The sequence below is a fragment of the Hydrogenophaga sp. genome (assembly GCF_018780075.1).
Taxonomy (GTDB): domain Bacteria; phylum Pseudomonadota; class Gammaproteobacteria; order Burkholderiales; family Burkholderiaceae_C; genus Hydrogenophaga.
This window is the reverse complement of sequence record NZ_JADMKB010000114.1, coordinates 1-57157: the sequence shown is the minus strand read 5'-3', so window position 1 is coordinate 57157 and position 57157 is coordinate 1. Positions and strand designations below refer to the sequence as shown.

The 57157-nt window shown below is 67.2% G+C and carries 53 protein-coding genes; 42 read left to right on the top strand and 11 right to left on the bottom strand.

Annotation, left to right across the window (positions count from 1 at the left end; all coding sequences use genetic code 11):
• Positions 1–26: 26 nt before the first annotated feature.
• On the bottom strand, positions 27–1070 hold the full coding sequence (locus IV088_RS18895) for an ABC transporter ATP-binding protein (protein ID WP_291105360.1): 1044 nt from the start codon (positions 1068–1070) through the stop codon (positions 27–29).
• 203 nt (positions 1071–1273) lie between these two features.
• On the opposite strand from IV088_RS18895, the gene dapF reads away from it, so the two are divergent.
• From dapF to IV088_RS18760, 27 genes are all read left to right on the top strand, one after another.
• Entirely contained in the window at positions 1274–2149 is an 876-nt protein-coding gene (dapF, locus tag IV088_RS18890) for a diaminopimelate epimerase (RefSeq protein WP_291105359.1), read from the top strand.
• A 73-nt stretch (positions 2150–2222) separates the two neighbouring features.
• Positions 2223–2903 (top strand): DUF484 family protein, encoded by a 681-nt coding sequence (locus tag IV088_RS18885; protein ID WP_291105357.1) that lies wholly within the window; start codon positions 2223–2225, stop codon positions 2901–2903.
• Positions 2904–2918: 15 nt separating this feature from the next.
• Positions 2919–3944 (top strand): tyrosine recombinase XerC, encoded by a 1026-nt coding sequence (locus IV088_RS18880; RefSeq protein WP_291105388.1) that lies wholly within the window; start codon positions 2919–2921, stop codon positions 3942–3944.
• 121 nt (positions 3945–4065) lie between these two features.
• Positions 4066–4503, top strand: a complete 438-nt coding sequence (locus tag IV088_RS18875; protein ID WP_291105356.1) for a DsrE family protein — start codon at positions 4066–4068, stop codon at positions 4501–4503.
• A 230-nt stretch (positions 4504–4733) separates the two neighbouring features.
• Positions 4734–5918 (top strand): class I SAM-dependent methyltransferase, encoded by a 1185-nt coding sequence (locus tag IV088_RS18870; RefSeq protein WP_291105354.1) that lies wholly within the window; start codon positions 4734–4736, stop codon positions 5916–5918.
• Between the two features lie 80 nt (positions 5919–5998).
• Entirely contained in the window at positions 5999–7078 is a 1080-nt protein-coding gene (locus IV088_RS18865; RefSeq protein ID WP_291105353.1) for a GTP-binding protein, read from the top strand.
• A 40-nt stretch (positions 7079–7118) separates the two neighbouring features.
• Positions 7119–8462: an RNA polymerase-binding protein DksA gene (gene dksA / locus IV088_RS26360; protein ID WP_367171598.1), complete on the top strand. Its 1344-nt coding sequence runs from the start codon at positions 7119–7121 to the stop codon at positions 8460–8462.
• Positions 8463–8502: 40 nt separating this feature from the next.
• Positions 8503–10380: an STAS domain-containing protein gene (locus tag IV088_RS18855; RefSeq protein WP_291105352.1), complete on the top strand. Its 1878-nt coding sequence runs from the start codon at positions 8503–8505 to the stop codon at positions 10378–10380.
• Positions 10381–10550: 170 nt separating this feature from the next.
• A complete protein-coding gene (gene hslV, locus IV088_RS18850) occupies positions 10551–11099 on the top strand; it encodes an ATP-dependent protease subunit HslV (protein WP_291105350.1) in 549 nt (182 codons plus the stop codon).
• A 90-nt stretch (positions 11100–11189) separates the two neighbouring features.
• A complete protein-coding gene (hslU, locus tag IV088_RS18845; protein ID WP_291105349.1) occupies positions 11190–12518 on the top strand; it encodes an ATP-dependent protease ATPase subunit HslU in 1329 nt (442 codons plus the stop codon).
• Positions 12519–12843: 325 nt separating this feature from the next.
• A complete protein-coding gene (gene mraZ / locus IV088_RS18840; protein WP_291105386.1) occupies positions 12844–13269 on the top strand; it encodes a division/cell wall cluster transcriptional repressor MraZ in 426 nt (141 codons plus the stop codon).
• Between the two features lie 5 nt (positions 13270–13274).
• Positions 13275–14201, top strand: a complete 927-nt coding sequence (rsmH, locus tag IV088_RS18835) for a 16S rRNA (cytosine(1402)-N(4))-methyltransferase RsmH (RefSeq protein ID WP_291105347.1) — start codon at positions 13275–13277, stop codon at positions 14199–14201.
• A gap of 28 nt (positions 14202–14229) precedes the next feature.
• Positions 14230–14520, top strand: a complete 291-nt coding sequence (gene ftsL, locus IV088_RS18830; RefSeq protein WP_291105345.1) for a cell division protein FtsL — start codon at positions 14230–14232, stop codon at positions 14518–14520.
• Entirely contained in the window at positions 14517–16262 is a 1746-nt protein-coding gene (locus IV088_RS18825; RefSeq protein ID WP_291105343.1) for a penicillin-binding protein 2, read from the top strand. Before ftsL ends, IV088_RS18825 begins: the two co-directional genes overlap by 4 nt.
• On the top strand, positions 16262–17806 hold the full coding sequence (locus IV088_RS18820; RefSeq protein ID WP_291105342.1) for a UDP-N-acetylmuramoyl-L-alanyl-D-glutamate--2,6-diaminopimelate ligase: 1545 nt from the start codon (positions 16262–16264) through the stop codon (positions 17804–17806). The genes IV088_RS18825 and IV088_RS18820 overlap by 1 nt, the downstream gene beginning before the upstream one ends.
• A gap of 17 nt (positions 17807–17823) precedes the next feature.
• A complete protein-coding gene (murF, locus tag IV088_RS18815; protein WP_291105385.1) occupies positions 17824–19239 on the top strand; it encodes a UDP-N-acetylmuramoyl-tripeptide--D-alanyl-D-alanine ligase in 1416 nt (471 codons plus the stop codon).
• Positions 19229–20407 carry a phospho-N-acetylmuramoyl-pentapeptide-transferase gene (mraY, locus tag IV088_RS18810; protein ID WP_236962403.1) on the top strand — a complete coding sequence of 393 codons (1179 nt, stop codon included), beginning with the start codon at positions 19229–19231 and terminating at the stop codon, positions 20405–20407. Before murF ends, mraY begins: the two co-directional genes overlap by 11 nt.
• Before the next feature lie 7 nt (positions 20408–20414).
• A complete protein-coding gene (gene murD / locus IV088_RS18805; RefSeq protein ID WP_291105341.1) occupies positions 20415–22211 on the top strand; it encodes a UDP-N-acetylmuramoyl-L-alanine--D-glutamate ligase in 1797 nt (598 codons plus the stop codon).
• On the top strand, positions 22211–23500 hold the full coding sequence (gene ftsW / locus IV088_RS18800) for a putative lipid II flippase FtsW (protein WP_291105384.1): 1290 nt from the start codon (positions 22211–22213) through the stop codon (positions 23498–23500). Before murD ends, ftsW begins: the two co-directional genes overlap by 1 nt.
• A gap of 85 nt (positions 23501–23585) precedes the next feature.
• On the top strand, positions 23586–24668 hold the full coding sequence (murG, locus tag IV088_RS18795) for an undecaprenyldiphospho-muramoylpentapeptide beta-N-acetylglucosaminyltransferase (protein WP_291105340.1): 1083 nt from the start codon (positions 23586–23588) through the stop codon (positions 24666–24668).
• Positions 24665–26074, top strand: a complete 1410-nt coding sequence (murC, locus tag IV088_RS18790) for a UDP-N-acetylmuramate--L-alanine ligase (protein WP_291105339.1) — start codon at positions 24665–24667, stop codon at positions 26072–26074. The genes murG and murC overlap by 4 nt, the downstream gene beginning before the upstream one ends.
• A complete protein-coding gene (locus tag IV088_RS18785; RefSeq protein WP_291105337.1) occupies positions 26071–27033 on the top strand; it encodes a D-alanine--D-alanine ligase in 963 nt (320 codons plus the stop codon). The genes murC and IV088_RS18785 overlap by 4 nt, the downstream gene beginning before the upstream one ends.
• A gap of 10 nt (positions 27034–27043) precedes the next feature.
• Positions 27044–27838 carry a cell division protein FtsQ/DivIB gene (locus IV088_RS18780; protein WP_291105336.1) on the top strand — a complete coding sequence of 265 codons (795 nt, stop codon included), beginning with the start codon at positions 27044–27046 and terminating at the stop codon, positions 27836–27838.
• A 13-nt stretch (positions 27839–27851) separates the two neighbouring features.
• Positions 27852–29081: a cell division protein FtsA gene (gene ftsA / locus IV088_RS18775; RefSeq protein WP_291105335.1), complete on the top strand. Its 1230-nt coding sequence runs from the start codon at positions 27852–27854 to the stop codon at positions 29079–29081.
• Between the two features lie 252 nt (positions 29082–29333).
• Complete coding sequence (gene ftsZ, locus IV088_RS18770) at positions 29334–30542, top strand: cell division protein FtsZ (RefSeq protein ID WP_291105333.1); 1209 nt, start codon at positions 29334–29336, stop codon at positions 30540–30542.
• A gap of 203 nt (positions 30543–30745) precedes the next feature.
• A complete protein-coding gene (lpxC, locus tag IV088_RS18765; RefSeq protein ID WP_291105332.1) occupies positions 30746–31669 on the top strand; it encodes a UDP-3-O-acyl-N-acetylglucosamine deacetylase in 924 nt (307 codons plus the stop codon).
• A gap of 23 nt (positions 31670–31692) precedes the next feature.
• Positions 31693–31869, top strand: coding sequence for a hypothetical protein (locus tag IV088_RS18760; protein ID WP_171984645.1), 177 nt, complete (start codon positions 31693–31695; stop codon positions 31867–31869).
• A 468-nt stretch (positions 31870–32337) separates the two neighbouring features.
• Here IV088_RS18760 and ruvC read toward each other — a convergent pair whose 3' ends face one another.
• The 7 genes from ruvC to IV088_RS18725 form a co-directional block, all read right to left on the bottom strand.
• On the bottom strand, positions 32338–32886 hold the full coding sequence (gene ruvC / locus IV088_RS18755; RefSeq protein ID WP_291105331.1) for a crossover junction endodeoxyribonuclease RuvC: 549 nt from the start codon (positions 32884–32886) through the stop codon (positions 32338–32340).
• Between the two features lie 13 nt (positions 32887–32899).
• Positions 32900–33886: a phosphatidate cytidylyltransferase gene (locus tag IV088_RS18750; RefSeq protein ID WP_291105330.1), complete on the bottom strand. Its 987-nt coding sequence runs from the start codon at positions 33884–33886 to the stop codon at positions 32900–32902.
• 37 nt (positions 33887–33923) lie between these two features.
• A complete protein-coding gene (locus tag IV088_RS18745) occupies positions 33924–34541 on the bottom strand; it encodes a lysophospholipid acyltransferase family protein (protein WP_291105329.1) in 618 nt (205 codons plus the stop codon).
• Between the two features lie 121 nt (positions 34542–34662).
• On the bottom strand, positions 34663–35451 hold the full coding sequence (locus tag IV088_RS18740; RefSeq protein WP_291105328.1) for a transglycosylase domain-containing protein: 789 nt from the start codon (positions 35449–35451) through the stop codon (positions 34663–34665).
• A 116-nt stretch (positions 35452–35567) separates the two neighbouring features.
• On the bottom strand, positions 35568–36434 hold the full coding sequence (locus tag IV088_RS18735) for a TonB family protein (protein ID WP_291105326.1): 867 nt from the start codon (positions 36432–36434) through the stop codon (positions 35568–35570).
• Positions 36435–36456: 22 nt separating this feature from the next.
• Positions 36457–38511: a ribonuclease catalytic domain-containing protein gene (locus tag IV088_RS18730; protein WP_291105324.1), complete on the bottom strand. Its 2055-nt coding sequence runs from the start codon at positions 38509–38511 to the stop codon at positions 36457–36459.
• Between the two features lie 39 nt (positions 38512–38550).
• The gene (locus tag IV088_RS18725) at positions 38551–39183 is read right to left on the bottom strand and encodes a YqiA/YcfP family alpha/beta fold hydrolase (RefSeq protein WP_291105323.1); all 633 of its coding nucleotides are present in this window, start codon (positions 39181–39183) and stop codon (positions 38551–38553) included.
• A 23-nt stretch (positions 39184–39206) separates the two neighbouring features.
• Between IV088_RS18725 and rodA the strand changes: the two genes are divergently transcribed.
• The 8 genes from rodA to IV088_RS18685 all read left to right on the top strand — a co-directional run bounded on the left by rodA (position 39207) and on the right by IV088_RS18685 (position 48156).
• On the top strand, positions 39207–40361 hold the full coding sequence (gene rodA / locus IV088_RS18720; RefSeq protein WP_291105322.1) for a rod shape-determining protein RodA: 1155 nt from the start codon (positions 39207–39209) through the stop codon (positions 40359–40361).
• Between the two features lie 14 nt (positions 40362–40375).
• Positions 40376–41317 (top strand): NAD(P)-dependent oxidoreductase, encoded by a 942-nt coding sequence (locus tag IV088_RS18715; protein ID WP_291105321.1) that lies wholly within the window; start codon positions 40376–40378, stop codon positions 41315–41317.
• Between the two features lie 80 nt (positions 41318–41397).
• On the top strand, positions 41398–42858 hold the full coding sequence (gene tldD / locus IV088_RS18710; RefSeq protein ID WP_291105319.1) for a metalloprotease TldD: 1461 nt from the start codon (positions 41398–41400) through the stop codon (positions 42856–42858).
• A 104-nt stretch (positions 42859–42962) separates the two neighbouring features.
• Complete coding sequence (locus tag IV088_RS18705; protein WP_291105317.1) at positions 42963–43835, top strand: chromate resistance protein ChrB domain-containing protein; 873 nt, start codon at positions 42963–42965, stop codon at positions 43833–43835.
• Positions 43832–45199: a chromate efflux transporter gene (chrA, locus tag IV088_RS18700; protein ID WP_291105316.1), complete on the top strand. Its 1368-nt coding sequence runs from the start codon at positions 43832–43834 to the stop codon at positions 45197–45199. The genes IV088_RS18705 and chrA overlap by 4 nt, the downstream gene beginning before the upstream one ends.
• A 210-nt stretch (positions 45200–45409) precedes the next feature.
• Positions 45410–46540 (top strand): 3-deoxy-7-phosphoheptulonate synthase, encoded by a 1131-nt coding sequence (locus IV088_RS18695; protein ID WP_291105315.1) that lies wholly within the window; start codon positions 45410–45412, stop codon positions 46538–46540.
• A 148-nt stretch (positions 46541–46688) separates the two neighbouring features.
• Entirely contained in the window at positions 46689–47750 is a 1062-nt protein-coding gene (locus IV088_RS18690) for a hypothetical protein (protein ID WP_291105313.1), read from the top strand.
• 85 nt (positions 47751–47835) lie between these two features.
• Entirely contained in the window at positions 47836–48156 is a 321-nt protein-coding gene (locus IV088_RS18685; protein WP_236962379.1) for a hypothetical protein, read from the top strand.
• A gap of 10 nt (positions 48157–48166) precedes the next feature.
• Here the strand turns inward: IV088_RS18685 and mpl are convergent, their stop codons facing one another.
• Positions 48167–49633, bottom strand: a complete 1467-nt coding sequence (gene mpl, locus IV088_RS18680; RefSeq protein WP_291105312.1) for a UDP-N-acetylmuramate:L-alanyl-gamma-D-glutamyl-meso-diaminopimelate ligase — start codon at positions 49631–49633, stop codon at positions 48167–48169.
• Between the two features lie 92 nt (positions 49634–49725).
• Between mpl and IV088_RS18675 the strand changes: the two genes are divergently transcribed.
• The 7 genes from IV088_RS18675 to IV088_RS18645 all read left to right on the top strand — a co-directional run bounded on the left by IV088_RS18675 (position 49726) and on the right by IV088_RS18645 (position 56002).
• Positions 49726–50346, top strand: a complete 621-nt coding sequence (locus tag IV088_RS18675) for a hypothetical protein (RefSeq protein ID WP_291105311.1) — start codon at positions 49726–49728, stop codon at positions 50344–50346.
• Positions 50343–50864: a TlpA disulfide reductase family protein gene (locus IV088_RS18670; RefSeq protein ID WP_291105310.1), complete on the top strand. Its 522-nt coding sequence runs from the start codon at positions 50343–50345 to the stop codon at positions 50862–50864. Before IV088_RS18675 ends, IV088_RS18670 begins: the two co-directional genes overlap by 4 nt.
• 256 nt (positions 50865–51120) lie before the next feature.
• Complete coding sequence (gene accB, locus IV088_RS18665; protein WP_291105309.1) at positions 51121–51585, top strand: acetyl-CoA carboxylase biotin carboxyl carrier protein; 465 nt, start codon at positions 51121–51123, stop codon at positions 51583–51585.
• Positions 51586–51599: 14 nt separating this feature from the next.
• The gene (accC, locus tag IV088_RS18660; protein ID WP_291105307.1) at positions 51600–52949 is read left to right on the top strand and encodes an acetyl-CoA carboxylase biotin carboxylase subunit; all 1350 of its coding nucleotides are present in this window, start codon (positions 51600–51602) and stop codon (positions 52947–52949) included.
• Positions 52950–52992: 43 nt separating this feature from the next.
• On the top strand, positions 52993–53868 hold the full coding sequence (gene prmA, locus IV088_RS18655) for a 50S ribosomal protein L11 methyltransferase (RefSeq protein ID WP_291105306.1): 876 nt from the start codon (positions 52993–52995) through the stop codon (positions 53866–53868).
• Positions 53869–53917: 49 nt separating this feature from the next.
• Positions 53918–55093 carry a DUF3426 domain-containing protein gene (locus IV088_RS18650; RefSeq protein WP_291105305.1) on the top strand — a complete coding sequence of 392 codons (1176 nt, stop codon included), beginning with the start codon at positions 53918–53920 and terminating at the stop codon, positions 55091–55093.
• A 15-nt stretch (positions 55094–55108) separates the two neighbouring features.
• A complete protein-coding gene (locus IV088_RS18645; protein WP_291105304.1) occupies positions 55109–56002 on the top strand; it encodes a carbohydrate kinase family protein in 894 nt (297 codons plus the stop codon).
• A 70-nt stretch (positions 56003–56072) separates the two neighbouring features.
• Here IV088_RS18645 and IV088_RS18640 read toward each other — a convergent pair whose 3' ends face one another.
• Positions 56073–56567 (bottom strand): histone, encoded by a 495-nt coding sequence (locus tag IV088_RS18640; protein ID WP_291105303.1) that lies wholly within the window; start codon positions 56565–56567, stop codon positions 56073–56075.
• Positions 56568–56772: 205 nt separating this feature from the next.
• The coding region (locus IV088_RS18635; protein ID WP_291105302.1) for a ribonucleotide-diphosphate reductase subunit beta at positions 56773–57157 on the bottom strand (385 nt) is incomplete at its 5' end.

Genomic DNA, 57157 nt, shown 5'->3' with positions numbered 1-57157 from the left:
CGGGCAAAGAAAAACGGGATGCGATGTCAGGCGGCGGCGGGGACGTCGAGCACGGGCGGGAACGCGTGCGCCTGCCAGGGCGCCCAGCTCAGGCTCACCGCATCGCCAGGGGCGTAGGGCTGCTGCACGAAGGTGGCCTCGGGCAGCATCACGGACACGCTGTTGTCGTCCGTGCTGTCGCCCGCGATCAGCTTCAGGCCCAGCAGCACATAGGTGCCCTGGTACTCGACGTCGCTCACTGTGGCGGGCCAGCCGCTCGCGCCGGTGTGGGCGGGGGCGAGCTGGATGTGGTCGTTGCGCACGGCCACCTTGCCCTGCGTGGTGGCGAGCACGTTGTGGCCGCCCATGAAACGCGCGACGAATTCGCTGGCCGGCCGGTTGTAGACATCGCGCGGCGCGCCCACCTGCTCGATGCGGCCGTGGTTCATCACCACCATGGTGTCGGCCAGGGCCATCGCCTCTTCCTGCGAGTGCGTGACGTGGATGAAGGTCAGGCCGAGTTCGCGTTGCCAGTGGCGCAGCTCGGCGCGCATCTGGATGCGCAGGAAGGGGTCGAGCGCGGACAGCGGCTCGTCCAGCAGCAGCACGCGCGGCTGGGTGATGAGCGCGCGGGCGAGCGCCACACGCTGCTGCTGGCCGCCCGAGAGTTCGCCCGGCTTGCGCTGCGCCAGGTGGCCCATGGCCACGCGCTCCAGCAGGTCCTGCGCCTGGCGCTGGCGGGTGGCCTTGTCCACGCCTTTCATCTTCAGGCTGAAGGCCACGTTGTCCAGCGCGGTGAGGTGCGGGAACAGCGCGAAGCTCTGGAACATCATGGCCGTGCCGCGATCGGCCGCGGGCAGGGCGGTGATGTTGCGGTTCTCCAGCAGGATGTCGCCGCTGGTGGTGCTCTCGTGGCCGGCGATCATGCGCAGCGTGGTGCTCTTGCCGCAGCCCGACGGACCGAGCAGGCAGCAGTAGCTGCCGCTGGCGATGCGCAGGTTGATGCTGTCCACTGCCACGCTGCCCTGGGCGTAGCGTTTGGTCAGCGCGATGAGTTCGATGGCGGCGGGCGTGGGGGTGGGGTCGTCCATGCCTCCAGCTCTGCATCAACCGTGCCAGCCGTTTTGTATGCAAAGTGCACCGGATTGCATACAAAGTGGCACAAGTTTTGTGCGCAAAGTGGTTTGAGCAAAGGGTGCAGGGCGGTTGCGGTGCGTGCGCACCGGTGTGAAGCGCACCACGCGGCGGCGCTGCGTGTTGCCGGTGCGCACCGCTCTGGACGGATAATCCAGCGATGCACATCCGGTTCACCAAAATGCAGGGCGCGGGCAACGATTTTGTCGTGCTCGACGAGACGCGCGGACGCCTGGGCCTGACCCATGCGCAGTACCGCTGGCTGGCCGATCGCCACTTCGGTGTCGGCGCCGACCAGATCCTGAGCGTGCGGCCTTCGCCCGGCCCGGGGCTCGACTTTGAATACGTGATCCACAACGCCGACGGTGGCGAGGTCGAACACTGTGGCAACGGTGCGCGCTGTTTCGTGCGCTACGTGCGCGACAAGGGCCTGACCACCGCCAACCCGGTGCGGGTGAAGGTGAAGCAGGGCGAGATCAGTCTGGCGCTGAACGACGACGGTCGCGTGACCGTGGACATGGGCGCACCCGTGTTCGCGCTGGACCGTGTGCCGTTCGACGCGGCGGGCCTGATGCCAACCACCATGGGCAACTTCGAGCGCTGGCAGCTGGCCTTGCCGGATGGTGGCGAGGCGCTGGTTTCGGTGCTGTCAATGGGCAACCCGCACGCGGTGCAGCTGGTGGACGACGTGGACACCGCCCCCGTCTTGAGCCAGGGCCCGCAGATCGAATGGCACCCGCGCTTCCCGGCGCGCGTGAACGCCGGCTTCCTGCAGATCGTGAACCGCGGCCAGGTGCGCCTGCGCGTGTACGAGCGCGGCGCCGGCGAAACGCTGGCCTGCGGCACCGGCGCCTGCGCGGCCGTCGTGGCCGGCATCCGCCTGGGCCTGCTGGACTCGACGGTCGATGTGCACACCCGCGGCGGCGTGCTCACCATTCAATGGCAGGACACCCCCGCGCACGACGCGCCGGTGTTCATGACCGGCCCCGCCACCACCGTCTTCGAGGGCGAGATCGAGGTGCCCGAGCTGGCCTAAGAGGCTGTGAGTCTTTCGTTCACGCCCGAAAAACGCTCAGCCTCTGGTCCCCCTCCTATATGCTCCCCAGACCATGACCGATCCCTTCATCCCCCCCATCACCGAAGACGACATCGCCAACTACTTGGCCAACACGCCGGACTTCTTTGACCGGCACGCCAGTGTGCTGGCGGCGGTCCAGCTCAGCAGCCCGCACGGTCAACGCGCCGTGAGCCTTCAGGAACGGCAGGCCGAGTTGCTGCGCGACAAGATCAAGGGGCTGGAGCTCAAGGCGGCCGACATGATCCGCCACGGCCAGGACAACTCCGCCATCGCCGACCGCCTGCAGCGCTGGACCCGCGAACTGTTGCGGACCCGCGAAGCCCGTGATCTGCCAGAGGTCGCCGCCCGGGAAATTGCCACCCAGCTGCTGGTGCCGCAGGTGGCGATCAAGGTCTGGGACGTGGCGCCCGCGTTCATGACCCTCGCCTGTGCCCATGGGGCCAGCGAAGACGTGAAGGCGTTTTCCAGCTCGCTCAGCCGCCCCTACTGCGGCAGCAACCCGGGGCTGGAGGCCGCCGGCTGGCTGGACGATCCCAAGGCGGTGGCCTCGATGGCGTTGATCCCGCTGCGGGTCGCGGACGGGCAACCGGCCTTTGGCCTGCTGGTGCTGGGCTCGCCCGACGCCCAGCGCTTCGCCGCCGACATGGGCACCGACTTCCTGGAGCGCATGGGTGAACTCACCAGCGCGGCGCTCTCGCGCCTGCGCCCATGACCGCGGATGACCGCCATGGGCGGCTCACCCCCTGAAACGCCACAGGACGCCAACGACGCCGCCCTGATCCAGGCCTACCTCACCCACGTGCGGGTGGAGAAGCGCCTCGCCACGCGCACGGTCGAGCTCTACACCCTGGACCTGCAGCGCCTCTCGCAACAGGCTGCGCAGGCCTCGCTGGCGCTGCGCCAGGTGCACAGCGCCCACATCCGCCGCTGGGTGGCGCAGATGCACGGCGCCGGGCGCAGCGCCCGAGGCATCGCGCTCATCCTGTCGGGCTGGCGGGGCTTCTATGTCTGGCTCGGTCGGCAAGGCTTGATAGACCACAACCCGGTGCAGGACGTTCGCGCGCCCAAGGCGGGCAAGCCCCTGCCCAAGGCGCTGGGGGTGGACGAGTCGGTGCAGCTCGCCTCCCATGTGGAGGAGGCCGACCACCCCTCGCTGGAGGCCCGGGATGCCTGCATCACCGAGTTGCTCTACGGCTGTGGGCTGCGCATCGGCGAACTGGTGGGGCTGGACGTGCGGGCGGGGCCGGGGGCGCGCGGCTGGATCGACGCCGAGGCCGGTGAAGCCCACGTGCTGGGCAAAGGATCCAAGCGCCGCAGCGTGCCGGTGGGCCGCGCGGCGCTGGCCGCTCTGGAGCGCTGGCTGGTGCAGCGCGCGGCCTGGGGCCGGGACGACCCGGCGCTCTTCATCGGCAGCCGCGGCCAGCGCCTCACGCCGCAGCACATCCGCGTTCGCCTCAAACGCCGTTCGCAACTGGCCGGGCTGGCCACGCCGGTGCACCCCCACATGCTGCGCCACTCGTTCGCCAGCCACGTGCTGCAGTCCAGCGGGGACTTGCGCGCCGTGCAGGAGCTGCTGGGCCACGCCAGCATCAGCACCACACAGGTCTACACGCGGCTGGATTTTCAGCACCTCGCCAAGGTGTACGACGCGGCACACCCGAGGGCGCTGGCCCGAGCCCCGGGGGCGGGCGACGTGGGCCCCGCCGACCCGTCCGCTGGGGACACGCCACCGGCGCCCAAGACCAGGGGCTGACCGGCGAGGTCCACGGGGTGTCAGCGGGCAGGCCGCGGGGCCGGGTTATCCCTGTAGGCACCGCCAGCCCAGGCTTGACAATCGCTTTATAAGCATTCGCTTTTAATTTAAGGAGATCCCCATGTTCAAGTTCTTTGTGGTGTTCAAGTCTTTGCTGCTCGCGGCGGTGTTGTCGACCTCGCTGTCGGCGCAGGCGGCCGATGACGTGATCAAGACGGTCTATCACATGAGCGAAGGCATTCCCCAGGCCTCGCGCGCGATCAACAACATCCGCAATCACCTGGCGGCCGACCCCAAAGCCAAGATCGTGGTCGTGACCCATGGCCTGGGCATCGACTTCCTGCTGGATGGCGCCACCAACCAGATGGAGCAGCCCTTCTCGGGCGCCATCGGCGAACTCGCGGCCAAGGGCGTGGAGTTCCGGGTCTGCAACAACACCCTGGTCTCGCGCAAGATCGACGCCAGCAAGGTCGCGATGGAAGCCAAGATCGTGCCGTCGGGCGTGGCCGAGGTGGCCCGGCTGCAGGCGCGCGAAGGGTTTGTCTACCTGCGGCCGTAGAAAGAAACACCCCCGCCGCGCTGCGCGCGACCCCCTCAAAGGGGGCGATGCGAGCGGCCCGGCGAAGCCGGTTCCGCCGCATCCTGGCGCCATGCACTTCGCGCCGGAGCGGTGATGGATTGGACGAGGGGAAGTTGAACCCAGGGCACCGCCGGGCCGGCTTTGCCGGACGGCCAGTGCCGCCCCCTGGGGGGTGACGCCGCAGGCGGCGCAGGGGGGACAATATCCAGATGAAAATCATTCGACTCAAGCCCGGCAAAGAACGCTCCCTGCAACGCCGCCACCCCTGGGTGTTCGACGGGGCCGTGGCCCGGGGCGGCGGTGATGCGGGCGAGACCGTGCGCGTCGAAAGCCATGAGGGCCAGTTCCTGGCCTGGGGCGCGTTCTCCCCGGCTTCGCGCATCCGTGTGCGGGCCTGGAGCTTCGACGAGGCCCAGCGCATCGACGCCGCTTTCTTTCGGGACACGCTGGCCCGCGCCATTGCGCTGCGCTCGCGTTTGGGGATTGAAAGCAACGGCATCCGCCTGGTGCACGGCGAGTCCGACGGCCTGCCGGGCCTGATCGTGGACCGCTATGGCGACACGCTGGTGGCCCAGTTCACCGCCTGTGGGGTGGAGCGCTGGAAGGACGCCATTGCCGACGCGCTGATCGAGCTCACCGGTTGCCCTCGCCTGTACGAACGCTCCGACACCAGCAGCCGCAAACTCGAAGGCCTGCCGGAAGTCACGGGCTGGCTGCGTGGCAGTGGCGAAACGGCGTTCGAACTGCTGGAACACGGCTGGCGCCTCGGGCTGGACATCGCCCAGGGCCACAAGACCGGCTATTACCTGGATCAGCGTGACAGCCGCCTGGCCCTGTACCAGTACACGAAGCGCCTGGGGTTCGCGCAGGTGCTCAACTGCTTCAGCTACACCGGCGGCTTCAGTGTGGCCGCGCTGGCCGGCGGGGCGGGGCACGTGACCAGCATCGACTCGTCCGGCCCGGCGTTGGAGCAGGCGCGCGCCAACCTGTTGCTGAACGGGCTGGACCCGGCGCAGGCGAGCTTCATGGACGCGGACGTCAACGCCTCGCTGCGCCAGTTCGTGGCCGAGGGCCGCAGTTTCGACGCCATCGTGCTCGATCCGCCCAAGTTCGCACCCACGGCGGCCCACGCCGAGCGCGCCGCACGCGCGTACAAGGACCTGAACCGCCAGGCCTTCAAGCTGCTCACCCCCGGCGGCGTGCTGTTCACCTTCTCGTGCTCGGGCGGCATCGGCGTGGAGCTGTTCCACAAGATCGTGGCCTCGGCCGGGCTGGACGCGGGCGTGGACGGCGCGATCCTGCAGCGCCTGGGCGGCGCCTGCGACCACCCGATGACCATCAACTTCCCCGAGGGCGAATACCTCAAGGGATTGGTGGTGATGAAAAAGGCGTAATCCGGTGGCTGCGCCCACGCGTCGCATACACTGCCCCCGCTGTACCGTTCCCGACCGCTTTTTGCTGGAGTTTTCCTGCCATGTCACTGATTCCCGCCACCATCCTCACCGGCTTCCTCGGGTCGGGAAAAACCACGCTGCTCAAGCGCGTGCTGACCGAGGCCCACGGCCAGAAGATCGCGGTGATCGAGAACGAATTCGGCGAAGAAAACATCGACAACGAAATCCTGGTGGCCGACACGCAGGAAAACATCATCCAGATGAGCAACGGCTGCATCTGCTGCACCATCCGCGACGACCTGCGCGCCACGCTGCAGGACCTGGCCGAAAAGAAGCGCAAGGGCGAGCTGGATTTTGAGCGTGTGGTGATCGAGACCACCGGCCTGGCCGATCCCGGCCCGGTGGCCCAGACCTTCTTCATGGACGACGAGGTCGCCGAGCAGTACCTGCTGGACTCCATCCTGACCCTGGTGGACGCCAAACACGCCGCCCAGCAGCTCAACGACCGCCAGGAAGCCCGCCGCCAGGTGGGCTTTGCCGACCAGATCTTCATCAGCAAGGCCGATCTGGTGGATCAGGACGAGCTGGACGCGCTCACCCACCGCCTGAAACACATGAACCCGCGTGCGCCCATGCGCCCGGTGCATTTCGGCGAGGTGGCGCTGAGCGAGGTGTTCGACCTGCGCGGATTCAACCTGAACGCCAAGCTCGACATCGACCCGGACTTCCTCAAGGCCGATGACGACCATGACCATGAACACGATCATGGCCACGAGCACCACGATCACGCGCCCGGCGAAGCCTGCAACCACCCTTCTCACCAGCACGGTCACGAAGGCCATGGCCACCACCACCATCACGACGACGATGTGAAAAGCTTCGTCTACCGTGCCACCCGGCCGTTCAACCCGGCCAAGCTGGAAGACTTCCTGGGCGCCATCGTGCAGGTGTACGGCCCGCGCATGCTGCGCTACAAAGGCGTGCTCGACATGCAGGGCACCGACCGCAAGGTCATCTTCCAGGGCGTGCACCAGCTCATGGGCAGCGACCTTGGTCCGGCCTGGGCCGAAGGCGAGCCGCGCGTGAGCAAGATGGTGTTCATCGGTCTGGATCTGCCCAAGGACATCCTGGTCCAGGGGCTTGACCAGTCGCTGGTCTGATCCCCAGGTCGGCTCCTTCACATCAGAATCAGACCCGACCGTGTTCTTTGTCTCGCTTCTCCAACGCCTCGGCTTTCAATCCGACCCCCAGTCGGTGGCGCCTTCGCGCGCGTCGTTACAATCGCCCCCCAAGTCGGGTGCCGGTGATCCGGCCGGGCCTGTTGCCCGCGTGCATGTCGAGCGGGGAACCGTCGCGGTCCGCAAACGGGGTATAACAACAGACCAGCCGGTCTCGACCGAGCTTCGTGACGCGCCTCGGGGGCTTGCCCGAGGGAGCGCACCGCCCCAGGAACAGGCATCGTCAGGCACTGAGAGGAGACCCCTTGTGAAAGCCCCGGCCACCCCCACCGCAAAGAACAAAAAGCCCGCGCCCAGCGCCGGCAAAGTGCGGAATTCACCGGTCGCGGCAGCCACCCCATTGACGGTCAAGGCCGCGGCAAAGCCCGCGTCCAAGGCCGTTGCCGGGAAATCCGTTCCAGCAAAGAAGGCCGTGCCGGTGAAAAAACCCGCCCAGGTGTCCAAGACCACCGTGGTCAAGGCGGCTCCCAAGCCGGCCGCGAAGGCGGTGGTTCAGAAGGCGCCGGCCAAAGCCGCCCCGCGCGCACCCGCACCTCCGGCCAAATCCGCTGCAAAATCGGGCACCAAAGCCCCCGTGGTGGTCAAGCCCAAGCCGACGCCGCTTCCAGCGGTCAAGACCGGCAAACCAGCGTCCCCCTCGGGAGCGACCAAACCCGTGGCTGTGCCCAAACCAGCCCCCATCGTTGTCGAGCCGACGCCCCGCCCTCTGGGCAAACGCGCGGCCAAGAAGGTCATGATGGAGCAAATGACCCAGGCGGCGGTGGTTCCGACCCATGCCCCCGATGCCGCGAAAGCGACATTTTTCACCTCGAATGAACGCGTAATGACCCCTCCCGTGCCCTCCTCCATCCAGAAAGACCCCAAGCGGGCGAACAACTGGAAGTCCATGTCCGTCGAACAACTCACCGACCAGGACGTGCAGGCGATGCCCGACGCCGAGTACATGAACGACATCCAGCTCGCATTTTTCCGCCGCAAGCTCACGCTGCTCAAGGACGACATGCTGGCCAATGCCGGAGAGACCACCGAGCACTTGCGTGAAGACACGGTGGTGGTGCCCGATCCGGCCGACCGCGCGACCATCGAGGAAGAGCATGCGCTGGAGCTGCGCACACGTGACCGCGAGCGCAAACTGCTCAAGAAAATCGAGCAGGCGATCACCCGTATCGACTCGGGCGACTACGGTTATTGCGAGGAGACCGGTGAAGCCATCGGTGTGGGCCGTTTGATGGCCCGCCCCACCGCCAGCCTGTCGCTGGAAGCGCAGCAACGGCGAGAGCTGAAGCAGAAGATGTTTGGGGACTGACCCGGGCACCTCCTGATCCAACTCACGACACAGCGCATCCATGTCCAAGGACGACTCCAACCGCGGCTTCCTGTCCAAGGTGGTGAAGTTCGTGCGCCATCCGACCACGAGCTGGTCGGACCTGGACACGCGCAGCGCCGACGGCGAAAGCGAGTACAGCAAGGCAGCGCTCAAGGAGATGATCGAGCGCAAGCGGCGCAACGACTTCGTGCGCAAGCGCGAGTTCGACATGCTGCGCAAGATTCGCAGCCGCGAAGCGTCGGGCGAGACCGGACAACGGGTCCGCCCCTCGTTTTTCCAGAGCAGCCTGCCTTCCAAGCCCGACGATCGGGCCATGACGCTCAAGAAGATCGACGAGATCGAGGCCCAGATGTCCATGCAGTGGTGGAAGACCAAGGGCCCCGACTCCTTGGCCACCACCGGATCCAGCCTCAGCTCGGGTGCGCACTCGACGGGCGGCACCCCGCTGGATCGCAAGGCCGCCAAGTCCAGAGCGGCCGCCGCGTCCGATGTCCAGCGCGTCAACGCCCAGTACAACGAGACCGAAGCGTCGCCCCTGCACGACGGGGAACTGCTGGACACCGAGCCCGAGCCAAAGAAGGCCTCGGCACCGGCGGTTTCACCCGCTTCGGCCCGGATTCCGACGCTGCGCGAATCGGTGCCGTCTTCCAAGGGCGGCCCGGAATCGGTGATGCCCCCCGTCACGGCACGCACCGGTCTGATGGCGCCCACCCAGCACGGCGCGGTGGCGGGAGGGGGAGGGCGCTCGGGTCCGGCGTTTTCGGCTTCGCACTTCTATGCGCTTGACGTCCATGAAATTGCCCAGGATCCGGAGGTGGAAGAGGCCGCCATCCGGTTCGCCAACGGTGACGATGCCGGTGCAGAGCAGGGGCTCAAGGAAACGATCGCCGAAGGGGGCCCGCGCGAAAACCAGCTGGATGACTGGCTTGCCCTGTTCGATCTCTACCGAGCGACCGGGCAGTTGGCGCCGTTCGAGAGCCAGGCGGTCGACTTCGTGAACCGTTTCGGCCGTTCGGCGCCCCAGTGGTACGACATGCCGGAGCTGGTGTCGGCGATGACCGGCAAGGTGTACAAGCCGTCCACCTCGTCTGCCAGGACCGTCTGGGCCTGTGATCGCGAGCTCGACGCGCACGCCGTCGGTACGCTGCAAAACGTGTTGCTTCGTGTCAACCAGCCGTGGGTGCTGGACTGGACGGAGATCGAGTCCATTGACGTCAAGGCCGCGCGAGCCCTGCTGGGCATGTTCACGCTGTGGGGCGATCAGGACGTGGAACTGTGTTTCCTGGGTGCAACGCGCCTGCGCGAGTTGCTCAAGCAGGTCACGCCCTCCGGTCGACGCGACATTGAGCAGCTGTGGTGGGAGCTTCGCATGGGCGCCCTGCGCGTCATGAACCGGCCCGACGAGTTTGAGCTCACCGCCCTGGATTTTTGTGTCACCTACGAGGTGTCGCCCCCCGGATGGGAGCGACCACGCTGTCATTTCCAGGCCCTTTCCGGCGGGGTGCCAGACCCCGACGAAGGCAGCTCGGTGTTGAGCGATGTGGTGATGGAGCAGGTGCCGTCCGGTTTCTCGGGTGGGGATTCGGGCGTCGATGGGCCGGGCAGCGAGTTCAACCAACTCGGGCTGGTGGAGCTGTCCGGCGAGATCCGCGGTGATCCGCAGGCCACGCTGGAAGACCTGGAGCAACGTCTGCAGGGGGCGGATGTGTTGATCATTTCGTGCCGCAACCTGATCCGTGTGGATTTTTCTGCGGCGGGCACCTTGCTGAACTGGGTCACCAGCCACCACAACAGTGGTCGCCTGGTCCAGTTCGTGGACGCCCACCGCCTGGTGTCGGCGTTTTTCCACGTGATCGGCATCACCGAATACGCCAAAGTGGTCGTGAGAAACGATTGACCCCCCGCGCCGCTGAGGTCTGACCCTCCCCCACCGCGCTGCACGCGACCCCCTCAAGGAGGTGGCCCTGGCGGCCCCGCAGAGCCGGTTCCGCCGCACCCCCTTGGCAAACGCCCTTCGCTCCGCGATCGGGCTTGATGCCGACCCGTTCATCCCCATCTCATGCTCTTATGGAAACATTTCACGGAACCACCATCGTCTGTGTGCGTCGCGAGACGCCCGAGGGCGTTCAGGTCGCCATCGGTGGCGACGGCCAGGTCACGCTGGGGCACATCGTCGTCAAGGGCACCGCGCGCAAGGTGCGCAAGCTCCACCACGACAGGGTGCTGGCGGGCTTCGCCGGTGCCACCGCCGACGCCTTCACCCTGTTCGAGCGCTTTGAAGCCAAGCTGGAAAAGCACCAGGGTCACCTGGTGCGTGCGGCGATCGAGCTCACCCGCGACTGGCGCACCGACCGCGTGTTGAGGCGCCTGGAGGCGATGCTGGCGGTGGCCGACCGCAGCGCCGCGCTGATCATCACCGGCAACGGCGACGTGCTGGAGCCCGAGCATGGCGTGGTGGCCATCGGCTCGGGTGGCGCTTATGCGCAGGCCGCCGCCCGTGCGCTGACGCAGCACACCTCGCTCAGCGCGGAAGACGTGGTGAGGCAGTCGCTGGCCATCGCGGGCGAGATCTGCATCTACACCAACATGAACCACACCGTTGAAACACTGGACTGACACCATGAGCGCAGCGCAGGGCCGCCCCAAGCAAGCTCGCACCCCCTCGGGGGGCAGCGAAATTCACGAAGTGACGAGCGTGGGGGCACCATGTCTTCGATGACCCCGCAGGAGATCGTCTCCGAACTCGACCGTTTCATCATCGGGCAGAGGGCCGCCAAACGCGCTGTCGCCATTGCCTTGCGCAACCGCTGGCGGCGTCAGCAGGTGGACGAAGCGCTGCGGCCCGAGATCACGCCCAAGAACATCCTGATGATCGGCCCCACCGGCGTGGGCAAGACCGAGATCGCGCGCCGACTGGCGCGGCTGGCCGACGCCCCTTTCATCAAGGTCGAAGCCACCAAATTCACCGAGGTGGGTTACGTGGGCAAGGATGTCGACAGCATCATCCGGGACCTGGTGGAAATCGCGGTCAAGCAGGGACGCGAGCAGGCGATGCGCCAGCAGCGGATGCGCGCCGAAGACGCGGCCGAGGACCGCATCCTCGATGTCCTGATCCCGCCGCCCCGCAGCGTGGGTGCCGAGCCGGTGCCTTCGCCGGACGGCGCGGCGCGCCAGGCGTTCCGCAAGAAGCTGCGCGAGGGGCTGTTGAACGATCGAGAGATCGAGCTGGACCTGGTCGAAGCGCGCCCGACGATGGAGATCATGGGCCCCGCGGGCATGGAGGACATGGCCGAACAGCTCAAGGGCATGTTCGGGCAGATGGGGCAGGGCAAACGGCGCACGCGCAAGCTGCCGATCGCCGAAGCGATGAAGCTGCTGGTGGAAGAAGAGGCGGGCAAACTTGTGAACGAAGAAGAGGTGCGCAGCCGCGCACTGCAGTCGGCCGAACAGAACGGCATCGTCTTCATCGACGAGATCGACAAGGTGGCTTCCCGCAGCGACACGGGCAGCCCCGAGGTGTCGCGCCAGGGGGTGCAGCGCGATCTGCTGCCGCTGGTCGAAGGCACCACCGTGTCCACCAAGTACGGCATGATCAAGACCGACCACATCCTGTTCATCGCCAGCGGGGCGTTTCACCTGGCCAAGCCGAGCGACCTGATTCCGGAGCTGCAGGGTCGGTTCCCCATCCGCGTCGAGCTGCAATCCCTGTCGGTGGACGATTTCGAGGCGATCCTGACCCAGACCCACGCCTCACTGGTGCGCCAGTACCAGGCCCTTCTCGCGGCGGAAGGTGTGACGCTGGAATTCCAGCCCAGCGGGATCCGGCAGCTCGCGCAGATCGCCTGCGATGTCAACGAGCGCACCGAGAACATCGGCGCACGCCGCCTGGCCACCGTCATGGAACACCTGCTCGACGAAGTCAGTTTTGGCGCCACGGCGCTGGAAGGGCAGACCGTCTCGATCGACGCAGCGTATGTCGACGGGCGGCTGGCCGAGCTCAGCCGCAACGAGGATCTGTCGCGCTACATCCTCTGAAAAAGGCCCCTCGGGACCCAAGCCTCGCCCATCCGGCCACGGTGGGCGAGGCTTTTTTCTGAACAGTCCGGGTGTGCCGCTGGCCATTCGTCGGGTCGGGTGCCGGGCCCGGAATGTAACAGGGTTTCAAGCATCACTTGCAGTGCCTTGTGTAAGTGCTTGCTTTTGCTGCATTTTTGAAGCTTTCAATTGCTTCAAAATGTGTTCTAAGTGATTGATTTCATTGAAAAACTTCTGCCAACCCCATGGCGCACCACCCTTTTCCTGATAAAGTGGAAAAAAGTGCCATTAAGTGGTGAAAAGTGTTTTTCAAGGATCGATCGCGGTGTTTCAGGGTGCTTCCTCTCTCAGTCTTGATGCCAAGGGGCGGCTTTCGATGCCGACCCGGCACCGTGACGCCCTGAGCACCGCGGCGGGCCAGCTCACCATCACCAAACACCCCCACGGCTGCCTGATGGTATTCCCTCGCGACGAGTGGGTGAAGTTCCGTGATCGCATTGCCTCGCTGCCGATGGATGCCCAATGGTGGCGCCGCATCTTCTTGGGCAATGCGATGGACGTGGAGATGGACGGTTCCGGGCGCCTGCTGGTCTCGCCCGAGCTGCGCGCTGCGGCCGGCATCACGAAGGACGCTGTGCTGCTCGGTATGGGCTCTTACCTCGAACTGTGGGATGCCCCGTCCTACGCCGCCAAGGAGGCCGAGGAGATGCAGAAGCCGATGCCCGATGTGCTCAAGGACTTCTCTTTCTGAGGACGATGGTGCAAGGCGCATGGAAACACCACACCGTCCTGTTGAACGAAGCCGTGCAAGCACTGGCGATCAACCCGGATGGACATTACGTCGATGCCACGTTTGGCCGCGGCGGTCACTCGGCGCTCATTCTGCAGGGGCTGTCGTCGGCCGGGCGGCTGACGGCGTTCGACAAGGACCCGCAGGCGGTGGCGGCCGCCGAGTCGCTGGCGGCGGGCGACCCGCGCTTTGGCATTCGTCACCAGGGCTTCTGCCACCTGGGCGAGCTGGGGAGGGCGAGCGCGGACGGGGTGTTGATGGACCTGGGTGTGAGTTCGCCCCAGATCGACGACCCCGAGAGGGGTTTTTCTTTTCGCCACGATGGTCCTCTGGACATGCGCATGGATACCACGCGCGGCCAGAGCGTGGCTCAGTGGCTGGAAACGGCCGATGTATCCACCCTGTCGGAGGTCATCCGTGAATATGGCGAAGAACGGTTTGCTCAACAGGTTGCAAAGGCGATTGATCGTCGCCGACAGGAACGGGGCCCTTTTCGAACCACCCGCGAGCTGGCCGAAGTCGTGGCTGGCGCGGTCAAAACCCGCGAGCCGGGCAAGGACCCTGCAACGCGCACATTTCAGGCTTTTCGGATTTTCATCAACGCCGAGCTTGAAGAGCTGCAACAAGCGCTAGAGGCCGCTTTGCATGTCTTGCGTCCTGGAGGTCAACTGGTCGTGATCAGCTTCCATTCGCTGGAAGACCGCATGGTCAAGCAGTTCATGGCGCGCCACTCGCGCGCTGTGGTGGACCGCCGCGTGCCGTTCGCCGAGCCCCAGGCGATGCCCCTGACCGCGGTGCGGCGCGTGATGCCCTCGGACGCCGAGGTCCAGGCCAACCCGCGCTCGCGCAGCGCGGTGATGCGCGTGGCCACGCGCACGGAGGAGCCGGCATGAGTGCAGCGCCAAAGATGGGTGGCTTGCCATGATCCGCCTGAACCTGATGCTGTTGCTGGCGGTGCTCGTCAGCGCGTTCTACCTGGTGCACACCCAGTACGAGTCGCGCCGCCTGTACACGGCCATCGACAAGTCCCGGGCCCAGTCGCACCGGCTGGAGGCGGATCACGAACAGCTGCAGGTTCAGAAACGCGAGCAGGCGACCCCGGCGCGCGTCCAGCAGCTGGCCGCCCGGCAGTTGCAGATGCGGCCGGTCAGCCCGGGCATCACGCAGTACGTGACGCTGCCGGCACAGCCCGCACCGGAGGTGGAGCGATGAGCAAGCCCCGCAGCCGCGCCATCAACTACAGCGCCAGCCCGCTGCTGGCCAGCAAGACGCCGGTCTGGCGCAGCAAGTTCATCGTCGCCGCGCTGGCGCTGGCCTTCGTGGGGCTGGGCGCACGCGCCGCCTACGTGCAGGTGTTTGGCAACGACTTCTTCCAGCGCCAGGGAGAGGTGCGTTTCGCCCGCACGCTGGAGCTGCCCGCCAACCGGGGTCGCGTGCTGGACCGCAACGGCTTGATCCTGGCGTCGAGCGTGGTCGCTCAAAGCATCTGGGCGATCCCGGAGGACGTCGACAAGACCGACCCCAAACTCAAGCAGCTGGCCAGGTTGCTGGAGATGCCGCTGCCGGAGCTGAGGAAGCGGCTGGCCAACGAGGACAAGACCTTTGTCTGGGTCAAGCGCCAGGTCGATGAGCCGATCGCCAAGGAGATCGCCGCCCTGGGCATCAAGGGCATCTACCAGCGCCGCGAGTACAAGCGCCAGTACCCCGAGGGTGAGGCAGCAGCGCACGTGGTGGGTTTCACCAACGTCGAGGACCGTGGCCAGGAAGGCGTGGAGCTGGCCTTCAACCAGCAGCTCTCCGGCAAGGCCGGGTCGCGCCGGGTGATCAAGGACCGGCTGGGCCGGGTGATCGAGGACGTGCGCGACGTCATTCCACCGGTGGACGGACCCGACCTCCAGCTCTCCATCGACAGCAAGGTGCAGTACTTCGCCTACGAGAAGTTGCGCGATGCGGTGAAAAGCCACAAGGCCAAGGCGGGCAGCGTGATCGTGCTCGATGTCCAGACGGGCGAGGTGCTCGCGCTGGCCAACTACCCCAGCTACAACCCGAACAAACGCCTCAACCTGACCGGCGAACAGCTGCGCAACCGCGTGCTGACCGACAGCTTCGAGCCGGGTTCGACGATGAAGCCCTTCATCGCGGCGCTGGCACTGGACAAAGGGCTGGTCAGGCCCACCACGCAGATCCAGACCGCGCCGGGGCGCATCAGCATCGGGGGCTCGTCCATCGGTGACTCGCATCCGCACGGAATACTCACGGTCAACGAGATCATCCAGAAGTCGAGCAACGTCGGCACGGTGAAGATGGCGATGCAGATGCACCCGCGCGAGATGTGGGAGACCTTTGCCCAGGCCGGTTTCGGGCAGAAGCCGCAGGTGCCGTTCCCGGGCGCGGTCACGGGGCGCCTGCGCCCCTACAAGAGCTGGCGCCCGATCGAGCAGGCGACGATGAGCTACGGCTACGGTCTGTCCGTGTCGCTGTTCCAGCTGGCGCAGTCCTACACGATCTTTGCCCGCGACGGTGAGTTGATCCCGGTGAGCATGCTCAAGTCCGAGACGCTGGCCACCGGGGTCCGGGTGTTCAGCGAGAAGAACACGGTGTCGGTGCGCAAGATGCTGGAGCTGGCCGCCGGGCCGGGTGGCACCGCCCCCAAGGCCCAGACCATGGGTTACTCGGTCGGTGGCAAGACCGGCACCGCACACAAGCAGGAAGGCAAGGGCTACGCCGACAGGAAGTACCGCTCGTTCTTTGTCGGTCTGGCGCCGGTGGAGGCGCCGCGCATCGTGGTCGCCGTGATGATCGACGAGCCGTCCAACGGTGAGTACTTTGGCGGCCTCGTGGCCGCGCCCGTGTTCAGCGAAACGGTGCAGCAGAGCCTGCGCGTGCTGGGGGTGCAGCCCGACATGAACGTCAAGCCGCAGATCGTGACCGAAGCGGTGGAAGAGTCGTTCTGATGCAGGTCATGCAACATCCCCAGACCGTGGCCGACTGGCTGCGCGAGCGCGTGCGCGGCGACCTGCAGTGCGACAGCCGTCGGGTGCACGCCGGCGATGCCTTTGTCGCCTGGCCGGGTGCCGCGACCGACGGCCGGCGCTACGTGGCGGGCGCGCTGCAGGCCGGGGCGGTGGCGGCGCTGGTCGAGCGCGACGGTGTGGAGCCGTTCGATTTCCAGGACGACCGGGTGGTCGCCGTGCCGAGCCTCAAGGCGCAGGCCGGTTTCATCGCGAGCGCTTACCAGCGCCACCCCAGCCACGCGCTGGACGTGATCGCCTTCACCGGCACCAACGGCAAAACCTCCAGCGCCTGGTGGATGGCGCAGCTGTTGTCCTCGGTGGGGCGGCCCTGTGCGCTGGTGGGCACGCTGGGCATCGGTCAACCGCCCTTGGCCGGACAGCCGGGCCAACCCCTCGTGCCCACCGGCCTGACCACGCCCGACCCGGTGCTGTTGCAGGCGCGTCTGCGCGGCATGGTGGACGCGGGCATCCAGGCCTGTGCCATCGAGGCCTCGTCCATCGGCCTGATCGAAGGCCGGCTCAACGCCACCCAGATCCAGGTCGCGGTGTTCACGAATTTCACCCAGGACCACCTGGATTTCCACGGCAGCATGGCCGACTACTGGGCGGCCAAGGCCGCGCTGTTCGACTGGCCTGGGCTGGCGCACGCGGTGGTGAACCTCGACGATGCCCAGGGGCTGGCGCTGGCCGTCTCTCTGGCTGGTCGCGGCCTGGACCTCTGGACCTTCGGTCTGGAAGAGGGCACGCAGACGCTGGCGCCCCGGCTGTGTGCGCTCGACATCGGCTTCACCGACAGCGGCATGCGCTGGGTCGTGCAGGAGTGCGACCCGTCGGGGCAGGTGGTCGAATCTCGCGCCATGAACCTGCCCCTGGTGGGCCGCTACAACGTGTCCAACCTGCTGGGCGTGCTGGCCTCGGCCCGCGCGCTCGGTGTGCCGCTGGTGGACGCGGTCGCGGCCTGCGGCGCGCTCACCCCCGTGCCCGGGCGCATGGAGCAGGTGGCCGTGGCGGACGGTCTGCCGCTGGTCCTGGTCGATTACGCCCATACACCCGACGCGCTCGAAAAGGCCTTGCAGGCCCTGCAGCCCCTGGCGCAACAGCGCGGCGGCGCGATCTGGGCCGTGGCCGGTTGTGGTGGCGACCGCGACGCCAGCAAGCGCCCGCTCATGGCGGCTGTGGCCGAACGCGAAGCCCGGCGGGTGGTGCTCACCAGCGACAACCCGCGCAGCGAAGACCCGCAGGCGATCCTGGGGCAGATGGTGGCCGGTCTGGCGCAGCCCGCGAACGCCCTGGTCGAAGCGGATCGCGCGGCGGCCATCGCGCTTGCCGTGCAACGCGCGGACGCCCGCGACGTGGTGCTGATCGCCGGCAAGGGGCACGAGGACTACCAGGACGTGATGGGCGTGAAGCGACCGTTTTCCGATGTGGTGCAGGCACGCGAGGCGCTCGGCCTTCGCCGCGCCCAGCAGGGAGCCGCCGCATGAACGGCCTGTTCCCGCTCATGGCCCGCCTCACGGGGGCACGCGCGGTCGGCACGCCGGATGCCGAGGTGAGCCGCGTGCACACCGACACCCGCAGCCTGCAGCCCGGCGACCTGTTCGTGGCCCTCAAGGGCGAACGGTTTGACGCCCACGCGTTCCTGCCGCAGGCGAAGGCCCAGGGCGCCGTGGCCGCCATCGCCCACGGCGGGCTGCACGAAGCCGGCCTGCCCGGTGTGGAAGTGCCCGACACGCGCCTGGCGCTGGGCGAGCTGGCCCGTCTGTGGCGCGAACAGTTCAACCTGCCGCTGATCGCCGTGACCGGCAGCAACGGCAAGACCACGGTGACGCAGATGGTCGCGTCCATCCTGCGCGCGGCAGCGGGCGCCGCATCGCACGCCACGCAGGGCAACCTGAACAACGACATCGGTGTGCCGCTCACGCTGTTGCGCCTGCGCGCGGAGCACCGGCTCGCGGTGATCGAGCTGGGCATGAACCACCCGGGCGAGATCGCCTGGCTCGCCGCCATTACCCAGGCCACGGTGGCGCTGGTGAACAACGCCCAGCGTGAACACCAGGAGTTCATGGGCACGGTCGAGGCCGTGGCGCGCGAAAACGGCGAGGTCATCGCGGCCTTGCGCGCCGACGGCGTGGCCGTGTTCCCCAGTGACGACGCCTACACGTTCGTGTGGCGCGAACTGGCGGCCACCCGGCGCACCCTCACGTTCAGCGACAGCGATCCCGGGGCCGATGTGCATGCCCTGAGCGCCGAGTGGCTGGACGGCGCCTGGGCGCTGCGCTTCGCCACGCCGGCGGGCGAAAGCCATTGCCGCCTCCACATTGCCGGTCGACACAACGTGCGCAACGCCCTGGCCGCGGCCGCCTGCGCGCTGGCCGCTGGGGTGGCGCTCGCGGACGTCGTTCGCGGGCTTGACAGCTTTGAGCCGGTCGGCGGCCGCTCGCGCGCGCTGTCGCTGCCCTTGCCCGGCCGTGCCGTCACCCTGATCGACGACACCTACAACGCCAACCCCGATTCCGTGGTCGCGGCCATCCGCGTGCTGGCCGAGCTGCCGGCGCCCCGCGTGCTGGTGCTGGGTGACATGGGTGAGGTCGGTGAACAGGGGCTGGACTTCCACCTGGAGGTGCTGCGCCAGGCCATGGCCTCGGGCATCGAGACGGTGCACTGCACCGGCGACTGGATGGCGCAGGCGGTGGCCGCCATGACCGCGGCGGGTGAGCCCACACCACGGCACTGGATCGACATGTCCAGCCTGATGGCGCACATCAGCCAGACCGTGGCCGCCGGCTCGCCAACGGCGGTGCGCAGTGTGTTGGTGAAGGGCTCGCGCTTCATGCGCATGGAGCGTGTGGTGCAGGCCCTTCAGGCCTTGGACACCGTCGAAACAAAAGAACACAAGGACCCCTCACATGCTGCTTAGCCTGGCCCTGTGGCTGCAAAGCCTGGGACCCGAATTCGGGTTCCTCCGGGTGTTTCAGTACCTGACCTTCCGCGCGGTGATGGCCGCGCTGACGGCGCTCATCGTCGGGCTGGTCGCCGGCCCCTATTTCATCCGCCGGCTGGCCGCGCTCAAGATCGGCCAGCCGATCCGTGAGTACGCGATGCAGACCCACATCAGCAAGGGCGGCACGCCGACCATGGGCGGTGTGCTGATCCTGTTTTCGATCGCGCTGTCCACCCTGCTGTGGTTCGACATGTCCAACCGCTTCGTGTGGATCGTGCTGTGGGTGACGCTGGGGTTTGGCGCCATCGGCTGGGCGGACGACTGGCGCAAGGTGGTGCGCAAGGACCCCGAGGGCATGCCCTCGCGCGAGAAGTACCTCTGGCAATCGCTGATCGGGCTGGTCGCCGCGTTCTACCTGGTGTTCAGCGTCTCGGGCACGAGCAACCTGCGCGTGATCGAGCTGTTCTTCCAGTGGGTGCTGTCGGGCTTCACCGTGGAGCTGCCGCCGCAGGCGGGCCTGATGGTGCCGTTCTTCAAGGAAGTCAGCTACCCGCTGGGCGTGTTCGGCTTCGTGGTGATGACCTACCTGGTGATCGTCGGATCGAGCAACGCGGTCAACCTCACCGATGGCCTGGACGGTCTGGCGATCATGCCGGTGGTGATGGTCGGTTCGGCGCTGGGCGTGTTCGCCTACGTGACCGGCAGCGCCGTGTTCTCGCGCTACCTGCTGCTGCCGCACATCCCTGGCGCGGGCGAGCTGCTGATCTTCTGCGCGGCCATGGCCGGTGCGGGCCTGGCCTTTCTGTGGTTCAACACCCACCCCGCCCAGGTGTTCATGGGTGACGTGGGCGCGCTCGCGCTGGGCGGTGCGCTGGGCACCATCGCCGTCATCGTGCGCCAGGAAATCGTGCTCGCCATCATGGGCGGCATCTTCGTGGTGGAAGCCCTGTCGGTGATGCTGCAGGTGACCTACTTCAAGTACACCAAGCGCCGCTACGGCCAGGGTCAGCGCCTGTTCCAGATGGCGCCGCTGCACCACCACTTCGAGAAGAAGGGCTGGAAGGAAACGCAGGTCGTGGTCCGCTTCTGGATCATCACCATGCTGCTGTGCCTCGTGGGCCTGTCCACCCTGAAGCTGCGTTGAATCCACGATGAACGCCCTTCAAGACCAACACGTTCTCATCCTCGGCCTGGGCATCTCCGGGCTGTCGATGGCGCGCTGGTGTGTGCGCCATGGCGCGGTGGTGACCGTGGCCGACACGCGCGAGGCCCCGCCCTCGCTGGCCGCCCTGCGCGCCGAGTGTCCGCAGACGGCGTTCGTGGCGGGGCCGTTCGATGACAGCCTGCTGGCGCGACAGCCCTGGAACGTGATCGCGCGCAGCCCGGGCCTGCCGCCCGAGCAACTGGCCCCGGCCCGGGCCTGGGCGCAGCAACAGGGCGCCGCCTTCGTGGGCGAACTCGACCTGTTCGCGCAGGCCCTGCAGGACCTGTCATTGCGCGAGCGCCTGCCCTACAAGCCGAAGGTGCTGGCCATCACCGGCACCAACGGCAAGACCACCGTGACCTCGCTCACCGGCCTGCTGCTGGAGCGTTGTGGCTGGAACGTGGCCGTGGCCGGCAACATCGGTCCCGCTTTGCTGGACGTGCTGGGTGCGGCGCTGGACGCTGAAGCCCGGGCCGAAGCGGACGCCGCGGCGCAGGCCGAAGCCGATGCGGCACTGGCTCCTGTCGCCGCACCGGTGGCAGCTGAGCCCGCCGTGGAAGAGGTGGAAACGCCGGTCGCCGATGCACAGGGCGAGCTGCTGCCGGCCGACGAAGACGAGCTCCTGCCCGCGCCCGAGGACGACGGTGAGGCCCCCGTGTTGCGGGTGCCGCCACCCATCGAACCCCTGCCGCCACCGCACCTGCCCGCGGCCTGGGTGCTCGAACTCTCCAGCTTCCAGCTCGACGGCACCGCCGGTGGCGCCTGGGATGGCGTGCCGACGGCGGCCACCGTGCTCAACATCACCGAAGACCACCTCGACTGGCACGGTTCCATGGCCGCCTACGCCCAGGCGAAGGCGGCCGTGTTCGGCACGCAGGCCCTGATGCTGCTCAACCGCGATGATGCGCAGGTCATGGCGATGAAGCCCGCCAACGTGACGGTGAAGATCGGCGGCCGCAACCGCCAGCAGCCCGCGCGGCCTTGGGCCACCTTCGGGCTGGATGCGCCGAAGCGCGCCGGTGACTGGGGCATCGAATCCATGAACGGCATGGACTGGCTGGTGCGTGCGCTCGCGCTGGACGAAACCCGCAAGCGGGGCCGCGCCAGCGATGAAGAGGAAGAGATCTACTTCCAGCGCCTGATGCCGGCGGATGCCCTGCGCATCCGTGGGCGGCACAACGCCGCCAACGCGCTGGCGGCGCTGGCACTGGCGAATTCCACCGGGGCCTTGCTGGCCCCCATGTTGCACGGCCTGCGCGAATACCGGGGTGAGCCGCACCGGGTCGAGCCCATCGGCATCCTCAACGAGGTCGAGTACTTCGACGACAGCAAGGGCACCAACGTGGGCGCCACGCTCGCGGCCATCCGTGGGCTGGGCGCCGACCGCCGCCTGGTCGTGATCCTGGGCGGTGACGGCAAGGGGCAGGACTTCGCCCCGCTGGCCGAGCCCCTGGCGCGCCACGCGCGCGCGGCGGTGCTGATCGGCCGCGACGCCTTGCGCATCCGTGAACAGGTGCAGGCCGCCGCCGAACTCGCCGGTGTGCCACTGCTCGACGCCGCGAGCCTGTCCGAAGCGGTCGCCCTGTGCGCGGCCCAGGCGCACGGCGGCGATGCGGTCCTGCTCTCGCCCGCCTGTGCCAGCATGGACATGTTTCGCGACTACAAACATCGCGCCGACGTGTTCGTCGAAGCGGTGCGTGCGCTGGCCGACGAGCAGGGTGTGAGCCTGGAGGGCGCGTCATGATGGCCGCGCTGAACCCTGGTTTGGGCAAATTGCGCGCTCGCCTTGGCGCCCTGCTGCCTCGCGTGGTGGGCCTGGGCAACGCGATCGGCGCTGACGGACTGCCCGTGCGCCTGTCCAACCGGACCTACGCCGGCACCCGGCAAGGCCAGGTGCGCGAGCTGGGCTTTGACCAGCCCTTGCTGTGGGTCGTGATGGCCCTGATGGCCTGGGGCCTGGTGATGGTGTACTCCGCCTCGATTGCGCTTCCCGACAACCCGCGCTTCGCCAACTACGCGCCCACCCACTTTGTGGTGCGCCATGGCCTGTTCATCCTGATCGGCCTGATCGGCTCGCTGATGGTGTTCCAGGTGCCGATGCAGACCTGGGAGCGGTTCGCGCCCTGGCTGTTTGCGTTCGCCCTGCTGCTGCTGGTGCTGGTGCTGGTGCCGTTCATCGGCAAGGGCGTCAACGGCGCGCGGCGCTGGTTCTCGCTGGGCATCATCAGCTTCCAGCCGTCGGAGCTGGCCAAGCTCACCATCCTGCTGTATGCCGCCGACTACATGGTGCGCAAGATGGACGTGAAGGAGCGCTTCTTCCGCGCCGTGGCGCCGATGGCGGTGGCCCTGGCGGTGGTCGGCATGCTGCTGCTGGCCGAACCGGACATGGGCGCCTTCATGGTGATCGTCGTGATCGCCATGGGCATCCTGTTCCTGGGCGGGGTGAACGCGCGCATGTTCTTCCTGATCGCGCTGGTCGTGGTGGGGGCGTTTGCCCTGATGGTCATGATGAGCGAGTGGCGGCGCGAGCGCATCTTTGCCTACCTCGATCCCTGGAGCGAGCAGTACGCGCTGGGCAAGGGCTACCAGCTGTCGCACTCTTTGATCGCGTTCGGGCGCGGTGAAATTTTTGGCGTGGGGCTGGGGGGCAGCGTGGAAAAGCTGCACTGGCTGCCCGAAGCCCACACCGACTTCCTGCTCGCGGTCATCGGCGAAGAGTTCGGCCTGATCGGCGTGCTGACCGTGATCGGCATCTTCATGTGGATGATCCGCCGCATCATGCACATCGGCCGCCAGGCCATCGCGCTCGATCAGGTGTTTGCGGGGCTGGTGGCGCAGGGTGTGGGTCTGTGGATCGGCTTCCAGGCCTTCATCAACATCGGCGTGAACCTCGGCGCCCTGCCCACCAAGGGCCTGACGCTGCCATTGATGAGCTACGGCGGCTCGGCCATCCTGCTCGAACTGGTCGCGCTGGCCATCGTGCTGCGGGTGGACCATGAAAACCGCCAGCTGATGAAGGGTGGGCGGTCGTGATCAACAGGCGGTTTCTTCAAAACAGCCAGGCAGGCGCGCAGCGGCTGCGGATGCGGCACGCATCGCTGATGAAGGGAGGGTGCGCATGACACAGCGTCAACCCTGCGCCCTCATCATGGCCGGTGGCACCGGCGGCCACATCTTCCCCGGTCTGGCCGTGGCCGAGGCCTTGCGCGACAAAGGCTGGCGCGTGCACTGGCTGGGCTCGCCCGGCAGCATGGAAAGCCGCCTGGTGCCCCCGCGCGGTTTTGCGCTGGAGCTGATCGACTTTGGCGGCGTGCGTGGCAAGGGTCTCAAGACCCTGTTCCTGCTGCCGCTGCGCCTGCTCCGCGCCTTCTGGCAGGCCCTGGGCGTGGTGGGCCGCGTGAAGCCGGATGTGCTGGTCGGGCTCGGTGGCTACATCACCTTCCCCGGCGGCATGATGGGCGTGTTGCGCGGCAAGCCGCTGGTGCTGCACGAACAGAACTCGGTCGCCGGCATGGCCAACAAGGTGCTGGCCGGCATCGCCGACCGGGTGTTCACCGCGTTCCCCAACGTGTTCAACAAAGCCGAGTGGGTGGGCAACCCGTTGCGCGCCGAGTTTCTGCGGCAGGCACCGCCCGCCGAACGCTTCGCCGGTCGCCGTGGCCCGTTGCGCCTGCTGGTGGTCGGTGGCAGCCTGGGGGCCAAGGCGCTCAACGACACCGTGCCGCAGGCGCTGGCGCTGATGCCCGCGGAGCAGCGACCGCAGGTGATCCACCAGAGCGGCGAAAAGCAGATCGACGCCCTGCGCGCCAACTACGAAGCCGCAGGTGTGCAGGCCGAGCTGACCCCTTTCATCCAGGACACGGCCAGCGCCTTCGCCGAGGCCGACCTCATCGTCTGCCGCGCTGGCGCCAGCACGGTGACGGAGATCGCGGCGGTGGGCGCGGCGGCCCTGTTTGTTCCCTTCCCGCACGCCGTGGACGACCACCAGACCACCAACGCCCGCTTCCTGGTGGAGGCCGGTGGGGCCTGGCTGGTGCCGCAAACCGCGTTCACGCCGGCCTCGCTCGCTCAGACCTTGCAGGGCCTGGACCGCCAGCAACTCCTGGCCATGGCCACCCAGGCCCAACAGGTGCAGAAGACCGGTGCCGTGGCGGCGGTGGTGGCCGCGTGCGAGCAACTCGCGAAAGTCAAAACAGCATGAAACACGCCATTCGACACATTCACTTCGTTGGCATCGGTGGCTCGGGCATGAGCGGCATCGCCGAGGTGTTGCTGAACCAGGGGTTCCGCATCACCGGCAGCGACCTCGGCGAGAACGCCGCGACGCGCCGCCTGGAATCCATGGGCGCACAGGTGCATGTCGGCCACGACGCGGCCTACATCGAGGGCGCCGATGCCATCGTCACCTCCACCGCGGTGAAGGAAGACAACCCCGAGGTGGTGGCCGCGCACGCGAAGCTGGTGCCGGTGGTGCCGCGCGCGGTGATGCTGGCCGAGCTGATGCGCATGAAAAAGGGTGTGGCCATCGCGGGCACGCACGGCAAGACCACGACCACCAGCCTCGTGGCCAGCGTGCTCGCCGCCGCCGGGCTGGACCCCACCTTCGTGATCGGTGGACGCCTCAACAGCGCGGGCGCCAATGCTCAGCTGGGCTCGGGCGAGTACATCGTGGTCGAGGCCGATGAGTCGGACGCCTCGTTCCTCAACCTGTTGCCGGTGCTCTCGGTCGTGACCAACATCGACGCCGACCACATGGACACCTACGGCCACGACTTCGGCCGGCTCAAGGGGGCGTTCATCGAGTTCCTGCACCGCATGCCGTTCTACGGCGCGGCGGTGGTGTGCGTGGACGACCCGGCGATCCGCGAGATCCTGCCGCAGATCGCCCGCCCCATCACCGGATACGGCTTCTCGGAGGACGCCCAGATGCGCGCGGTGGACGTGCGCGCCGTGGATGGCCAGATGCACTTCACCGTGCTGCGCAACAACGGCGGCGAGCAACCGCCGCTGGAGGTGGTGCTCAACCTGCCGGGCCAGCACAACGTGCTCAACGCGCTCGCGGCGATCGGCATCGCCGACGAACTCGGCGTGCCCGACGCGGCGGTGCAGCAGGCGCTGGCCGAGTTCAAGGGCGTGGGGCGTCGCTTCCAACTGTATGGCGAAGCGGCGCTGCCCTCCGGCGGCCGGGCGACCATCGTGGACGACTACGGTCACCACCCGGTGGAGATGGCGGCCACGCTGGCTGCCGCGCGCGGGGCCTTCCCGGGCCGCCGCCTGGTGCTGGCCTTCCAGCCGCACCGCTACAGCCGCACCCGCGACTGTTTTGAGGATTTTGTGAAGGTCATCGGCCATGCCGACGCCGTGTTGCTGGCCGAGGTGTACCCCGCCGGAGAGACCCCCATCGTGGCCGCCGACGGCCGCTCGCTGGCGCGCGCGCTGCGCGTGGCGGGCAAGCTGGAGCCGGTGTTCGTGGACGACATCGCGGACATGGCGCAGGCGGTGATGGACAACGCGCGCGATGGTGATGTGGTGCTGTGCATGGGCGCCGGCACCATCGGCGCGGTGTCGGGACAGGTGATCGAGATGGCACAGGGAGGCCGCCAATGAGCGCAACAGTGGATGCAAACAGCATGGGCAAGGTGGCGGTGCTGCTGGGCGGGCGTTCCGCTGAGCGCGAGGTCTCGCTGATGTCGGGCAGCGGCGTGCTGGCCGCGTTGAAAAGCAAGGGGGTGGACGCCCACGCGTTCGACCCGTCCGAGCGCGATCTGTCCGAGCTCAAGCGCGAGGGCTTCGACCGCTGCTTCATCGCGCTGCACGGCCGTTTCGGTGAAGACGGCACGGTGCAGGGCGCGCTGGAGCTGATGGGCATTCCCTACACCGGCCCCGGCGTCATGGCCTCGGCCGTGGCCATGGACAAGCTCATGACCAAGCGCATCTGGATCGCCGAAGGCCTGTCCACCCCGGCCTGGCGCCAGGTGAAGAGCGCCGCCGACACCCGCGCCGCGTTCGCCGCGCTGGGCTCGCCCATGATCGTCAAGCCCGTGCGCGAGGGGTCCACCATCGGTCTGACCAAGGTCACCACGCTGGAGCAGTGCGACGCCGCCTACGCGCTCGCCTCGGGCCAGGACCCGATGGTGATGTGCGAGCAGTTCATCGCCGGCGACGAGGTGACGATCCCCGTGCTCGGCACCGGCGCCGCCGCCCGCGCCCTGCCGGTGATCCGCATCGTGGCACCCGACGGCAACTACGACTACCAGCACAAGTACTTCACCGACGACACGAAATACCTCGTGCCCTGCGGCCTGCCGGAAGGCGAGGAGACCGCCATCCAGGCGCTGGTGCTGCAGGCCTTCCTCACGCTGGACTGCCGTGGCTGGGCGCGGGCCGACGTGATGATCGACGCGAAGACCCGCAAGCCCTACCTGCTGGAGATCAACACCTCGCCCGGCATGACCGGCCATTCGCTGGTGCCCATGTCGGCGCGGGCGGCCGGCCTGTCGTACGAAGACCTGTGCCTCACGCTGCTCGCCAGCGCGTCGCTGGACAACCCGGCCAAACCCGGCTGAGACCCACACCATGGACCGCGCCGATCTGCCCCTGGACGTCAAGCTCATGACCCTGGTCACCCGTGGCCTGGTGATGGTGTTTGTTGTCCTGTGCCTGGGGGTGGTCGGCACCTGGATCGCCCGCCATCCGGTCTGGAACCTGCGCGCCATCACTGTGCAGGGCGAGGTGTCCCACCAGAACGCCGTGGGGCTGCGTGCCCAGCTGGCGGCCCAGATGCGCAAGCAGCTGAGCGCCAGCTTCCTCACCGTCGATCTGCAGCTGGTGCGGGCCCTGTTCCAGACCGTGCCCTGGGTGCGCGAGGCGCGGGTGCAGCGCGAGTTTCCGAACCGCCTGCGGGTCACGCTCGAAGAGCACCAGGCGGTGGCGTGGTGGGGTCAGGCCGGGTCGGGCCAGCTGGTCAGCCGCCTGGGCGAGGTGTTCGAGGCCAGCCCCGACGACGGCGATGGCCTGCCCGAGCTGGCGGGCCCGGTGGAGCAGGCGCCGCAGGTGTGGGCGCTGTACCAGACGCTGTCGGCCGAACTGGGCCGCCTCGAGATGGGCCTGGTGCGGCTGGAGCTCAACGAGCGCGGCAACTGGCGGGCCGAACTCGACAACGGCGCCCACATCGAGCTGGGCCGTGGCACCCCCGAAGACCTGCTGGAGCGCACCCGCCGCTTCACCGCCACCCTGGGCCAGCTGACCCAGCGCTACCCCGGCGCGCTGCAGACCGTGGACCTGCGTTACCCCAATGGCTACGCGCTGCGTGTGCAGGGCGTGACCACGGTGACCGAAGACGACCCCAAGAAACCAACACCAACCCGCTGAACAGAAAACGATCATGGCCAAGGAATACAAGGATTTGGTGGTGGGACTGGACATTGGCACCGCCAAGATCATGGTGGTGGTGGCCGAGGTCCAGGCCACGGGTGAACTCAAGCTCGCCGGCCTGGGCGTGTCGGCCAGCCACGGCCTCAAGCGCGGCGTGGTGGTCAACATCGACGCCACGGTGCAGAGCATCCAGCAGGCGCTGAAAGAGGCCGAGCTGATGGCCGACTGCCGCATCGCCCGCGTCTACACCGGCATCACCGGCAGCCACATCCGCGGCATCAACAGCAGCGGCATGGTGGCCATCAAGGACCGCGAGGTCACCCAGGCCGACGTGGCGCGGGTGATCGAGACCGCCAAGGCCATCAACATTTCCACCGACCAGCGCCTGCTGCTGGTCGAGCCGCAAGAGTTTGTGATCGACGGTCAGGAAGTGAAAGAGCCCATCGGCATGAGCGGCATCCGCCTGGAGGCCAAGGTGCACATCGTGACCGGTGCGCAGAGCGCGGCCGAGAACATCATCAAGTGCGTGCGCCGCTGCGGGCTGGAGGTGGACCAGCTCATGCTCAACCCGCTGGCTTCCAGCCAGGCCGTGCTGACCGACGACGAGAAAGAACTCGGCGTGGCGCTGGTGGACATCGGCGCCGGCACCACCGACGTCGCGATCTTCGCGGGCGGTGCGATCCGCCACACGGCCGTGATCCCGATCGCGGGCGACCTGATCACCAGCGACATTGCCATGGCGTTGCGCACGCCCACCAAAGACGCCGAAGACATCAAGGTCGAACACGGTTGCGCCAAGCAGTTGCTGGCCGACCCGGACCAGCAGGTGGAAGTGCCCGGCCTGGGCGATCGCGGCCCACGCATGCTCAGCCGCCAGGCGCTGGCGGGCGTGATCGAGCCGCGGGTGGAAGAGATCTTTGCGCTGGTGCAGCAGGTGATCCGCGACTCGGGGTTTGAAGAGGTGCTGTCGTCGGGCATCGTGCTCACGGGCGGCAGCGCGGTCATGCCGGGCATGGTCGAGCTCGGGGAGGACATCTTCCTCAAGCCCGTTCGCCGGGGCATGCCGCACTACGCCTCTGCGCTGTCCGACATGGTGGCCCAGCCGCGCGCAGCGACGGTCATGGGCCTGCTGGAAGAGGCACGGATCGCCCGGGTGCGCGGCCACAAGGTGGCGCAGAAGGCGGGCTCCATGCAGAGCGCACTGGACCGCATGAAAAACTGGTTTGTGGGGACATTCTGATGACGCCATTGATCACCCCTGCGCCGCGCTTGTCGCGCGTCACCCCCTCAAGGGGGCGGCACCTGTCGACTGGCGGAGCCAGATCGACGCTGCCCTTGTCGGCTCGGACCCGGCCTCTTCCCCGATCCCGATGCGCCGATTGCACCGGACCGCCTGGCTGAGGCGCCCCACAGCACGACGAACCGAATCCGATTTTTTGAATTGAAACAACGCCCGGAACCCAGCGGTCAAGGGCACACCCAGGAGAGCAACATGAGCATCGAAATGATTGAAGTCGAGGAATTCAACGCAGGCACGCAGATCAAGGTGATCGGCGTCGGCGGTGGCGGTGGCAACGCGGTGGACCACATGATTTCCCGCCACGTGCAGGGCGTGGAGTTCATCTGCGCCAACACCGATGCGCAGGCGCTCACCCGCAGCGCCGCCGGTCGCACCATCCAGCTCGGTGCCAGCGGCCTGGGCGCGGGCAGCAAGCCCGAAAAGGGCCGCGAGGCCGCCGAACTCGCGATCGACGAAATCCGCACCGCCATCGACGGCGCGCACATGCTCTTCATCACCGCCGGCATGGGCGGGGGCACTGGCACGGGTGCCGCGCCCGTGATCGCCCGAGTGGCCAAGGAAATGGGCATCCTGACCGTGGGCGTGGTCACCAAACCCTTCGATTTCGAAGGCGGCAAGCGCATGCAGAACGCCGACGCGGGCCTGGCCGAACTCGAAGCCAATGTGGACTCGCTGATCGTGGTGCTCAACGACAAGCTGCTCGAGGTGCTGGGCGACGACGTGACGCAGGACGAGGCCTTTGCCCACGCCAACGACGTGCTGAAAAACGCCGTGGGCGGCATCGCCGAGATCATCAACGAGTACGGCAACGTGAACGTCGACTTCGAAGACGTGCGCACCGTGATGGGCGAACCCGGCAAGGCCATGATGGGCACCGCCGTGGCCGCCGGCCCGGACCGCGCGCGCATCGCCGCCGAGCAGGCCGTGGCCTGCCCGCTGCTCGAAGGCATCGACCTCTCGGGCGCCAAGGGCGTGCTGGTGCTCGTCACTGCCGCGAAGGGCTCACTCAAGCTGTCGGAATCGAAGCTGGCCATGAACACGATCCGCGCCTACGCTTCGCCGGACGCGCACGTGATCTACGGTGCCGCCTACGACGACGAGCTGGGCGACGGAATGCGCGTCACCGTGGTCGCCACCGGCCTGAGCCGCCAGGGTGTTCGCCGCACCGCGCCCCCGCTGCAGGTGCTGCGCACCGGCACCGACAACACGCCGTTCAATGTGCCCACGGTGAACGCGGTGGTGGGTGGTGCTGGCGCCGCCCAGCCCGACTACCACTCGATGGCCGTGCCCAGCGTGTGGCGCACCAACCGCACCCAGGCCGCGGCCAAGGTGGATGCGCTGGCGTCGGGCGGGATGGACGACTTCGAGATCCCGGCTTTCCTGCGGAAGCAGGCGGATTGAGAGGATTCCCCCCTGCGCGGCTGCGCCGCTTCCCCCCGGAGGGGGGACAACGCTGGTGGCCCGGCAAAGCCGGTTCCACGGCGTTCCCGGCGCTCGCTCGCAGGGGCGCTGGCGAACCTCGCTGGGCTGGTTGGGGAGAAGTCCAATCGCCGGGATAGTTTTTCTGGTCAGCGCGTTTTCGTCCACAAAACTAAAATCACTGGATGCTCGCTCAACGCACCCTGAAATCTCTCACCAAGGCGGTTGGCGTCGGTCTGCACAGCGGTCAGCGCGTGGAGCTGACGCTGCGGCCGGCCGCGCCCGACACCGGCATCGTGTTCCGCCGCGTCGATCTGCCCGAGCCGGTGGAGATTCCGGTCAATGCCGATGCCGTGTCCGACACGCGCATGGCCTCGACGATCTCCAACGGTGGCGTCAAGGTGCAGACCATCGAGCACATCATGAGCGCCGCCGCCGGGCTCGGTCTGGACAACCTGTACGTGGACATCACGGCCGAAGAGGTCCCCATCCTCGACGGCTCCTCGGCCTCGTTTGTTTACCTGCTCCAGAGCGCCGGCATCGCCATGCAGAAGGCGCCCAAGCGGTTCATCCGGCTCAAGCGGCCGGTGGAGGTGCGAGAGGGTGAGGGCCGCTCGCTCAAATGGGCGCGGTTGGACCCGTTCCATGGCTACAAACTGGCCTTCGAGATCGAGTTCGATCACCCGGCGGTGAACTCCAGCGGCCAGCGCGTGGAGTTCGACATGGGCAGCGGGCGTTATGCGCGCGAGATCGCCCGGGCCCGCACCTTCGGGTTCACCCGTGATGTCGAGATGATGCGGTCCCACGGCCTGGCGCTCGGCGGTGGGCTGGACAACGCCATTGTGATGGACGACGTCAAGGTGCTCAACGCCGACGGCCTGCGTTACCAGGACGAGTTCGTCAAACACAAGATCCTTGATGCCATCGGCGACCTCTACATCATCGGCAAGCCGCTGCTGGCCGCCTACAGCGCCTTCCGCAGCGGCCACGCGCTGAACAACCTGCTGTTGCGCGCGCTGCTGGCGCAGCCCGAGGCCTACGAGGTCGTGAGCTTCGACCACGAGCGCGAGGCCCCCAGCGGTTTCGCTCAGCTGGCCCCGGCCTGGTAGGCCCAGCCCGAGCGACCCAGACCATGCTGTTGCTGCGCTTCGCGCTGGTTCTGCTGCTGATCGTCTCGGGCGTGTGCTTCGCGGCCTACGCCGTCACCCGCAACCCACGCTACCTGCATTGGGGCTGGGTGGTTCTCAAGGTGGCCCTGTTTGCTGCGCTGGGGTTCTTCGGCATCCTGGTGCTTGAGCGTTTGCTCTGAGTTTCCGCGTCCTCTTTGAACGGTTTTTGGAGTGCCTGGTTTTCGCGCATGTACCTCGCGCGGGCCGATGGCGTCACCCCCGTTCTCCGGCCCACGCTCGCCGTCGGGTGATTGGGCGCACAGCCGTTCCCTCGTCAACACTGGTCTGGTGAACCGCCTCTGTGGTAACGGCGAATGGTGCCTGCGCCCGGGGGAGCCACCACCGTCCCCAAAGACATGTCGGCGAGCCAGCTGGTTCGCTCGCACATCACTTTGGGGGCAGGTGGGTTGGGTGGGCGGGCGGAGGCCCCATTCGCGGTTGCGCACGCGGTGGTTCGCTACAACCGTGTTGATGAAGCAACGGCAGAGCGCACGGGCAGCCGCCCGAGAGGTGGGACGGAGAACGAACACCCGGGCCTCCTGCCCCTGCCCACGCGGACCGTGTCCCGAAGGGTGAAACGATGAGAAACCTGGGCGAAAAAAGCGGAGTCAGTAACTCCGACCGCCCTTGTAGGCCGCGTGTGTCCGCGCCTGCAGTGGCGACACCTTGTTGATCGCCGCCACCGAGCGCGCCACCTGCGCGTGGGTGATGCACAGGCCCAGCGCGTCGGCCGCGTCCTTGCCGGGCAGGCCGGGCAGCTTCAGCAGCCGCTTCACCATCTCCTGCATCTGCGCCTTGTCGGCACGGCCGTAGCCGACCACGGCTTTTTTCAGCTGCAACGCGGTGTACTCGGCCACCGTCAAGCCGTTGGCCACCAGCGCGGTCAGGCAGCAGCCGCGTGCCTGACCCAGCAGCAGGGTGGCCTGGGGGTTGACGTTGACGAACACGATCTCACAGGCCGAGACCTCGGGCTGGTAACGTTTCACCACCTCGCTGATGCCGTCGAACAGGATTTTTAGCCGCTCCGGCAGCAGGGCGCCGTCCTTCGGACTGGTCTGAATCGTGCCGCTGGCCACGTAGTGCAGGTCGGCGCCTTCGGTGTCGACCACGCCAAAGCCGGTGCACTGCAGTCCGGGGTCGATGCCAAGGATGCGCATGGTGATCGGTGCCTCAGAGGTTGAAGTTCCAGCGCACCGAGTGGAAGAACACCGGGGCCGCAAAACACAGGGCGTCCACCCGGTCGAGCAGGCCGCTGGTGCCGGTGACCGAGCGACCGGCCGAGCCCCAGTGGGTGATGCCCCGGTCGCGCTTGATGGCCTTCATCACCAGGTGGCCGAGCGAGCCGGCGGCGCAGGCGATCAGGGCCATGGCCAGCGCGGGCAGGGGCTTGAACGGCGTCAAGCCTGCCAGCGCCGCGCCCAGCAGACCGCCGGCCAGCAGCCCGGCGCCCCAGCTGCGCCACTGAAAACTCTGGCTGATGGCGGGCGCCACCGGCCGGTTCAGGCGCCACGCCACGACATGCTGCACCAGCATGCAGGTCTGCACCACCAGCACGAGGAAAAACACCAGGAAGGCGGTCTTGCCGGCGAACCGCGGGAAGTTCAGCAGCAGCAGGGCCGGCACATGGCTCATGCCGTAGACGCAGACCATGATGCCCCACTGCAGCTTGGCGTTGCGCTCCAGAAACCGCTGCGGGTCGTTGCCCAGCGCGCTCACCACCGGAATCGCGAGGAACACGTAGACCGGGATGAACACGGTGAACAGGTTGAACTCGCGGTTCCAGACCAGCGCGTACTGCAACGGCAGCACGATGAAGAAGGCGAGCACCAGGCTGCGGTGGTCGCCGCGCCGTGTGGGTGAGAGGCTGATGAACTCGCGCAGGATGAAGAACGACACGAAGCCGAACAGCACGATGGCCACGCCGTCGCCGGCCGCCCAGCCCACCCAGAACACCAGCGCCATGAGCCAAGAATTGCGCAGCAGGGCCTGGTAGTCCTGCAGCCGCTGGTGGCGGTCGGGCACCGGATCGGCCTTCTTGCGCTCGCGCAACGAGAGCAGCAGGGCCACACCGCTGGCCAGCACCAGCAGGCCGAACAGGACCACGAACACCAGGCTGACCTGTTGCTCGGCGCTGAGGCTGCGCAGGAAGGAGGTCATGCGGCGGTGGCCCGGTGGGGTGCGTGGATGGGCATGTTCAGACGTCCCGCAGCGCCATCACGGCCTCGCGCGCGCGGCGCAGGAAGTCGGCGCGGGCTTCGTCCGGCCCCAGTGCCAGGGGTTCGCCAAAGGTGACCGAGCACAGCACCGGAACCGGAATCACCTCGCCCTTGGGCATCACGCGCTGCACGTTGTGGATCCAGGCGGGCACCAGCACCACGCGGGGGAAACGGTGGGCCAGGTTGTACAGGCCGGATTTGAACGGCTGCGGATCTTCCTCGTGGCCGCGCGTGCCCTCAGGGAACAGGATCAGCGAATCGCCGCTGTCGAGCGCGTCGATCAGGGGCTGCAACGGGTCTTCTTCGCCCTTGCGCTCCCGCTCCACATACACCGCGTTGAAGACGGCGGTGGTGATCCAGCGTTTGAAGGTCGACGCGGTCCAGTAGTCCTTGGCCGCGATGGGGCGGGTGATGCTGCGCAATTCCTCGGGCAAGGCGGCCCACATCAGCACCAGGTCGGCGTGGCTCTGGTGGTTCGCGAAATAGATGCGCTGCTCGGCCTTGGGCGGGCAGCCGTACCAGCGGGCCTGTGCGCCCGTGAGCGCCCGGACCAGCCCCAGCAGGAACAGGCCCATGGCCTGGGCTCGCCAGTTCATGGGGCTGTCCAGGCCACGAGCGCGATGCCCAAACCCAGAGACACCGCGGAACGGGCTTGGCCCGGCCGCTGGTGTCGTCCCCCTGGGGGGAAGCCGCGAAGCGGCACAGGGGGGACCATGCTCAAGGCGCCTGCACGTCGCCCATGCGGGCGACGATGGTGCTGGTGCGTCGCGCCAGGTACGCCGAACCCGGGCGGGTTTCGAAGAATTTGGGGCTGGGCAGCATCACCGCCAGACGCGCGGCCTCGTGCGGGCTGAGCTTGGACGCGGGCTTCTTGAAGTAGCGCTGCGCGGCCGCCTCGGCGCCGAACACGCCTTCGCCCCATTCGACGCTGTTGAGGTAGATCTCCAGGATGCGCTCCTTGCTCAGCAGCGCCTCGAGCGTGAGCGTGAGCATCAGCTCCTGGCCTTTGCGCAGCAGGTTGCGTTCGCCCGACAGCAGCAGGTTCTTGGCGAGCTGCTGGGTGATGGTCGAGCCGCCGAGGATCTTGGGCGGCTTGATGGCCTTGATCGCGGCCTCGACAGCCTCGGGCTTCTTCGCCAGCCGCTTCTCCAGCTGCTCGGTGCGCTTCTCGACCAGTTCCTGGCGCCGCTCGTTCTTGCTCCAGGCGGACTGGATGGCGTCCCAGTCCACGCCGCCGTGCTCGACGAACCCGGCGTCTTCCGACGCCATCACCGCGCGTTTCAGGTGGGGGCTGATCTCGGCGTAGTCCACCCACTGCGACGACCAGCGCCATGACTTGTCGGTCTGGGTGATGCTTTGTCCCGCGATGCGCCAGGCCTCGGAGCGCATGAACGCCGTGCTCTGCGGATCGACCACCACCATCAGCGCGATGCGCAGCACGAAGAACAGCTGCAGGCCCAGACAGGCCAGCAGCACCCACAACAACCAGCGGCCGAAAGTTCTCATGGAAGGAACGGGAGGAAAGAGGGGAAGCCCGCCAAGAACACCGCGGAACCGGCTTCGCCGGGCCGCTGGTGTTGCCCCCTTGAGGGGGTCGCGCGCAGCGCGGCGGGGGTGTTCATCTACTGCGAACTCAATTGCGTTTGCAAGGTGGCGTCGCGCGTGAAGCGGAAGCGCGAGACCACCACGATCTGGTCGGCGCGCCGGCGCATGTTGTCGTTGAACCGCCCGAAGCCGAGGCTGCGCACGATCGACTGCGCGCGGCGGTCGAGCGTGGTGTTGCCCGAGGTCTGGACGATTTCGGTGTCGATCACCGCGCCGGTGTGGTTCACCGTGATCACCATGGTCAGCTCGCCATAGAGCTTGCGGCCGGCCGCCTCGGGGAAGTTGGTGGTGCCCCGGTCTTCGATCTTGCGGCGCAGCTCGTCGTAGTAAATGGCATAGACCTCTTCGCGCGTGGCCGGGCTGATGTAGCGCTTCTTGGGGCGCGCGTTTTCTTCGTTGATGCGCTTCTCGATTTCGGCCAGGATCTTCACCAGTGCCTGGCGCTTTTTCTCCCGCTCGGCCGCGTCCGGGCTCGGATTGACAGCCTGCAGGTCGGGCGGGGGCAGGGTGGCCAGTTGCTGGCGCACCTGGGCCAGGATCTGGTTCTGCCGCTCCTTCAGCGCTTCGATCATGCGCTCGTCTTCTTCCGGTGTGTCCCCCAGCCGGGCCTGTGTCACGGGGGGCAGCGGCGAGGTGGCCCTGCCTTTTTCGGCATCGCCGCCACCGGCCAGCGAGGCCTGCGCGATGGCCCGCGCCTTCTCCGGTTTTTCGTCGCTCTTGGCGTTGACGAGGATGACCTCCAGCGGCGTGTCCTGGAACACCCGGTTGAAACGTTCGGGGTCGACGAAACGCACGGTCAGCAAGGCGGCGTGCACGGCCACGGACACCCCGAGCGCGAGCTGCAGGGTGGTCCGTTGCCGGAGGAACTTCAGAACCGGATTCACGGCGGCGATTATCGGTGCTGTGTCAGGGTGCGGCCGTGTCGGCGGCCGGTGCGTCGGCCTCGTTCACGTCGATGGCCAGCGCCAGCGGCGTCGCCAGCGCGTCTTCTTCGCCGTCTTCGGCCTCGGCACCGTCGTCCACGTTGTCCACCGGCAGGTCCAGGCGCTCGATCACCGTGCCCGACACGTCCAGCGCCATCTCGTCCACGGCGCCCAGGCGCACGCGCACGTGGGCACCGCGCGGCAGGCCCTCGGCGCCCATCACCGGCAGCACCAGCGGCAGCTGGTCGGCGCGCACCAGGTTGTCTTTGATCAGCGTGGCGGTCAGCTCGGTGATGCCCGCCTGCCCCAAATGCTTGAGCGTCCAGAAACGTTCCATGCCGTTCTGGAAACCGTTGTAGGCGGTGTAGGCCGCATCGAAGCCGCTGATCACGGCAAACAGGTTCGCGTCCTTGGGTTTGAACGGCGCGGCGAGCGCGGCGGTCTTGCCGTGGCGGGCGCAGGCAATGATCTGCCACTGGTTGACCATGTCCACGTAGCGGCGCAGGGGCGAGGTGCTCCAGGCGTAGCTCTTGACGCCAATGCCGGCGTGCGGCTGGGCCTTGGTGCCCATGCGCACCTTCACGCCGGGCGCGAGGCTGGCCTGGCTGCGGTAGATGCCGGGCACACCGCACTCGGCGAGCCACTGGCCCCAGCTGCTGTTGGCCAGGATCATGGCCTCGGCCACCATCAGGTCGAGCGGTGCGCCGCGCTGCCGCGTGCCGATGACCACCGTCTCGCTGCCGTCGGGCTCGGCGCCGCCCACGCCCTCGAGCTTGAAGGTGTAGTCGGGCCGGTTGAAGTTTTCCGGCTTGCCTCGCACCACCTCGCGCTGCGCCTTGAGGTGGCGGGCGAGGCGGAAGATGAGGGCCAGCGTGGGCTGCAGCGCGGCGATCTCGGGGGCTGCACCGTCTGCGGCGGCACCGTCGGCCAGCCAGTCTTCGGTGATCACGGTGTCCAGCTGGTCGTGGCGCAGGTTCAGCGCGATCGGCACGCGTTCCAGCGCGGTGCGGCTGTCCTTCTGCTCCAGCGTGGTTTCGTCGAACGTGACGTAGAGCGACACGGCGGGGCAGTCGCGCCCGGCCATCAGGGTGTAGGCCTGCACCACCTCATCGGGCAGCATGGTGATCTTGTGGCCCGGCATGTAGACCGTGGACAGGCGCTGGCGCGCCACCTGGTCGATGGCGCCATCGGGCAGCACGGCCAGGCCGGGTGCGGCGATGTGGATGCCCAAGGTGAAGGTGCCCGAGCCCAGGCCCTGCAGCGAGAGCGCGTCGTCGATCTCGGTGGTCTGCGAGTCGTCGATGGAAAAGGCCTGCACGGCGGCCAGCGGCAGCTCGTCGGCGATCACCGGCGCCTGCAGCGCCGGGAAACCCGTGCCCTTGGGGAACTGGTCGAACAGGAAGCGCTGCCAGTGGAACTGGTACGCGCTGGTGATGGCGCCGGCTTTTTGCAGCAAGGGCAGCGGTGCGGTGTGGCTGTTGCGCGCGGCCTCGACCACGGCCTTGTACTCGGGCGCGTTCTTGTCGGGCTTGAACAGGATCTTGTAGAGCTGCTGGCGCACGGGCGGCGGGCAGCTGCCGGCCACCAGTTCGGCGGCCCAGGCGTCGATCTGTGCCTGCACCTGTTTCTTCTTCTCGATCGCGGCCAGCGCCTGGGCCAGGATCTCGGCCGGCGCCTTCTTGTAGCGGCCCTTGCCGGCGCGGCGGAAGTAGTGTGGCGCGCCCTGCAGGCAGATCAGGGTCGCGACCTGCTGTTCGGTGGTGGCGTTGGCGCTGAAGTACTCGCGGGCCAGGTCGGCGAAGCCGAACTCGTCTTCGGCGGCAAATTCGTAGGCCAGCTCCAGCTCCATGGTCCCGGCCAGCGCGGTGGCGGCGGGCATCAGCTGGGCCGGGGCGGGCTTTTCAAAACGAAGCAGGGCGTTCGCGGCTTTGACCTTGAGGCGTTTGCCGGTGTCCAGCTCCACTTGCATGGAGCTTTCCGCCTCGGACATGAGGCGACCGGTCATCAATTTGCCGGCTTCATCAAACAGGATGTGCATGGGCGGGATTGTCCCATGCGGGGCAGGGCGCCCCGGGTTTCAGCCTGCGGGGAAGAGGAAACGGAACAGCCCGTCGATGTGCTGGTCAAAATCACTGATCGCGTGATCGCCGCCCGGCAGCAGCTTCACATCACCGCCGGCGCAGAAATCGAGCATCTCGCGCCAGTCAAGCACCTCGTCGTCCCGCGAGACGATGGCATACAGGTTCTGCGGCGTGGTCGGCGACAGGGGGCGCAGGCGGGTGATGTCGTCCGCCAGCGCCGACAGCTCGTCCACGAACTCTGGCTGGAAATAGAAACGCTGTTCGGGATCGTGCCAGGCGCTGTGCTCGCCGATGTGGCGCGCCAGATCACGCTGCGGAAACGCCGCCGGGTTGAGCAGGGCGGCCCGGCAACCCGTCTGCAGCGCCAGCCAGCGCGCATAGAACCCGCCCAGCGAAGAGCCGACCACCGCCATGCCCTGGCGCGGCCAGCCGGCGACCAGTTGCTGCAGCCCCCGCGCGGCCTCGCGGGGCGATGGCGGCAGTTGCGGACAGCACCAGACCACGCCCGGGTGCTGTTCGGCCATCCGCGCCGCGACCTGCTGCGCCTTGGCCGACCGGGGCGACGAACGAAAGCCATGCAGGTACAGCAGGTGGGTGGTGGCGGCAGGAGAGGTGGTCGGACGGGTCATGGGCGAAGGATAATCGGATGCTCATGGCCGCCGTATTCGACAAACCCACCCTGTTGCAACGCATCACCCCGATCTTTCAGGGGTTCGACGGGCTGCTCGCGCTGGCCGTGCTGATCCTGGCGGGCGCGGGCCTGATGACCATGTACTCGGTCGGCTTTGACCACGGCACGCGGTTCGTCAACCACGGCCGCAACATGATGCTGGCCGCCTTCGTCCTGTTCTTCGTGGCCCAGGTGCCGCCGCAGCGGCTGATGGCGCTGGCGGTGCCCACCTACACCCTCGGGGTGGTGCTGCTGACCGCGGTGTTTCTTTTCGGCATCCAGAAGAAGGGCGCGCAGCGCTGGCTCAACGTGGGTGTCGTGATCCAGCCCAGCGAACTGATGAAGATCGCCATGCCGCTGATGCTGGCCTGGTGGTTCCAGCGCCGGGAGGGACAGTTGTCGCCGCTGGACTTCGCGGTGGCGGCGCTGTTGCTGGCGGTGCCGGCGGCGCTCATCCTCAAGCAGCCCGATCTGGGCACGACCCTGCTGGTGTTGGCCTCGGGCCTGGCGGTGATCTTTTTCGCCGGACTGAGCTGGAAGCTCATCATTCCGCCGGTGCTGATCGCAGTGGTCGGTGTCGTGGTGCTGATCGCGATGGAGCCGCAATGGTGCGCGCCCGATGTGGACTGGAAGGTGCTGCACGAGTACCAGCGCCAGCGCATCTGCACGCTGCTCGATCCGTCCAAGGACCCGCTCGGCAAGGGTTTCCACATCATCCAGGGCATGATCGCCATCGGCTCCGGCGGGGTCTGGGGCAAGGGCTTCATGCAGGGCACGCAGACCCACCTGGAGTTCATTCCCGAGCGCACCACCGACTTCATCTACGCCGCTTTTTCCGAAGAGTTCGGGCTGGTCGGCACGCTCGCGCTGATGCTGGCGTTCATCTTCCTCATCGTGCGCGGGCTGACGATTGCGCTGGAGGCGCCGACCCTGTTTGCCCGCCTGCTCGCCGGGGCCATGACGCTCAACATCTTTGTCTACGCCTTCGTGAACATGGGCATGGTCAGCGGCATCCTGCCGGTGGTGGGCGTTCCACTGCCGTTCGTCAGCTACGGCGGCACCGCCATGGTGACCATGGGCGTGGGGTTGGGCATCCTGATGTCCATCGCCAAGTCCAAGCGGCTGATGCAGTCATGACATCGGGCCCCCAAGTGTCTTCCTCCCTGCGGGGTGAATCCGTGGCTCCACCGCTGCTCGGGTCGCTGCCTGCGGTCCAGGTTGCGGTGATCGGCGCCGGCAACATGGGCGGCGCGATGGTCGCGCGGCTGTGCGAGCTGGGTTGGACCGTGGTGGTCTGCGACATCGAACCCTCGCGTCAGCAGCAGGCGCTGGAGGCCGGTGCCCATCTCGCCGACACGCCCGAGACCGCCGCGCGCGCACTCTCGGCGGACGGCGTGCTGATCGTCTGCGTGGTCGATGCCAGCCAGTCGCAACAGGTGTTGTTCAGCGAGCACGGCGCGGGCCCGGTGCTGCAACCCGGCCAAGCGGTGATGCTGTGCCCCACCATCGCCCCACAGGACACCGAAGCGCTGGCCGCCGCCCTTGCCGAGCGGGGCATCGGCTGCATCGATGCCCCGATGTCCGGCGGCCCGGCCAGGGCACGCGACGGCAGCATGAGCCTGATGGTGGCCGCGCCCACGGCGCTGCTGGCGCGCCACGCCGCCCTGCTGGACGCGCTGTCGTCGAAGGTGTTTCGCCTCGGCGAGCGCGTGGGCGACGGCGCGCGCACCAAGCTGGTCAACAACCTGCTGGCGGGCATCAACCTGGTGGGGGCGGCCGAGGTGCTGGCGCTGGCCGACCGCCTGGGGCTGGACCTGGGCACGACGCTGGACGTGATCGAACAATCCAGTGGCCAGAGCTGGATCGGTTCCGACCGCATGCGCCGGGCGATCGCGGGCGACCTCGCACCGCGCGCCCACGTGACCCTGCTCGAAAAAGACACCCGGCTTGCGGTGGCGGCGGCCCGCGCGGCCGGGTTCCACGGCCCGCTGGGCGCCTCGGCGGCCGGTGTTTTTGCCCAGGCCCACGCGGCAGGCATGGCCGATCTGGACGACGCTGTCTTGCTGCCCCTGCTGCGGCAGACCGGCCGCTGATCCGCGCGCCGCGCCCGGCTCCCCGGCCACCAAGACCACGCGCCCAGCGCGTGGACCCCACCCTTCATACAATGGCCCCCATGATTGCTCGCGAACCCACCCTTGCCCGACTGGCCACCGCCGAAAACCTGCTGCTCACGCCCTACGGACTGAACACCTCCCTGCTGCACAAGGCGCTGGGTGAAATCATGTCGCACGGCGTCGACGACGCCGACCTCTATTTCCAGACCACGCGCAGCGAGGGCTGGAGCCTGGAAGAGGGCATCGTCAAGACCGGCAGCTTCAGCATCGACCAGGGCGTCGGCGTGCGCGCCGTCAGCGGCGAGAAGACCGCCTTTGCCTACTCGGACGACCTGTCCTGGGACTCGCTGATCGACGCGGCCCGCACCGTGCGCTCCATTTCCGGCCAGGGCCAGAGCCGCAAGGTCCGCAGCCCGGCGGCGAAGGTGTCGAAGTCGCGCTCGCTCTATCCCGGTCTGGACCCGATCGCCACCCTCGACAGCACCGCCAAGGTGGCGCTGCTGGAAAAGGTGGAAAAGCTCGCCAAGGCCAAAGACCCGCGCGTGGTGCAGGTCATGGCCGGTCTGGCCGCCGAACACGACGTGGTGCTGATTGCCCGCGCCGACGGCACCCTGGCCGCCGACGTGCGGCCGCTGATCCGCCTGTCGGTCACGGTGATCGCCGAGCAGAATGGCCGCCGCGAGGTGGGCAGTTCCGGTGGCGGTGGGCGTTTCGGGCTCGCTTATTTTGACGACGCCATGGTGCAGTCCTACGTGGACGAAGCCGTGTCGTCGGCCCTGACCAACCTCGACGCCCGCCCCGCGCCCGCCGGCGAGATGACCGTGGTGCTCGGCCCGGGCTGGCCCGGCATCCTGCTGCACGAAGCGGTGGGCCATGGCCTGGAAGGTGACTTCAACCGCAAGGGCTCCAGCGCGTTCGCCGGCCGCATCGGCCAGCGCGTGGCGGCCAAGGGTGTGACCGTGCTCGACGATGGCACCATCGCCGACCGCCGTGGCTCGCTCAACGTCGATGACGAAGGTCACACGTCCCAGAAGAACGTGCTGATCGAAGACGGCATCCTGCGTGGCTACATCCAGGACGCCATGAACGCGCGCCTGATGGGCGTCAAGCCCACCGGCAACGGCCGTCGCGAGAGCTACGCGCACGTGCCGATGCCGCGCATGACCAACACCTACATGCTGGGCGGCGACAAGAGTGCCGATGAAATCGTGGCCAGCATGAAGAAGGGGCTGTACGCCACCAACTTCGGCGGCGGCCAGGTCGACATCACCAGCGGCAAGTTCGTGTTTTCGGCCAGCCAGGCCTACTGGGTCGAGAACGGGAAGATCCAGTACCCCGTCAAGGGCGCCACGCTGGTGGGCAGCGGCCCCGAGTCGCTCAAAAAAATCAGCATGATCGGCAACGACATGCGGCTGGACAGCGGCGTGGGCACCTGTGGCAAGGAAGGCCAGAGCGTGCCCGTGGGCGTGGGCCAGCCGACGCTGCGCATCGACGGCCTGACCGTTGGTGGCACGGCCTGAGATCGGATAGCATCCTTCCATCGGGAACACAGCCTCCCGAGTTCCTTGGGGAATAGACGGTTTCCGTCCAAGTGCTGGCCACCACCTGATGTGGAGCGCCAACCATGGAAACCGTTGAATTGAATCCGAACCACGCCATCAGCCCCAGCGCCTTCGCGGCGCTCCTGGGCCAGCCCGACACCCCCCTGATCCTGGATGTGCGCCGCACCGAGCGCTTTGACTTGAGCCCGTCACTGTTGCCTTTGGCGTTGCACGTGGCCCCTGACAACCTGGGCGCCTGGCTGGGCGACCGTCCCCCGCAAGCGGCCGTCGTGTGCTGCGTGCACGGCCACGAGGTCAGCCAGCGTGCCGCCGCCCGGTTGCGCGACGCGGGCTGGGATGCGCGCTACCTGCTGGGCGGCATCGAGGGCGGCGAGCCTGGCGTGGACAGCCCTGAGCTGCTGCAGGCGCTGGGTGCATTGCCGGTGCCGCTGATGCGCAAGCGCCCCGACCTGGGCGTCACCGGTGCCGGCGGCTCCCGGTGGATCACACGGGAGCGCCCCAAGATCGACCGCATCGCCTGCCCCTGGCTGGTCCGCCGTTTCATCGACCGAGAGGCCACGTTCTTCTATGTGCCCACCGCCGAGGTGCTGAAACGGGCCGGGCAGCGCCAGGCCGTGGCTTTCGACATCCCCGGGGCGCCGATCTCGCACGAGGGCGAGCGCTGCAGCTTCGACACCTTGCTGGACGCGTTCGGCCTGAGCCTGCCTGCGCTGGACCTGTTGGCCGGTATCGTGCGCGGGGCCGACACCGACCGGCTGGACCTGGCCGCGCCCGCTGCGGGTTTGCTGGCGGTGTCGCTGGGCATGTCGCGACGGCACGCCGACAACGACCACGCCATGCTGGAAGCCATGATGCCGGTGTACGACGCCTTCTACGCCTGGTGCGTGGATCAGGTCGGTGGTCATGCCGAAACCCACAACTGGAGACCTCAATGACAGCGCCGCGCCACGTGGATTTCTGGGAAGCCCTGCGCTTCTGGCTCAAGCTGGGCTTCATCAGCTTCGGCGGCCCGGCCGGCCAGATTGCCGTCATGCACCGAGAGCTGGTGGAGCAGAAACGCTGGATCAGCGAGCAGCGTTTCCTGCACGCGCTGAACTACTGCATGCTGCTGCCCGGGCCGGAGGCGCAGCAGCTCGCCACCTACATCGGCTGGCTTCTGCACCGCACCTGGGGCGGTGTGGTGGCCGGGGTGCTGTTCGTGTTGCCGTCGCTGCTGATCCTGATCGGCCTGAGCTGGGTCTATGTGGTCCATGGCCAGGTGGCCTGGGTCGCGGGTCTGCTGTACGGCATCAAACCTGCGGTGGCGGCGCTGGTCTTGCAGGCGGTGCACCGCATGGGCAGCAAGACGCTGCGGAGTCCGCACCGTGCGCCGCTGCTGTGGGCTGTGGCCGTGGGCAGTTTTGTGGCCCTGGCCGTGATTGCGGTGCCATTTCCCGTGGTCGTGCTGGTGGCCGCCTTGGTGGGCTGGCTGGGTGGGCGCTGGATGCCGGACCAGTTTGCCCGCTCCGGTGGCGGGCATCCGTCCGCGGCTGCTGCCGCTGTGCATCAGCCCGCCGTGATCGACGACCACACGCCCACCCCGGAACACGCACACTTCAGCCGCGCGCGCCTGCTGCGGGTGTTGTCGGGCGGTGCGGTGTTGTGGGCGCTGCCGATGGCCGCATTGGTGGCCTGGAAGGGCTGGACGGGCACGCTCGCTGCCATGGGCTGGTTCTTCACCAAGGCGGCATTGCTCACCTTCGGCGGCGCCTACGCGGTGCTGCCCTATGTGTACCAGGGCGCGGTGGTGGAGCACGGCTGGCTGCTCGGTCCGCAGATGATCGATGGCCTCGCCCTGGGCGAAACCACGCCGGGGCCGCTGATCATGGTGGTGGCCTTTGTGGCTTTCCTGGGCGGTTGGGGCCAGCAGGTGCTGGGGCCGGACGCGCTGTTTCTGGGCGCGGCGCTGGCGGCGCTGGTGGTGACCTGGTTCACCTTCCTGCCCTCGTTCATCCTCATTCTCGCGGGCGGCCCGCTGGTGGAGAGCACCCACGGCAAGCTGCATTTCACCGCGCCGCTGACCGCGATCACGGCGGCGGTGGTGGGGGTGATCGCGAGCCTGGCGCTGTTCTTCCTGGTCCATGTGGCCTACCCGTCGGGCATGGCCACCGGATGGTCGCGCCCGGACTGGGCGGCGCTGGTCCTGGTGGCGTTTGCCGCGATGGCGCTGATCCGTTTCAAGCAGGGCGTGATCCGGGTGATCGTGGCTTGTGCATTGGCGGGCTGGGCCTGGCGCAGCCTCTATGGGGTTAACGCGTAAGGTGTTTGTCATGGCCCCTGTGCTACATTGCGCCTCTATGCCAACGCGCTCCGCCATCTTTTTTGGCTTTTATTTTTGGTTCTCAGTCCCCGGCGGACGAGAGGCCACGGTGTAAGCGCAACGCAACCGAACCTCCCAAAACCGCCGGGCCCGACGCCCGGCGGTTTTTTTTTTGCCACCTTCTTTTTTGCCAACCCGAGGAGTTCCGTGATGACCGCCAAAGCCACCCCCGTCAGCGCCGATGCCTGGCATGCACGTTCTGTCGATAAAACCAGCCAGACCGACGACGAACGCATCAAGGACATCACCGTGCTCCCGCCTCCCGAACACCTGATCCGCTTCTTTCCCATCGGCGGCACGCCGGTGGAAGGCCTCATCAGCCAGACCCGCCAAGCCATCCACAACATCTTGCGCGGCAAGGACGACCGCCTGCTGGTGGTCATCGGTCCGTGCTCGATCCACGACCCGGCCGCTGCGCTGGACTACGCGCGCCGCCTCAAGCCGCTGCGTGACCAGTACGCCGACACGCTCGAGATCGTGATGCGTGTCTACTTCGAAAAGCCGCGCACCACGGTGGGCTGGAAGGGCCTGATCAACGACCCCTACCTGGACGAGAGCTACCGCATCGACGAAGGCCTGCGCATCGCGCGCCAGTTGCTGATCGACATCAACCGCATCGGCTTGCCGGCCGGCAGCGAGTTCCTGGACGTGATCTCGCCGCAATACATTGGCGACCTGATCGCCTGGGGCGCCATCGGTGCGCGCACGACCGAGAGCCAGGTGCACCGCGAGCTGGCCTCGGGGCTGTCGGCGCCGATCGGTTTCAAGAACGGCACCGATGGCAACATCCGCATCGCGACCGACGCCATCCAGGCGGCCGCGCGCGGGCACCATTTCCTGTCGGTGCACAAGAACGGCCAGGTCGCCATCGTGCAGACCAATGGCAACAAGGACTGCCACGTCATTCTGCGCGGCGGCAAGGCGCCGAACTACGACGCCACCCATGTGGCGGCCGCGGTCAAGGATCTGGAGGTCGCCAAGCTCACGCCGCGCCTGATGGTGGACTGCAGCCACGCCAACAGCAGCAAGCAGCACGAGAAGCAGCTCGATGTGGCGCGCGACATCGCGGGCCAGATCGAAGGCGGCTCGAAGAGCGTGTTCGGCGTGATGATTGAAAGCCACATCGAGGCCGGCGCGCAAAAATTCACGCCCGGCAAGGACGATGTGAACAAGCTGGCCTACGGTCAGAGCATCACCGATGCCTGTCTGGGCTGGGGCGATTCGGTGCAGGCGCTGGAGGTGCTGTCGCAGGCGGTGCAGCGTTCGCGAGCGGGGCGCTGACCGGGCCGGGGGGAGGGCTGGGCGGACGTCGGGGCGACGTGTGCCCCGCGCTTGATATTCCGGCCCGGATGCCGATGTTCTAATGGATGGGCGCCAGGCTGCGTGGGTTGCAGTCCAGTGCGCTGACGCGTTGCCATTGGGAGTCAGTGTGGAGCAGCCAGTTCTGGGTTTGGGTCTGTTGGGTTTTTCCGAGTCGGTGGGCGTGCGCCTCCAGGCCTGGGCGGCCCAGGCGCCCGCCGGGTGGCCCGAGTGGCGCACCTGCGACCCACACCTGGCCGACGCCTGGATGATCGCCGGTGACGCGGTGGAGGTGCTGGGGCGCGACGAGGTGGTGATCCGCCATCCGCACGGCAGCGACGAACGCCTGACGCTCAACCGCGCCGAGGTGGACCGTCCGCTGGCTTTTGCGGCACCGCTGCCTGAAGGTTTTGCGTCGGCTGAGTTTTTCGAGGCCGACAGCGAAACCAGTGTGCGCCAGCGGCTGCAGCGCTTCGAGGGCTGGTTGCGACCGCTGCGCAGCCAGTTCGCCTTAGGGGCGCAACTGTTGGAGCGGCTGGGCGACTACCGTTCGGGGGGCGTGGTGCACGTGACCCTTTCCGGCAAGCTGCTCGCCGTGATCGACATCCAGCGCTGGCAGGCCGCGTTGCTGATTCCCGCCCGTCCGGTCGACCTGTCGATGGCCGAGTGGGTGCATGGGCCCTCCTTGTCCAAAGACGTCCCGCCCTCGTTCATCCGTTTGCCGTTGCACCGTGTGATGTGGACCTACGCGGTGCGCACCCGGCGCGACGTGCTGCCGGGGCGATACCGCGAGCAGCGCCTGTACCTGCGGCGGGTGCCGCGCCTGCCCGCGCATTGGTTTGACGAGATTCACCTCTCCCTGATGCGCGAACTCATTGCCCGTCCGGCCACTGTCTCCCAGTTGCTGGAGCGCACCGGCTGGCCCGAACACGAACTGGCACGCCACATTGGCGCGCTCTACCATGCGGGGGGGCTGACCACCGACCCCGACAGTGCGCGTCGGGCCGAAACAGAAACCCGCCGTGCCATGGTGGCCCTGCAGTTTGACCAGGCCGACCGCGAATCCGAACTGCAAACCCACCACGGACAATCGGAAATGATGGGTCCCTCCAGCATCTTGCGCGAGGCGGTGCATTCGCCCTTGCGCGTGTCCACCGGCAAAACCGGGCTGGACAGTGTTCGCGGGCCCTGAAGCCGTCCCTCCGCCGCGGTGTTTCCGCACCTTCGATCTTGTTGTCCGTGATACCGATATCACGCCGTGTCCAAGGAGTTTCCAAATGCGCAGTCAAGTCACCGTGACCTGGGGTGAGTCATCCACCCACCGTTTTGATCTCGACGAGGTCCAGCCCATGCCGCACGACCAGGCCCGGGCCTGGCTGGATGAACAGTTCACCGCGCTGGACTGCGAGCCCATCCGCCTGACCGGCAAGGTGCTGACCGCCGACAAGATTCTGGCGGTCGCGCAGGCGGTGGGCCAGGATCACTTCCGCGAGCCCGCCCATCGCGAATGGGCCATGGGTTTTGCCCGTGCCGCCAGCGCGGCGCTGGCCAAGCCGGTGGTGGTGGTGGATCTGGCGACGATGTCGCTGGGTTACTGACCCCAGCGCGTCAGCGCAACGCCGTCAGCAGGCGGGCGTGCACCCCGCCGAAGCCGCCGTTGCTCATGCAGACGATGTGATCGCCGCCGCGCGCGGCCGACACCACCTGGCCCACCAGCTCGTCGATGGTTTGGGCGACATTTGATTTTTCTCCCATGGGCAGCAGCGCGTCCGCAGCGTCCCAGTCGAGCCCGCCGGCGTGACAGAACGCCAAGTCGGCCGCTTCCAGGCTCCAGGGCAGCTGCGATTTCATCGTGCCCAGCTTCATGGTGTTGCTGCGCGGTTCGAACACCGCCAGGATGCGCCCGCCCGAAGCCCCGAGCCGGCGCCGCAGGCCGTCGAGCGTGGTGCGGATCGCCGTGGGGTGGTGGGCGAAATCGTCGTACACCGTGATCGGCAACCCGTCGCGCACCGCGGTGCCACGCACCTCCATGCGGCGCCGCACGTTCACGAACCCGCCCAGCGCCGCAGCGGCATCGGCGGGCGCCACGCCCACGTGTTGGGCCGCCGCGATCGCCGCCAAGGCGTTGAGCTGGTTGTGCACGCCGGTGAGCGCCCACTCCACCCGGGCGACCCGCTGGCCGCGCTCCAGCACGTCGAATGCGTGGGGCTCGCCCAGGGCGGTGAAGTCGCTGACCGCCGCGCCAAAGCTGCGCACCTCGCTCCAGACGCCTTGGTGCAGCACCCGGTCCAGGCTCTCTTCCAGGCCGTTGACGACGACCCGCCCCGTGGGTGGCACGGTGCGCAGCAGGTGGTGAAACTGCCGTTCGATGGCCGCCAGGTTGTCGAAGATGTCGGCGTGGTCGAACTCCAGGTTGTTCAACACCGCTGTGCGAGGGCGGTAGTGCACGAACTTGCTGCGCTTGTCGAAGAATGCGGTGTCGTATTCGTCGGCTTCAATCACGAACACAGGCGCCGTCGCCTGTTTCGCCGCCGGGCCGCCCCAAGGCGAAACAGCCCCCTCGGGGGGCAGCGAACCCCGCGAAGCGGGGCGCGTGGGGGCGCCAAGTCTTGCCGACACGCCAAAATTCATCGGCACGCCGCCCACGAGAAAGCCCGGTTGCAGGCCGGCCGATTCCAGCACCCAGGCCAGCATGGCGGTGGTGGTGGTTTTGCCGTGGGTGCCGGCCACCGCCAGCACGTGCCGTCCGTGCAGCACGTGTTCGGCCAGCCACTGCGGGCCGCTGGTGTAGGGCGCGCCCGCCTCCAGGATGGCTTCCATGAGGGGGAACTTCGGCGTGCCATCGGACAGGCGGGCGCGGCTGACCACGTTGCCCACCACGTACATGTCGGGTTGAAGGTCCATCTGGTCGGCGGCAAAACCCTCGATCAGGTCGATGCCGAGCGCCCGCAGCTGGTCGCTCATGGGCGGATAGACCCCGGCGTCGCAGCCGGTCACGCGGTGGCCCGCTTCGCGGGCGAGCGCGGCCAGGCCGCCCATGAAAGTGCCGCAAATGCCCAGGATGTGTATATGCATGCGGCGATTTTAGGCGGGGCCTGGCCCTGGCCCCTGAGGGGGCAGGGGCACGCCAGAGCGCCCTGGGGCCGCCCGCGAGGCACAATCGCGGCATGGACGTGTTTCGAGCAGATCAGACCGACGAGATCGCCGCCGTGGCGGCGCGCTTCGTGGTGGAAGAGGGACTGGAGTACGCCGCGGCCAAGCGGCGTGCGGGCAAACAAATGGGCTTGTCCACGCGTGCGCCCTGGCCCGACAACGCCGCGATGGACGCCGCTGTGCGTGAATACATTCACCTGTTCTGCGCCGACACCCAGCCCGCGGAGTTGCAGGCCCTGCGCGAGCTGGCCTTGGTCTGGATGGAGCGGCTTGCCGTGTTTCGCCCCCATGTGGGCGGGGCGGTTTGGCACGGCACCGCCACGCGGCACAGCGACATCTACATTCAGCTGTATTGCGACGATGCCAAGTCCGCCGAATGGACCTTGCTGGACCATGGGGTGGAGTACCACCCTGGCTCGGTCAACGGCTGGAAGGGAGAGCCCGTGGATGCCCTGACCGTGCGATGCCGGTGCGAGGCCCTGGGGCAGTGGGCGCTGGTGCACCTGCTGGTGCAGGACCGCGACGATGTGCGGGGGGCGCTCAAGCCGGACGCCCAGGGCCGGCGTCCGCGCGGCGACGCGAACGGCTTGAGGGCGCTCTTGTCGGCGACGGCTGGGCAGGGGCACGCCGCATGATGCAACGGCGCCTCTGGATGAGCGGGGTGGCGGCCGGTGCCATGGCCGCCGGTGCGGGCGTCGCCTGGTGGCGCCTGCGGCCGGGCGAACCCCTGTCGGGCGCGGAGGCGGCTTTCTGGGCCACGGAGTTGCCGGGCTTGCAGGGCGACACCGTCGCATTGAAACGGTTTCTGGGCCGGCCCCTGCTCGTGAATTTCTGGGCCACCTGGTGCCCGCCGTGTGTCGAAGAGCTGCCCATGGTCAATGCCTTCTACCGCGCCAACGCCCCGGCCGGCTGGCAGGTGCTGGGTCTGGCGGTGGATCAGGCGACGCCCGTGCGCAGCTTTCTTCAGCGTTTGCCCCTGGATTTCCCCGTCGCCTTGGCCGGGCTGGCGGGCACCGAGTTGGGTCGCAGTCTGGGCAATGCCAGTGGGGGGCTGCCGTTCACCGTGGTGTTCGGTGCCGATGGTGCCGTGATGCACCGCAAGCTGGGCAAGCTGAGCGGGTCGGACCTCTCGCTGTGGGCGGGGCTGGTCTGAGAGGCAACGGTCGGCGAGGCCGTTGACATGCTCGTTTGGGGTGGTGAACCGCGTTGAAAAGCGGTTAAAGTTCTTTCAACTTGTGTCCGTGTGTTGCTCCAATGGCCCGCCGAACGTGGGTGGCCGAGGGTGATGAACGGCGCGCCACCCGGCGCAACCCTCGTGTACACTGCGCACCCCGGCGGATTGTTCAGCCTTGATTTCAATGAAATTGAGTGAAGTTGAATCAATTTGACCGCATTTCGTTGGAGAAATCATGGATTTGAGAAAACTGAAGACGCTGATCGATCTGGTGTCCGAATCGAACGTGTCCGAGCTGGAAATCACCGAAGCGGAAGGCAAAGTGCGCATCGTGAAGAGCGCGCCCGTGGGCATGGCCGCCCCGGTCACCTACGCCATGGCCCCAGTGGCCGCGCCCGCTGCCCCGTTGGTGGCTGCCGCGCCGGCTGATGCGGCTCCTGTGGCCGCTGCACCGGCCGGACCGGTGGGTCACACCGTCAAGTCGCCCATGGTCGGCACGTTCTACCGCGCGTCCAGCCCCGGTGCGAAACCCTTCGTGGAAATTGGTGACAGCATCAAGGAAGGCGAAACGATCTGCATCGTCGAGGCGATGAAGATCCTCAACGAGATCGAGGCCGACAAGAGCGGCACCGTCACCCAGATCCTGGTGGAGAACGGCCAGGCGGTGGAGTATGGCCAGCCGCTGTACGTGATCGAATAAGCGACCGAACGCCCATGTTCAAGAAAATCCTGATCGCCAACCGCGGCGAGATTGCCCTCCGGGTGCAACGCGCCTGCCGCGAAATGGGCATCAAGGCCGTCATGGTCTACTCCGAAGCCGACCGCGACGCCAAATACGTGAAGCTCGCGGACGAGGCCGTCTGCATTGGCCCGGCGCAGTCGGCGCAGAGCTACCTCAGCATGCCCGCCATCATCTCGGCCGCCGAAGTCACGGACGCCGAGGCGATTCACCCTGGCTACGGGTTCCTGTCCGAAAACGCCGACTTCGCCGAACGCGTGGAGCAAAGCGGCTTCACCTTCATCGGCCCCACGCCCGAGTCGATCCGCCTGATGGGCGACAAGGTTTCGGCCAAGCAGGCCATGATCCGTGCTGGCGTGCCCTGCGTGCCCGGCTCGGAAGGCGCTTTGCCGGTCGACCCGGTGGTGATCAAGCGCACCGCCAAGACGATCGGCTACCCGGTCATCATCAAGGCGGCGGGTGGTGGCGGTGGTCGCGGCATGCGTGTGGTGCACACCGAAGCGGCCCTGCTGCACGCGGTGCAGACCACCAAGGCCGAAGCCGGGGCTGCCTTTGGCAATCCCGAGGTGTACATGGAGAAGTTTCTCCAGAACCCGCGCCACATTGAGATCCAGATCATGGCCGACACGCACCGCAACGCGGTGTACCTCGGCGAGCGCGACTGCTCCATGCAGCGGCGCCACCAAAAGGTGATCGAAGAAGCGCCGGCGCCGGGCATTCCGCGCCGCCTGATCGAGAAGATCGGCGAGCGCTGCGCGGCGGCGTGCAAGAAGATCGGCTACCGCGGGGCGGGCACTTTCGAGTTCCTGTTCGAGAACGGCGAGTTCTATTTCATCGAGATGAACACCCGCGTGCAGGTGGAGCACCCGGTGACGGAGTGGATCACTGGTGTGGACATCGTGCGCACACAGATCGCGGTGGCCGCCGGCGAAAAGCTGCCGTTCACGCAGCGCCAGGTGCAGTTGCGCGGCCACGCCATCGAGTGCCGCATCAACGCGGAAGACGCCTACAAGTTCACGCCTTCGCCCGGCCGCATCACGACCTGGCACATGCCCGGTGGCCCGGGGGTGCGTGTGGACTCGCATGCCTACACCAACTACTTCGTGCCGCCCAACTACGACTCCATGATCGGAAAGCTGATCGTGCACGGCGACACGCGCGAGCAGGCCTTGGCCCGCATGCGCACGGCGCTGGCCGAGGCGGTGGTGGAGGGCATCAAGACCAACATCCCGCTGCACCGCGAGCTGATGGTGGACGCCAGCTTCGTGGCCGGTGGCACCAACATCCATTACCTGGAAGAGTGGCTCTCCCAACGTGAACGCTGATCTTGCCTCCCAGACCCAGCCGTCCGCTGGGTCTCTTTTTGAATTGGTCCTGCTGGTTCCCGAGGCCGGCGTCGAGCCGGTCAGTGATGCGCTGGTCGAGCTCGATGCCCTGAGCGTCTCGGTGGAAGACGCCGATGCGCTGACGCCGTCCGAGCAGGCCCTGTTTGGTGAGCCGGGCATGCCCGCGCCGAAGGCGGGCTGGAACCGCTCGCGTGTGGTGGCGCTGTTCCCCTCCGAAGCCGGTGCACGCGAAGCCGCGGCGCTGCTGGTGTTTCAGGATTTTTTTGAAGGCTGCGAGGTGCTGGGTGTGCAGGCCGTGGCCGAGCAGGACTGGGTGCGCCTGACCCAGTCCCAGTTCGATCCGGTGGAGATCACCCCCACGTTCTGGATCGTGCCCACCTGGCACGAACCGCCGGCCGCCGCGCGCGAGGTGATCCGGCTGGATCCGGGGCTGGCGTTTGGCACCGGGACCCATCCGACCACACGCATGTGCCTGCGCTGGACCGCCCAACACGGCGTCCAGGGCCAGCGTGTGCTGGACTACGGTTGTGGCTCGGGGATCCTGGCGATCGGCGCGGCCAAGTTCGGTGCGGCGGACATCGTGGCGGTCGACATCGACCCGGCCGCTGTGGAATCGACGCGACTCAACGCCAGCGCCAACCATGTGAGCCTGCAATCCGGCTTGCCCGATCAGGCCAAGGGGCAGTTCGACATCGTGCTGGCCAACATCCTGGCCACACCGCTCAAAGTGCTCGCACCGTTGCTGTGTGACCATGTGCGCGCCGGTGGTCGTTTGGTGATGGCGGGCATCCTGTCGCGCCAGGCCGACGAGCTGAAAGAGGCCTACGCGCCGTGGGTGTCCCTCTCGGTCAGCGACGAAGAGGACGGCTGGATCCTGATGACGGCCGAGAAGCCCTGAGCGGGTGGGCGGGCGCGGACCGCGCTGGGCCGCCTGCAATAATCGGCGCATGAGTTACACCACCCGCTGCCCGGCCTGCGGAACGATGTTCAAGGTCGTTCCCGACCAGCTCAAGATTTCCGACGGCTGGGTGCGTTGTGGTCATTGCGCCGATGTGTTCGACGCCACCTTGTACCTGGAGGGAGAGGCCACTCCGGTAACGGCATCGGCATCGGTGCCTGCTCCTCCGGTGTCCACGGTGCCCACACCTTCAGTGGTGCCTGACCCCGCTCCGATGGTGCAGCCGCACGCCTTGAACGAGGAGGGTGAGGGCGACTGGTTGCTGGAACCCAATCCCTGGCGCTCGGAGCCCGACCCGGCCGAGGCCTGGACGACGGCCGAGTTCAAGGCGCTGGAGGGGTTCCTTGACGGCCGCGTTGCGTCCGACACGAAGGCCATGCTCCCTGTGTCCGAGCCGGTGGACGCCCCGGATGATCCGTTGGCGCCAGTCTCTCCCGAGGGGCTGAAACTGTCGCCCGAGTTCGAGCATGAGCTCAAGCAGTTCGCCAGTGGTGCGTCCAAGGGCCAGGTGGTGTCCAACGAGCCCGACACCAGACCGTTGGCGGTGCCCGTTGCTGCCGTGAGTGAGACCGCTCCAGCGGCCATCCCGGTGCCCGCCACGTCGCCCCGGGTGGTGTCGGCGGAACCCTCGACCCCGGTGGCGCCCGAGCCCGGTTTTGTCCGTCAGGCGCGCCGCAAGGCCTTCTGGCGTTCGCCGTTGATGCGCACCCTGCTGGCGTCGGTGGCAGTGCTGCTGGCGGTGCTGCTGGCGATGCAATGGGCGGTCCAGGACCGCGACCGGCTCGCCGCCCAATACCCGGCTGCGGTGCCTTTGTTGACCAGCCTGTGCCGCCCGTTTGACTGCCAGGTGGGACCTGTGCGCCGCATCGAGTCGGTGGTCATCGACAGTTCCAATCTCGTGCGGCGCCTGGGCAATTTCTATTCTTTCGATCTGGTGCTCAAGAACAGCGCGCCAATGGCGGTGGCTGTGCCGGCATTGGAGTTGAGCCTGACCGACACGCGGGATGCGGTCATTTCGCGTCGGGTATTCTTGCCCGACGAATTGCCCGGTGCACCTGTGCTGCTGCCACCCCAGGGCTCTTTGTCCATGAGCCTGCGCTTGTCCATTGCCGACAGCGGTGTTTCGTCCATGACGGGCTACCGCGCGCTCGTCTTTTACCCCTGAACCTCATCCTCCTCCATGTCCATCCTCATTTGCGGCTCCCTGGCCTTCGACACCATCATGACGTTTGAGGGGCGCTTCGCCGAGCAGATCCTGCCGAGCCAGCTGCACATCCTCAACGTGTCGTTCCTGGTGCCCGGTTTGCGCCGCGAATACGGGGGGTGTGCGGGCAACATCGCCTACGGCCTGCGCCAACTCGGATCACCCGCCGTGCCGCTGGCCATGGTGGGCAACGATGCGCAGGACTATCTGAAGCGACTGCAAGGTCTCGGCGTGGACACGCGCTTCATCGGCACGACGTCGGACAACTACACCGCACAGGCCATGATCATGACCGACCGCGACAACAACCAGATCACCGCGTTTCACCCGGGCGCCATGTCCGATGCCCATGCGAATGTGGTCCCGACCGATGCCGGCGTCCGCCTTGCCATCGTGTCCCCCGATGGGCGCGACGCCATGCTCTCGCACGCTGAGCAACTGCACGCCGCGGGCATTCCGTTCGTGTTCGATCCGGGCCAGGGCCTGCCCATGTTCAACGGTGAAGAGTTGACGCATTTCATCGAGCTCGCGAGCTGGGTCACGGTCAACGACTACGAAGGTCAGATGCTGTGTGATCGCACCGGTTTGAGCTTTGAAGCCATTGCGGCACAGGTCAATGGCCTGATGGTGACCCTGGGTGCGCAAGGGTGCGAGGTCTGGGAGCAGGGCCGCAAGACCTTGGTGCCCGGCGTGACCGCGACCGAGGTCATCGATCCCACCGGGTGCGGAGACGCCTTCCGTGCCGCGTTGTTGCACGGCCTGGCTCAGGGCTGGGCGTTGGTGCGGTGCGCCGATCTGGGCAACCGCATCGGTGCCACCAAAATTGCCAGCCGCGGCGGGCAGAACTACCGCTTCAACAGCGTGGACTGACCCACGGGATCCTGGGCAAAAAAAAGCCCGACGCTTTCACGTCGGGCCAGGCGTCATCGCAAGGACGACTTCAGGGCTTGCTGGACGTTGGAAACGGCCAGGCAGCCTGAGGGTTCAGCTTGGTTTGAGCTGCGGGTGCCGCTGGGGCTGCCGGCTTCTTGGCCGGCTCAGCTTTTTTTGCTGGGGCTGCCTTTTTCACGGCGGCCTTTTTGGCAGGAGCGGCTTTCTTCGCAGGAGCAACCTTCTTAGCAGGTGCAGCCTTCTTGGCCGGAGCAGCCTTCTTAGCAGGTGCAGCCTTCTTGGCCGGTGCAGCCTTCTTCGCAGGTGCAGCCTTCTTGGCCGGTGCAGCCTTCTTCGCAGGTGCAGCCTTCTTGGCCGGAGCGGCCTTCTTCGCAGGTGCAGCCTTCTTCGCAGGCGCTGCCTTCTTGGCCGGAGCGGCCTTCTTCGCAGGTGCAGCCTTCTTCGCAGGTGCAGCGGCTTTCTTCACAGGTGCTGCCTTCTTAGGGGCGGCGGCCTTCTTTGCCGGAGCGGCCTTTTTGGCCGGGGCTTTTTTCGCAGTTGCCATTGTTTTCTCCTTGATCAAGTTGCAAAGAGCACTTCACACGAAGAGATTTCGTGGAAGTGATTCAAGGCCCTGAGGTCGTGTGGATGCATCCACTGTGGACCGCAAGACATTGAATCCTGTGACAAAACCCCGCACCGTGCGCCACAGCGCCGAAAGCAGGGTTTTGATGAATGGGGGTACATGAATGAACAAACGTCCGAAGACTTCAGTCCCAGGACAAGGCGCCGCCCGACTGGTACTCGATGACGCGGGTCTCGAAGAAATTGCGTTCCTTTTTGAGGTCGATCATCTCGCTCATCCAGGGGAACGGATTCTCCTCGTTCGGGAACATCGGTTCGAGACCGATCTGTGTGGCGCGCCGATTGGCGATGTAACGCAAGTAGCCCTTGAACATCGAGGCGTTCATACCGAGCACGCCACGTGGCATGGTGTCTTCTGCGTATCGGTATTCGAGTTCGACGGCCTTGACGAACAACGCCTTGATCTCGGCCTTGAACTCGGGCGTCCACAGCATCGGGTTCTCCATCTTGATCGCGTTGATCAGGTCGATGCCGAAGTTGCAGTGCATGGACTCGTCGCGCAGGATGTAC

Bases quoted from the DNA above. Each gene is read 5' to 3' on its own strand.
- IV088_RS18895 (WP_291105360.1), bottom strand. From the start codon at position 1,070: ATGGACGACCCCACCCCCACGCCCGCCGCCATCGAACTCATCGCGCTG.
- dapF (WP_291105359.1), top strand. From the start codon at position 1,274: ATGCACATCCGGTTCACCAAAATGCAGGGCGCGGGCAACGATTTTGTC.
- IV088_RS18885 (WP_291105357.1), top strand. From the start codon at position 2,223: ATGACCGATCCCTTCATCCCCCCCATCACCGAAGACGACATCGCCAAC.
- IV088_RS18880 (WP_291105388.1), top strand. From the start codon at position 2,919: ATGGGCGGCTCACCCCCTGAAACGCCACAGGACGCCAACGACGCCGCC.
- IV088_RS18875 (WP_291105356.1), top strand. From the start codon at position 4,066: ATGTTCAAGTTCTTTGTGGTGTTCAAGTCTTTGCTGCTCGCGGCGGTG.
- IV088_RS18870 (WP_291105354.1), top strand. From the start codon at position 4,734: ATGAAAATCATTCGACTCAAGCCCGGCAAAGAACGCTCCCTGCAACGC.
- IV088_RS18865 (WP_291105353.1), top strand. From the start codon at position 5,999: ATGTCACTGATTCCCGCCACCATCCTCACCGGCTTCCTCGGGTCGGGA.
- IV088_RS18855 (WP_291105352.1), top strand. From the start codon at position 8,503: ATGTCCAAGGACGACTCCAACCGCGGCTTCCTGTCCAAGGTGGTGAAG.
- hslV (WP_291105350.1), top strand. From the start codon at position 10,551: ATGGAAACATTTCACGGAACCACCATCGTCTGTGTGCGTCGCGAGACG.
- hslU (WP_291105349.1), top strand. From the start codon at position 11,190: ATGTCTTCGATGACCCCGCAGGAGATCGTCTCCGAACTCGACCGTTTC.
- rsmH (WP_291105347.1), top strand. From the start codon at position 13,275: ATGGTGCAAGGCGCATGGAAACACCACACCGTCCTGTTGAACGAAGCC.
- ftsL (WP_291105345.1), top strand. From the start codon at position 14,230: ATGATCCGCCTGAACCTGATGCTGTTGCTGGCGGTGCTCGTCAGCGCG.
- IV088_RS18825 (WP_291105343.1), top strand. From the start codon at position 14,517: ATGAGCAAGCCCCGCAGCCGCGCCATCAACTACAGCGCCAGCCCGCTG.
- IV088_RS18820 (WP_291105342.1), top strand. From the start codon at position 16,262: ATGCAGGTCATGCAACATCCCCAGACCGTGGCCGACTGGCTGCGCGAG.
- murF (WP_291105385.1), top strand. From the start codon at position 17,824: ATGGCCCGCCTCACGGGGGCACGCGCGGTCGGCACGCCGGATGCCGAG.
- mraY (WP_236962403.1), top strand. From the start codon at position 19,229: ATGCTGCTTAGCCTGGCCCTGTGGCTGCAAAGCCTGGGACCCGAATTC.
- murD (WP_291105341.1), top strand. From the start codon at position 20,415: ATGAACGCCCTTCAAGACCAACACGTTCTCATCCTCGGCCTGGGCATC.
- ftsW (WP_291105384.1), top strand. From the start codon at position 22,211: ATGGCCGCGCTGAACCCTGGTTTGGGCAAATTGCGCGCTCGCCTTGGC.
- murG (WP_291105340.1), top strand. From the start codon at position 23,586: ATGACACAGCGTCAACCCTGCGCCCTCATCATGGCCGGTGGCACCGGC.
- murC (WP_291105339.1), top strand. From the start codon at position 24,665: ATGAAACACGCCATTCGACACATTCACTTCGTTGGCATCGGTGGCTCG.
- IV088_RS18785 (WP_291105337.1), top strand. From the start codon at position 26,071: ATGAGCGCAACAGTGGATGCAAACAGCATGGGCAAGGTGGCGGTGCTG.
- IV088_RS18780 (WP_291105336.1), top strand. From the start codon at position 27,044: ATGGACCGCGCCGATCTGCCCCTGGACGTCAAGCTCATGACCCTGGTC.
- ftsA (WP_291105335.1), top strand. From the start codon at position 27,852: ATGGCCAAGGAATACAAGGATTTGGTGGTGGGACTGGACATTGGCACC.
- ftsZ (WP_291105333.1), top strand. From the start codon at position 29,334: ATGAGCATCGAAATGATTGAAGTCGAGGAATTCAACGCAGGCACGCAG.
- lpxC (WP_291105332.1), top strand. From the start codon at position 30,746: ATGCTCGCTCAACGCACCCTGAAATCTCTCACCAAGGCGGTTGGCGTC.
- IV088_RS18760 (WP_171984645.1), top strand. From the start codon at position 31,693: ATGCTGTTGCTGCGCTTCGCGCTGGTTCTGCTGCTGATCGTCTCGGGC.
- ruvC (WP_291105331.1), bottom strand. From the start codon at position 32,886: ATGCGCATCCTTGGCATCGACCCCGGACTGCAGTGCACCGGCTTTGGC.
- IV088_RS18750 (WP_291105330.1), bottom strand. From the start codon at position 33,886: ATGACCTCCTTCCTGCGCAGCCTCAGCGCCGAGCAACAGGTCAGCCTG.
- IV088_RS18745 (WP_291105329.1), bottom strand. From the start codon at position 34,541: ATGAACTGGCGAGCCCAGGCCATGGGCCTGTTCCTGCTGGGGCTGGTC.
- IV088_RS18740 (WP_291105328.1), bottom strand. From the start codon at position 35,451: ATGAGAACTTTCGGCCGCTGGTTGTTGTGGGTGCTGCTGGCCTGTCTG.
- IV088_RS18730 (WP_291105324.1), bottom strand. From the start codon at position 38,511: ATGCACATCCTGTTTGATGAAGCCGGCAAATTGATGACCGGTCGCCTC.
- IV088_RS18725 (WP_291105323.1), bottom strand. From the start codon at position 39,183: ATGACCCGTCCGACCACCTCTCCTGCCGCCACCACCCACCTGCTGTAC.
- rodA (WP_291105322.1), top strand. From the start codon at position 39,207: ATGGCCGCCGTATTCGACAAACCCACCCTGTTGCAACGCATCACCCCG.
- tldD (WP_291105319.1), top strand. From the start codon at position 41,398: ATGATTGCTCGCGAACCCACCCTTGCCCGACTGGCCACCGCCGAAAAC.
- IV088_RS18705 (WP_291105317.1), top strand. From the start codon at position 42,963: ATGGAAACCGTTGAATTGAATCCGAACCACGCCATCAGCCCCAGCGCC.
- chrA (WP_291105316.1), top strand. From the start codon at position 43,832: ATGACAGCGCCGCGCCACGTGGATTTCTGGGAAGCCCTGCGCTTCTGG.
- IV088_RS18695 (WP_291105315.1), top strand. From the start codon at position 45,410: ATGACCGCCAAAGCCACCCCCGTCAGCGCCGATGCCTGGCATGCACGT.
- IV088_RS18685 (WP_236962379.1), top strand. From the start codon at position 47,836: ATGCGCAGTCAAGTCACCGTGACCTGGGGTGAGTCATCCACCCACCGT.
- mpl (WP_291105312.1), bottom strand. From the start codon at position 49,633: ATGCATATACACATCCTGGGCATTTGCGGCACTTTCATGGGCGGCCTG.
- IV088_RS18675 (WP_291105311.1), top strand. From the start codon at position 49,726: ATGGACGTGTTTCGAGCAGATCAGACCGACGAGATCGCCGCCGTGGCG.
- IV088_RS18670 (WP_291105310.1), top strand. From the start codon at position 50,343: ATGATGCAACGGCGCCTCTGGATGAGCGGGGTGGCGGCCGGTGCCATG.
- accB (WP_291105309.1), top strand. From the start codon at position 51,121: ATGGATTTGAGAAAACTGAAGACGCTGATCGATCTGGTGTCCGAATCG.
- accC (WP_291105307.1), top strand. From the start codon at position 51,600: ATGTTCAAGAAAATCCTGATCGCCAACCGCGGCGAGATTGCCCTCCGG.
- IV088_RS18650 (WP_291105305.1), top strand. From the start codon at position 53,918: ATGAGTTACACCACCCGCTGCCCGGCCTGCGGAACGATGTTCAAGGTC.
- IV088_RS18645 (WP_291105304.1), top strand. From the start codon at position 55,109: ATGTCCATCCTCATTTGCGGCTCCCTGGCCTTCGACACCATCATGACG.
- IV088_RS18640 (WP_291105303.1), bottom strand. From the start codon at position 56,567: ATGGCAACTGCGAAAAAAGCCCCGGCCAAAAAGGCCGCTCCGGCAAAG.